The organism is Phenylobacterium sp., from assembly GCF_041913825.1.
Classification (GTDB): Bacteria; Pseudomonadota; Alphaproteobacteria; order Caulobacterales; family Caulobacteraceae; genus Phenylobacterium.
This window is the reverse complement of record NZ_JAYSEO010000030.1, coordinates 11,169-54,900: the sequence shown is the minus strand read 5'-3', so window position 1 is coordinate 54,900 and position 43,732 is coordinate 11,169. Positions and strand designations below refer to the sequence as shown.

Annotated in this window: 48 protein-coding genes; 27 read left to right on the top strand and 21 right to left on the bottom strand. The window is 72.1% G+C overall.

Annotated elements, in window-relative coordinates; all coding sequences use genetic code 11:
- Positions 1–138: 138 nt before the first annotated feature.
- On the top strand, positions 139–1,449 hold the full coding sequence (locus ACE3Q8_RS20275; protein WP_374472325.1) for an SLC13 family permease: 1,311 nt from the start codon (positions 139–141) through the stop codon (positions 1,447–1,449).
- 6 nt (positions 1,450–1,455) lie between these two features.
- On the opposite strand, the gene ACE3Q8_RS20270 is transcribed toward ACE3Q8_RS20275, so the two are convergent.
- Genes ACE3Q8_RS20270 through ACE3Q8_RS20260 form a run of 3 tightly spaced genes read right to left on the bottom strand, consistent with a single transcriptional unit; the run spans position 1,456 to position 2,371 of the window.
- Complete coding sequence (locus tag ACE3Q8_RS20270; RefSeq protein ID WP_374472323.1) at positions 1,456–1,731, bottom strand: DUF5985 family protein; 276 nt, start codon at positions 1,729–1,731, stop codon at positions 1,456–1,458.
- Positions 1,728–2,000: a DUF5985 family protein gene (locus ACE3Q8_RS20265; RefSeq protein WP_374472322.1), complete on the bottom strand. Its 273-nt coding sequence runs from the start codon at positions 1,998–2,000 to the stop codon at positions 1,728–1,730. The genes ACE3Q8_RS20270 and ACE3Q8_RS20265 overlap by 4 nt, the downstream gene beginning before the upstream one ends.
- Entirely contained in the window at positions 1,997–2,371 is a 375-nt protein-coding gene (locus tag ACE3Q8_RS20260) for a hypothetical protein (protein ID WP_374472321.1), read from the bottom strand. The genes ACE3Q8_RS20265 and ACE3Q8_RS20260 overlap by 4 nt, the downstream gene beginning before the upstream one ends.
- A 147-nt stretch (positions 2,372–2,518) precedes the next feature.
- Between ACE3Q8_RS20260 and ACE3Q8_RS20255 the strand changes: the two genes are divergently transcribed.
- From ACE3Q8_RS20255 to ACE3Q8_RS20245, 3 genes are read left to right on the top strand one after another with little or no spacing between them, the layout of a single operon-like run.
- The gene (locus tag ACE3Q8_RS20255) at positions 2,519–2,998 is read left to right on the top strand and encodes an SRPBCC family protein (RefSeq protein WP_374472319.1); all 480 of its coding nucleotides are present in this window, start codon (positions 2,519–2,521) and stop codon (positions 2,996–2,998) included.
- Positions 2,998–4,278: an MBL fold metallo-hydrolase gene (locus ACE3Q8_RS20250; RefSeq protein WP_374472318.1), complete on the top strand. Its 1,281-nt coding sequence runs from the start codon at positions 2,998–3,000 to the stop codon at positions 4,276–4,278. Before ACE3Q8_RS20255 ends, ACE3Q8_RS20250 begins: the two co-directional genes overlap by 1 nt.
- A gap of 54 nt (positions 4,279–4,332) precedes the next feature.
- Positions 4,333–5,700 carry a cytochrome P450 gene (locus ACE3Q8_RS20245; RefSeq protein ID WP_374472317.1) on the top strand — a complete coding sequence of 456 codons (1,368 nt, stop codon included), beginning with the start codon at positions 4,333–4,335 and terminating at the stop codon, positions 5,698–5,700.
- Here ACE3Q8_RS20245 and ACE3Q8_RS20240 read toward each other — a convergent pair.
- From ACE3Q8_RS20240 to ACE3Q8_RS20220, 5 genes are all read right to left on the bottom strand, one after another.
- Entirely contained in the window at positions 5,697–6,077 is a 381-nt protein-coding gene (locus ACE3Q8_RS20240) for a response regulator (RefSeq protein ID WP_374472315.1), read from the bottom strand. The genes ACE3Q8_RS20245 and ACE3Q8_RS20240 overlap by 4 nt on opposite strands.
- A 16-nt stretch (positions 6,078–6,093) precedes the next feature.
- On the bottom strand, positions 6,094–8,571 hold the full coding sequence (locus ACE3Q8_RS20235) for a CHASE3 domain-containing protein (RefSeq protein WP_374472314.1): 2,478 nt from the start codon (positions 8,569–8,571) through the stop codon (positions 6,094–6,096).
- 86 nt (positions 8,572–8,657) lie between these two features.
- A complete protein-coding gene (locus ACE3Q8_RS20230) occupies positions 8,658–8,876 on the bottom strand; it encodes a hypothetical protein (RefSeq protein WP_374472312.1) in 219 nt (72 codons plus the stop codon).
- 55 nt (positions 8,877–8,931) lie between these two features.
- Positions 8,932–9,561 carry a superoxide dismutase gene (locus ACE3Q8_RS20225; RefSeq protein ID WP_374472311.1) on the bottom strand — a complete coding sequence of 210 codons (630 nt, stop codon included), beginning with the start codon at positions 9,559–9,561 and terminating at the stop codon, positions 8,932–8,934.
- Positions 9,562–9,599: 38 nt separating this feature from the next.
- The gene (locus ACE3Q8_RS20220) at positions 9,600–10,163 is read right to left on the bottom strand and encodes an AAA family ATPase (RefSeq protein WP_374472309.1); all 564 of its coding nucleotides are present in this window, start codon (positions 10,161–10,163) and stop codon (positions 9,600–9,602) included.
- A 71-nt stretch (positions 10,164–10,234) separates the two neighbouring features.
- Here ACE3Q8_RS20220 and ACE3Q8_RS20215 point away from each other — a divergent pair, with 71 nt between their 5' ends.
- A complete protein-coding gene (locus ACE3Q8_RS20215) occupies positions 10,235–11,896 on the top strand; it encodes a M28 family metallopeptidase (RefSeq protein ID WP_374472308.1) in 1,662 nt (553 codons plus the stop codon).
- A gap of 180 nt (positions 11,897–12,076) precedes the next feature.
- On the opposite strand, the gene ACE3Q8_RS20210 is transcribed toward ACE3Q8_RS20215, so the two are convergent.
- Both ACE3Q8_RS20210 and ACE3Q8_RS20205 read right to left on the bottom strand, forming a co-directional pair.
- Positions 12,077–12,208, bottom strand: coding sequence for a hypothetical protein (locus tag ACE3Q8_RS20210; RefSeq protein ID WP_374472306.1), 132 nt, complete (start codon positions 12,206–12,208; stop codon positions 12,077–12,079).
- Between the two features lie 67 nt (positions 12,209–12,275).
- Positions 12,276–12,632, bottom strand: a complete 357-nt coding sequence (locus ACE3Q8_RS20205; protein WP_374472304.1) for a DUF4186 domain-containing protein — start codon at positions 12,630–12,632, stop codon at positions 12,276–12,278.
- A 39-nt stretch (positions 12,633–12,671) separates the two neighbouring features.
- Between ACE3Q8_RS20205 and ACE3Q8_RS20200 the strand changes: the two genes are divergently transcribed.
- Both ACE3Q8_RS20200 and ACE3Q8_RS20195 read left to right on the top strand, forming a co-directional pair.
- Positions 12,672–13,412, top strand: a complete 741-nt coding sequence (locus tag ACE3Q8_RS20200) for an EcsC family protein (protein ID WP_374472303.1) — start codon at positions 12,672–12,674, stop codon at positions 13,410–13,412.
- A complete protein-coding gene (locus ACE3Q8_RS20195) occupies positions 13,409–13,876 on the top strand; it encodes a nuclear transport factor 2 family protein (RefSeq protein WP_374472301.1) in 468 nt (155 codons plus the stop codon). Before ACE3Q8_RS20200 ends, ACE3Q8_RS20195 begins: the two co-directional genes overlap by 4 nt.
- 23 nt (positions 13,877–13,899) lie before the next feature.
- Here the strand turns inward: ACE3Q8_RS20195 and ACE3Q8_RS20190 are convergent, their stop codons facing one another.
- On the bottom strand, positions 13,900–14,055 hold the full coding sequence (locus ACE3Q8_RS20190) for a hypothetical protein (RefSeq protein ID WP_374472300.1): 156 nt from the start codon (positions 14,053–14,055) through the stop codon (positions 13,900–13,902).
- Positions 14,056–14,301: 246 nt separating this feature from the next.
- Here ACE3Q8_RS20190 and ACE3Q8_RS20185 point away from each other — a divergent pair, with 246 nt between their 5' ends.
- Positions 14,302–16,071: an adenylate/guanylate cyclase domain-containing protein gene (locus tag ACE3Q8_RS20185; RefSeq protein WP_374472298.1), complete on the top strand. Its 1,770-nt coding sequence runs from the start codon at positions 14,302–14,304 to the stop codon at positions 16,069–16,071.
- A 35-nt stretch (positions 16,072–16,106) separates the two neighbouring features.
- Here the strand turns inward: ACE3Q8_RS20185 and ACE3Q8_RS20180 are convergent, their stop codons facing one another.
- Both ACE3Q8_RS20180 and ACE3Q8_RS20175 read right to left on the bottom strand, forming a co-directional pair.
- The gene (locus ACE3Q8_RS20180; protein ID WP_374472297.1) at positions 16,107–16,526 is read right to left on the bottom strand and encodes a hypothetical protein; all 420 of its coding nucleotides are present in this window, start codon (positions 16,524–16,526) and stop codon (positions 16,107–16,109) included.
- A 68-nt stretch (positions 16,527–16,594) separates the two neighbouring features.
- On the bottom strand, positions 16,595–17,401 hold the full coding sequence (locus ACE3Q8_RS20175) for a Crp/Fnr family transcriptional regulator (RefSeq protein ID WP_374472296.1): 807 nt from the start codon (positions 17,399–17,401) through the stop codon (positions 16,595–16,597).
- A 127-nt stretch (positions 17,402–17,528) separates the two neighbouring features.
- Between ACE3Q8_RS20175 and ACE3Q8_RS20170 the strand changes: the two genes are divergently transcribed.
- Positions 17,529–18,152, top strand: coding sequence for a peptidylprolyl isomerase (locus tag ACE3Q8_RS20170; RefSeq protein WP_374472294.1), 624 nt, complete (start codon positions 17,529–17,531; stop codon positions 18,150–18,152).
- Here ACE3Q8_RS20170 and ACE3Q8_RS20165 read toward each other — a convergent pair.
- The gene (locus ACE3Q8_RS20165; RefSeq protein ID WP_374472292.1) at positions 18,149–19,234 is read right to left on the bottom strand and encodes a response regulator; all 1,086 of its coding nucleotides are present in this window, start codon (positions 19,232–19,234) and stop codon (positions 18,149–18,151) included. The genes ACE3Q8_RS20170 and ACE3Q8_RS20165 overlap by 4 nt on opposite strands.
- A gap of 284 nt (positions 19,235–19,518) precedes the next feature.
- On the bottom strand, positions 19,519–21,192 hold the full coding sequence (locus tag ACE3Q8_RS20160; RefSeq protein ID WP_374472291.1) for an Ig-like domain-containing protein: 1,674 nt from the start codon (positions 21,190–21,192) through the stop codon (positions 19,519–19,521).
- Between the two features lie 320 nt (positions 21,193–21,512).
- Here ACE3Q8_RS20160 and ACE3Q8_RS20155 point away from each other — a divergent pair, with 320 nt between their 5' ends.
- Both ACE3Q8_RS20155 and ACE3Q8_RS20150 read left to right on the top strand, forming a co-directional pair.
- Positions 21,513–21,764, top strand: coding sequence for a hypothetical protein (locus tag ACE3Q8_RS20155; protein WP_374472290.1), 252 nt, complete (start codon positions 21,513–21,515; stop codon positions 21,762–21,764).
- Between the two features lie 22 nt (positions 21,765–21,786).
- Positions 21,787–21,930 carry a hypothetical protein gene (locus tag ACE3Q8_RS20150; RefSeq protein ID WP_374472289.1) on the top strand — a complete coding sequence of 48 codons (144 nt, stop codon included), beginning with the start codon at positions 21,787–21,789 and terminating at the stop codon, positions 21,928–21,930.
- Between the two features lie 200 nt (positions 21,931–22,130).
- Here ACE3Q8_RS20150 and ACE3Q8_RS20145 read toward each other — a convergent pair whose 3' ends face one another.
- On the bottom strand, positions 22,131–22,421 hold the full coding sequence (locus ACE3Q8_RS20145; RefSeq protein WP_374472287.1) for a hypothetical protein: 291 nt from the start codon (positions 22,419–22,421) through the stop codon (positions 22,131–22,133).
- Positions 22,422–22,482: 61 nt separating this feature from the next.
- Positions 22,483–22,845 (bottom strand): antitoxin Xre/MbcA/ParS toxin-binding domain-containing protein, encoded by a 363-nt coding sequence (locus tag ACE3Q8_RS20140; RefSeq protein ID WP_374472285.1) that lies wholly within the window; start codon positions 22,843–22,845, stop codon positions 22,483–22,485.
- Between the two features lie 282 nt (positions 22,846–23,127).
- On the opposite strand from ACE3Q8_RS20140, the gene ACE3Q8_RS20135 reads away from it, so the two are divergent.
- The gene (locus ACE3Q8_RS20135) at positions 23,128–25,797 is read left to right on the top strand and encodes a TonB-dependent receptor (RefSeq protein WP_374472283.1); all 2,670 of its coding nucleotides are present in this window, start codon (positions 23,128–23,130) and stop codon (positions 25,795–25,797) included.
- An 81-nt stretch (positions 25,798–25,878) separates the two neighbouring features.
- On the opposite strand, the gene ACE3Q8_RS20130 is transcribed toward ACE3Q8_RS20135, so the two are convergent.
- Positions 25,879–27,882, bottom strand: a complete 2,004-nt coding sequence (locus ACE3Q8_RS20130; RefSeq protein ID WP_374472282.1) for a PAS domain S-box protein — start codon at positions 27,880–27,882, stop codon at positions 25,879–25,881.
- A gap of 120 nt (positions 27,883–28,002) precedes the next feature.
- Between ACE3Q8_RS20130 and ACE3Q8_RS20125 the strand changes: the two genes are divergently transcribed.
- On the top strand, positions 28,003–29,829 hold the full coding sequence (locus ACE3Q8_RS20125; RefSeq protein ID WP_374472280.1) for a DUF885 family protein: 1,827 nt from the start codon (positions 28,003–28,005) through the stop codon (positions 29,827–29,829).
- 19 nt (positions 29,830–29,848) lie between these two features.
- On the opposite strand, the gene ACE3Q8_RS20120 is transcribed toward ACE3Q8_RS20125, so the two are convergent.
- Positions 29,849–30,292: a pyridoxamine 5'-phosphate oxidase family protein gene (locus ACE3Q8_RS20120; protein ID WP_374472278.1), complete on the bottom strand. Its 444-nt coding sequence runs from the start codon at positions 30,290–30,292 to the stop codon at positions 29,849–29,851.
- A 74-nt stretch (positions 30,293–30,366) separates the two neighbouring features.
- Entirely contained in the window at positions 30,367–30,582 is a 216-nt protein-coding gene (locus ACE3Q8_RS20115) for an alkylphosphonate utilization protein (protein ID WP_374472327.1), read from the bottom strand.
- 229 nt (positions 30,583–30,811) lie between these two features.
- On the opposite strand from ACE3Q8_RS20115, the gene ACE3Q8_RS20110 reads away from it, so the two are divergent.
- Both ACE3Q8_RS20110 and ACE3Q8_RS20105 read left to right on the top strand, forming a co-directional pair.
- Positions 30,812–31,183, top strand: coding sequence for a VOC family protein (locus ACE3Q8_RS20110; RefSeq protein WP_374472277.1), 372 nt, complete (start codon positions 30,812–30,814; stop codon positions 31,181–31,183).
- 129 nt (positions 31,184–31,312) lie between these two features.
- Entirely contained in the window at positions 31,313–32,257 is a 945-nt protein-coding gene (locus tag ACE3Q8_RS20105; protein ID WP_374472275.1) for a hypothetical protein, read from the top strand.
- 36 nt (positions 32,258–32,293) lie between these two features.
- Here the strand turns inward: ACE3Q8_RS20105 and ACE3Q8_RS20100 are convergent, their stop codons facing one another.
- On the bottom strand, positions 32,294–34,264 hold the full coding sequence (locus ACE3Q8_RS20100) for a TonB-dependent receptor plug domain-containing protein (RefSeq protein WP_374472273.1): 1,971 nt from the start codon (positions 34,262–34,264) through the stop codon (positions 32,294–32,296).
- A 118-nt stretch (positions 34,265–34,382) separates the two neighbouring features.
- On the opposite strand from ACE3Q8_RS20100, the gene ACE3Q8_RS20095 reads away from it, so the two are divergent.
- The 12 genes from ACE3Q8_RS20095 to ybgF form a co-directional block, all read left to right on the top strand.
- Positions 34,383–35,528, top strand: coding sequence for a helix-turn-helix domain-containing protein (locus tag ACE3Q8_RS20095; protein ID WP_374472272.1), 1,146 nt, complete (start codon positions 34,383–34,385; stop codon positions 35,526–35,528).
- 71 nt (positions 35,529–35,599) lie between these two features.
- A complete protein-coding gene (locus tag ACE3Q8_RS20090) occupies positions 35,600–35,998 on the top strand; it encodes a GFA family protein (RefSeq protein ID WP_374472271.1) in 399 nt (132 codons plus the stop codon).
- Between the two features lie 68 nt (positions 35,999–36,066).
- The gene (ruvC, locus tag ACE3Q8_RS20085) at positions 36,067–36,603 is read left to right on the top strand and encodes a crossover junction endodeoxyribonuclease RuvC (RefSeq protein WP_374472269.1); all 537 of its coding nucleotides are present in this window, start codon (positions 36,067–36,069) and stop codon (positions 36,601–36,603) included.
- Between the two features lies 1 nt (position 36,604).
- Positions 36,605–37,219, top strand: a complete 615-nt coding sequence (gene ruvA, locus ACE3Q8_RS20080) for a Holliday junction branch migration protein RuvA (RefSeq protein ID WP_374472268.1) — start codon at positions 36,605–36,607, stop codon at positions 37,217–37,219.
- Between the two features lie 47 nt (positions 37,220–37,266).
- Positions 37,267–38,301, top strand: coding sequence for a Holliday junction branch migration DNA helicase RuvB (ruvB, locus tag ACE3Q8_RS20075; protein WP_374472266.1), 1,035 nt, complete (start codon positions 37,267–37,269; stop codon positions 38,299–38,301).
- A 67-nt stretch (positions 38,302–38,368) separates the two neighbouring features.
- Positions 38,369–38,821 (top strand): YbgC/FadM family acyl-CoA thioesterase, encoded by a 453-nt coding sequence (locus ACE3Q8_RS20070; protein ID WP_374472265.1) that lies wholly within the window; start codon positions 38,369–38,371, stop codon positions 38,819–38,821.
- 66 nt (positions 38,822–38,887) lie between these two features.
- A complete protein-coding gene (tolQ, locus tag ACE3Q8_RS20065; RefSeq protein WP_374472264.1) occupies positions 38,888–39,589 on the top strand; it encodes a protein TolQ in 702 nt (233 codons plus the stop codon).
- A 3-nt stretch (positions 39,590–39,592) separates the two neighbouring features.
- The gene (locus ACE3Q8_RS20060; RefSeq protein ID WP_374472263.1) at positions 39,593–40,090 is read left to right on the top strand and encodes an ExbD/TolR family protein; all 498 of its coding nucleotides are present in this window, start codon (positions 39,593–39,595) and stop codon (positions 40,088–40,090) included.
- Positions 40,087–40,917 carry an energy transducer TonB gene (locus ACE3Q8_RS20055; protein ID WP_374472262.1) on the top strand — a complete coding sequence of 277 codons (831 nt, stop codon included), beginning with the start codon at positions 40,087–40,089 and terminating at the stop codon, positions 40,915–40,917. The genes ACE3Q8_RS20060 and ACE3Q8_RS20055 overlap by 4 nt, the downstream gene beginning before the upstream one ends.
- Before the next feature lie 17 nt (positions 40,918–40,934).
- Positions 40,935–42,233 (top strand): Tol-Pal system beta propeller repeat protein TolB, encoded by a 1,299-nt coding sequence (gene tolB, locus ACE3Q8_RS20050; RefSeq protein WP_374472261.1) that lies wholly within the window; start codon positions 40,935–40,937, stop codon positions 42,231–42,233.
- A gap of 73 nt (positions 42,234–42,306) precedes the next feature.
- Positions 42,307–42,867: a peptidoglycan-associated lipoprotein Pal gene (gene pal, locus ACE3Q8_RS20045; RefSeq protein ID WP_374472259.1), complete on the top strand. Its 561-nt coding sequence runs from the start codon at positions 42,307–42,309 to the stop codon at positions 42,865–42,867.
- 43 nt (positions 42,868–42,910) lie between these two features.
- Positions 42,911–43,732 (top strand): tol-pal system protein YbgF (ybgF, locus tag ACE3Q8_RS20040; RefSeq protein ID WP_374472258.1); only part of this gene is annotated, 822 nt, incomplete at its 3' end.

Here is a 43,732-nt window from a genome sequence, read left to right as displayed (position 1 = left end):
GGAGCGGCGGCCTCCTGCCTGGGCGAACAGCCCACCAGCGCGGCGATGACGCCGAGGGCGAGCGCCGGCCTCCGGGCGCGGATAAAATCCATGGCCCGGACCATAGCAGCGGCGCGGCGGGTCACCTAGGGTGGCCCGATGACCTTCGACCAGGCCTGCGCGCTCGCCGTCCTGGTCGCCGTGATGGCGGCCCTGATCTGGAACCGGCTCCGCGCCGACGTGGTGGCGCTCGCGGGCGCCGCCGCCCTGCTTGGGCTGGGCGTCATCCGGCCAGTGGAGGCGCAGAGCGCCTTCGCGAGCCCGGCGCTCATCGCGCTCGCCTCGCTGTTCGTGATCGCCTACGCCATGGAGCTGTCGGGCCTGCTCGACGCGCTGATCCGGCTCGGGGTGCGGCTGTGCCGCCGGCTCGGAACGGTGGGCGTCTGGCTGATGATCGGCTTCTGCGGCGTCGCCTCGGCCTTCCTCAACAACACGCCGATCGTGGTGCTGGCCGCGCCCGTGGTCCGCGACGTGGCCGGCTCCCTGAAGCTGCCGCCGCAGCGGTTCCTGATCCCGTTGTCCTACGTGACCATCCTGGGCGGCTGCTGCACCCTGATCGGCACCTCCACCAACCTGCTGGTCAACGACATGGCCCGCAGTTCGGGCCAGCCGGGGTTCGGCCTGTTCGACATCACCCCGGTGGGCGCGATCGTGGCCCTGGCCGGGTGCGCCTATCTGGTGGTCGTGGCGCCGCGCCTGCTGAGCCGCGGGGACGGGCCGGAGCCGCCGACGCTCGCCCAGGCGGTGGAGGACGCCGCCACGGGCCGGGACCTCACCGTCGGCGACGCCAGCCTGTTCCTGGAGCGCCGCCCGCTGGACCTCAAGCGGGGCGCGGCCTCGCTGCTGGTCTTCGTCACCGTGGTGGCGGTCTCGGCGGCGGGCTACGCGCCGATCGCGGCGGCGGCGTTCACCGGCGCGGTGGCGCTGATCCTGACGCGCGTGATCAGCGCCGACGACGCCTACCGCGGCCTGCGCCCCGAGATCCTGATCCTGATCGCCGGGATGGTGGTGGTCGGGCTGTCGCTCGAGGTCACCGGGCTGGCTGCGGCGGCCACCGACGGTCTCTCGACCCTGATGCAGGGCCTGGGGCCGCAGCTTGCCCTGGCCCTCTTCTACCTGATCGCGCTCGTGCTCACCGAAATCCTGTCGAACGCCGCGGTGGCGGTGCTGCTGACGCCGGTTGCGGTGGCGCTGGCCGAGAGCCTGGGGGTCAGCCCGCAGCCGTTCCTGGTGGGGGTGATGATGGCCGCGAGCGCCGCCTTCGCCACGCCGTTCGGCTACCAGACCAATGTGCTGGTCTATGAGATCGGCCGCTACAGCTACATGGACTTCGTGCGGATCGGCCTACCGCTGAACCTGGTCACCGGGGTGGCGGCGGTGCTGGCGATCCCCGTGTTCTTCCCGTTCTGAGCGCGCTCAGCCGCGGCCCATGTTCTTGCGCAGGATGGCCCAGATGATCAGCAGGAAACCGGCCAGGCGCAGCAGGTAGACCCCGCTGAGGTTCTCGTCCGGGATGTCGAACAGCACCGGCACGGCCTGGTTGATGGCCAACAGGGCGAAGCCGACGCCGAACGCCAGGAACAGGCCGTCGCGCGTGCGGCGCCAGAATTTCAGGAAGTAGAGGCCGACGGCCAGGAAGCCGACCGTCAGCGCCCCGCCCATGAAGGCCACCAGGGTGGGATCGTTGGTCATGACTCCACCTCGAAGATGAAGCCGTAGAGCAGCACCGCCACCGCCGCGATCGAGGCCGCCTGGCGCCAGGGCCAGAGATTGACCGAGGGAAAGACGACCATGTCGCCCAGCAGGAAGAGGTTGTTCAACGCCAGGAACGCGAAGCCGAGCGCGGTGTAGAGCAGCAGCTTCCCACGGCTCGCCCGGTAGGCCCTGAGCAGCAGGGCGGCGCAGGTCACGCTGGTGACCAGGCACAGGCCATAGACCGCGAGCGGACCCCAGTCCGTCATTTCGGATCCCCCCGGAACTTGAACGCATCGGCCAGGCCCTGCACGGGGTCGGGCGGGGCCGCGATCAGGTTGATGATCGCCACCGGCCGCTCGCGATAGGCGTCCTCGAGCGCGCCGCAGAGGCCGTCGAGCACGGGGCTCACCGGCGCGTAGCGGTAGCAGTCGTTGTCGTCGTGCACGACGATCCCGCCCCGCTGGAACTGTGCGAGGTTGTTGGCCACGAGCATCTGGCTGCCCCGGAGCTCCCGCACCAGGTCCGCCGCCGGCCAGCAGCGCTCGGGGTCGCGCTTGAGCAGGAGCAGCAGCTCCAGCGCCCACACGGAGCGCACATGCTCGCGCACGAAATCCCGCAGTTCCTGATCTGAGGCCAATACCCGCCCTTCGCTGAACAGCGGGCGGACCCTAACGGCTGAGCCGGGGGGATCAAGCTTCACTGTGCAATTTTGTCGCAGGCTTGGCCGCGGCCTGCGGCTGTGGGCAAACTGAACGCCGACAACCAACAAGGGGGAAACCGCACCATGATCGTCCGCGCCAGCCTGGCCGCCGCCGCCACGCTCGCCCTCTCCGCCGGCGCCGTGCGCGCCGCGGAGTTCGTCACCATCACCCAGGAGGCGGTGGTCGATGCGCCGCCGGCGACGGTGTGGAAGAAGGTCGGCGGCTGGTGCGATATCGGCGCCTGGCTGAAGACCACCTGCGTGGTCACCTCCGGCGGCGACGAGGTGGGCTCGGTGCGCCGCATCGCCGACCGGATCGACGAGCTGCTGGTGGCCAAGACCGCCTGGTCCTACACCTACAGCCAGCCGAAGAGCCCGATCGACTACCACGGAACGGTGGAGGTCCGGCCCGAGGGCGCGGACAGGTCGAAGCTGATCTACACCCTGGTCTACGACGCCGGCCCGCTTCCGACGCCGGAGGCCAAGGCGGCCGACCGGGAGCGGCGAGCGAAGATGTTCGCCGGCGTCCTGCAGACCATGAAGACCCTGGCCGAGGCGAAGTGATGCGTCCCGCCCTCGCCGTCGCCCTGGCCCTGGCGCTCGCCGCCCCGGCCGCCGCCCAGTCGCAGCAGGGGCGGCTCGACGGCTCGAGCCCCGTGAGCGCCGGAGCCGACCAGACCAAGGCCCTGTCGTTCGCCAGCGGTCGGATCCACCAGGCGATCGGCTTCGGCAACACCTTCCTGGTCACCACCCGGGCCGGAAACGTCGTGATCGACACCTCCAGCGCCTTCAACGTGCCCCGCCACCGCGAGCTGCTGCGGGCGGTCTCGTCCGCGCCGGTGAAGGCGATCTACCTGACCCACGCCCACCCGGACCATACCGGCGGCGTGGCGGCCTGGAAGGAGGCCGGGACGAAGGTGATCGGCCAGGCCGAGGAGGTGGAGTTCAACGACTACCAAACCCGGCTCTCCGGCTTCTTCGCGGCCCGCAACGCCGCCCAGTTCGGCGGCCGGCTCCCCACCGCGGCGAACCCCAACCCGGGCAACCGCGCCGCGCCGAAGCTCGCCGACGTGCTGTTCGAGAAGGAGCATCGGCTGAAGGTGGGCGACCTCACCTTCGTGGCGCTGGCGACGCCCGGCGAGACGCCGGATCATTTGACGGTGTGGGTCCCGGAGCTGAAGGCGGCCTTCGTCGGCGACAACTGGTACGCCTCGTTCCCCAACCTCTACACCCTGCGCGGCACCAAGCCCCGCTGGGCGCTGGACTATGTGGACTCGCTCAATCGGGTGCTGGCGCTGGAGCCCGAGATCGTGCTGCCGAGCCACGGCGCGCCCATCCAGGGGCGGGAGAACGTTCGGCGGGAGCTGACCAAGTACCGGGACGCCATCCTCCACGTGCACGACGCCACCGTGGCCGGGATGAACCAGGGCAAGGACGTCTACGCCCTGATGCGCGAGATCCGCCTGCCCCCGGAGCTGGAGGTGGGCGAGGGCTACGGCAACCTCATCTGGTCGATCCGCGGCATCTACGAGGGCTACGCCGGGTGGTTCGACGGCGATCCGGCGACCATGTACGCGACCTCGCCGGCGGCCACGGCCGCCGAACTGGTGCGGCTGGCCGGCGGACCCGACCCCGTGGCGGCCCGGGCCCAGGCGCTGGCGGCGGAGGACCCGGAGCTGGCGCTGCGCCTGACGAGTTCGGCCCTGGCGGTCGATCCCCGGCACCGGGGCGCCCTGGCCGCCCGCCGCGCGGCCCTGCAGGCCCTGATCGCGCGGTCCAAGAACTCCAACGAGGCCGGCTGGCTGCGGGCCAGCCTGGCGCGGACCGAGGCCGCCCTGCGCTAGATTTTCAGCGCCCGACGAATTAGAACGGCGTTCGCCCAGTCTCGGAGCCCGCCGATGGACGCGCTCGCCCGCCCGGTCGTCCCGCCCGCGCCGAAGGCGCACGCTCGGCCGGTGGGGCCGCTGCGGCTGATCTGGGGGATGTCGACCAACCCGCTGACCGTCTGGTCCGAGCAGGACTACGAGGTGCTGGTCCAGCGGAACCGGGTGCTCGGGCGGGAGAACTGGCTGGTCAACGACCCGGCGTGGGCGCGCCACGTGATGCTGGACGCGATGCCGCGCTACCGCCGGCCGCTCGCCTCGGCCCGCCCGGTGCGGCCGGTGACCGGCGACGGCGTGCTGCTGGCCGAGGGCGAGGCCTGGCGCGGCCAGCGGCGCATGCTCGCGCCCCTGTTCCGCCCCGCCCAGGTCGGGCTGCTGCTGCCGCACTTCCAGGCGGCGGCGCAGGCGCTGGCCGGCCGGCTGGCGCAGGCTCCGACGGCGAACCTCTCGGCGGCCTTCCACGAGGGGACGATCGACGCGGTGCTGCGGGCGCTGTTCTCGCTGCCGGATAACGGCCGGCGCGCGGCGATCGCGCGGCTGGCGCGGGGCTATGTGGCGCGGGCCGGACGGCCGAACATCTTCGACGGCTACGCCCGCACCCATGAGGACTTCCCCTTCGCCCAGGCGAGCCGGCGGCGGTTCCAGACGGTCTGGCAGGGCGCCGTCGACGCCCTGGTGGCCGAGCGCCGGACCGCGCCGGCGGCCGCCGTCCACCGGGACCTGCTGGACCTGCTGCTCGCCGCCCGCGACGCCGAGACCGGCGCGCCGCTCACCGACGCCGAGGTCCGGGACCAGGCCGCCACCCTGCTGTTCGCAGGCTTCGAGACCACCTCGCGCCTGCTGTTCTGGACGAGCTACCTGCTGGCCCTCGACCCGGTGGAGCAGGCCCGGCTGCGGGCCGAGGTGCGCGCCTTCCCGCCCGATCACGTCGGCGCCCTGGAGGACCTGCAGAACTGGCCCCGGCTGCGGATGGTGCTGCTGGAGGCGCTGCGGCTCTATCCGCCGGTGATCTTCCTGCTGCGCGAGGCGGCGGAGCCCGACGAGATCGACGGCCTGCCCGTGTCGCCGGGGGCGCTCGTCTGGATGAGCCCGTGGGTGATCCACCGCCACCGGCGGTTCTGGGAGCGGCCCGGGGCCTTCGTTCCCGACCGCTTCGCCGGCCAGGCCTCGCCGTGGAGCGGCGGCCAGCCGTTCATGCCCTTCGGCCTGGGGCCGCGGATCTGCATCGGGGCGAGTTTCGCGCTGGCCGAGGCGCAGGTGATGCTGGCGAACCTGCTCGCCCGGTTCGAGTTCGGCCTGACGTCCGCGCGGCCTGTGCTGCCGGTGGGCGCGGTGACCACGCGGCCCGACCACGAGCCGCTGTTCCGGCTGGACCGGGCCTAGGCGCCCAACAGGGCGCGGACCTCGCCGGCGAAGGCCACCGGGTCGAACGGCTTGGTCAGCACCCCCACGGCGCCGGCGTCGATCAGCGGCCGGTGCTCGGTGGCTTGGGCCCGGGCGGTGACGAAGATGGCCGGCGTCTGGCCATGGCCGTCGACCCGGCGGAGCTCGGCGAGCGTCGCCGGACCGTCCATGTGCGGCATCATCACGTCCAGCAGGAAGACGTCCGGCGAGAAGCCGCCGCCGTCGACGATGGCGAGCGCCGCCGCCCCGCTGTCGGCCACGCGGACCTCCATGTCGGGGTCGAGGCCCAGGGCGAGCTCGGCCACCTCGCGGATGAACTCGTCGTCGTCGACGTAGAGCACCTTCAGCGTCGCCATTGCGCATCCTCCGGCATCAGGCGTTCTCCCGCGAGGCGGTCAACGACCGCACCGTGTCGGCCAGGGCGCCGAAACTGACCCGCGACTTGGTCAGCACCGCCTGGACCCGGCCCACCATCTCCTCGTCGATTTCCTGCCCCGAATAGACGATCACCGGCGTCTGCGGACCTTCCGCGCTGAGGTCGGCGAGCAAGTCGAGCCCGGAGCCGTCGGGCAGGCCTACGTCGAGGATGATCAGGTCCGGCCGCCGGGCCCGGATCGCGCGGCGGGCGGCGGCGAGGGTGGCGGCGGTGCGCACCCGGCCTGCGCCGGCAAGCGACGCCCGCGCCACCTCGGCGAGGTCGGCGTCGTCATCCACGTGCAGGATGTCGAGGTCGCGGCGCCCGGCGATGGCGGCCAGCACGGAGTCGCGCAGGCGCCCGAGGTCCACCGGCTTCACGATCCAGTCGGCCACCGGCATGCTGCTCATCCCGGCCAAGGCGTCGCCGGTGACCACCACCACGGGCAGGCGACGGTGCTCGGCGTGTTCGCGCAGCCGGCGGACCAGCGACAGACCGTGTCCGTCGGGCAGGTGCAGGTCGAGGACGAGGGCGTCGAACGCCGCCTTCTCCAGCGCCTCCTCGGCCGTGGCGAGGGTGCGCGCCCGCTCCACCTGGAAGCCGTCAAGCCGCAGGCCGGCGGTGATCACCTCGGCGGCGTGGTCGTCGTCTTCGCAGAGCAGCACGCGGCATTCCTGCGCCCTGGCCTCGGGCTCGGCGCCCAGGGGCAGCTCCAGGAGGAAGCTGGCGCCGGCCTCCGTGCTCTCGGCGAGCCGCAGGGCGCCCCGGTGGCGCTCGGCGATTTCCCGGGAGATGGCGAGGCCCAGGCCCGAGCCGCCGGCGCTTCGCTGGGACGAGCCGTCCGCCTGGGCGAACCTGCCGAAGAGCGCGGGCTGGAAGGCCTCCGGCACGCCGGGACCCTGGTCGGCGACGCGGACGCAGGCGCGGCCGCGGGCCTGCTCGACGGTCAGGGTGACCAGGCCGCCCTCGGGCGAGAACTTCACCGCATTGGACAGCAGGTTGGAAAGGATCTGGATCAGCCGGTCGAGGTCGCCGGTGACGGTCAGCGGCTGCTCGGGCAGCACGAGTTCGATCCGCACCTGCCGCTCGCCGGCGAAGCCGGTCATGTCCTGGGCCGCGCGCTCGGCGACGGTGCGCAGGTCGAGCGGCCGCATGTCGAAGGCGATCTTGCCCGTGGAGATCTTCTGGATGTCCAGCAGGTCGTTGATCAGCCGCACCAGCCGGTCGGTGGAGGTGCGGGCGATGTAGATCAGCCGCTTCGCCTTCTCCGGCAGTTCGCCGGCCGCGCCGGCGTCCAGCAGGCCGAGCGAGCCGGCGATGGAGGTGAGCGGTGTGCGGAGCTCGTGGCTCACCGTGGAGACGAACTCGTCCTTCAGCCGCTCGCTGGCCTTGCGCTCGGAGACGTCCCGGATGGTCGCCACCACATAGACGCCGTCCTGCAGCTTCACCGCGCCGAGGCTGATCTCCGCCGGGAAGGTGGAGCCGTCGCGGCGCCGGCCGGTGAACTCTCGGGCGACGCCCAGGTCGCGGCCGGCCTCGGCCCCCAGGCGGTGCAGGAACAGACCCTCGCCCGGCGCGAGGTCCACGATCACCGAGCAGTCGCGCCGCACCAGCTCGCCGCGCTCATAGCCGAACAGCCGCTCGGCGGCGGTGTTGATGGTCTCGATGGTGCCGCTGGGGTTCAGGGTGACCACGGCGTCCATGGCGCTCTCGAAGATCGCCTCCCGCCGCGCGGACTGCTGCTCGAGCGCCGACAGCACCGCTTCGCGGCTGCGGGCCTGGCGGCGAACCAGCAGGGCGGCCGCCAGCAGGTTGGCCATGACGAGGGCGAGCAGGACGCCGGAAACCAGCTCGGCCTGCCGCTCGCGCCGGTGGGCGGCGAGCTGACGCTGGCGCAGGGCGGCGGCCTCGGCCGCCAGCATCTCGCCGACCGTGCCCCGGATCTCGTCCATGGCCCGCTTGCCGTGGCCGGTGGTCACCAGGGTGGTAGCGGCGTCGAGGCCCTGGTAGCGGCGGGCGGCCACACCGGAGGCCATCAGGTCCACCTTGCGGGCGATCTGCTGCCGCAGGCGCTGCATGCGGGCCATCTGGGCCGGCTCGCCGGCAACACCCGCCTCGAGCTCGCCGAGCTCCTGCTGCAGCTCGGACATGGCCGTGTCGTAGGGCTGCAGGAACTCCTCGGCCCCGGTGATCACGAACCCGCGCTGGCCGGTCTCCGCGTCCTGCACGAGCGAGAAGACGCGCTGCATCTGCGCCTGACGCTCATAGGAGACCTCCTCCTCGCTGCGCAGGCGGGCGACGCCCTGGAGGCTGGCGAACATGACGATGGCCACGAGCAGCACCAGCGTCGGGGCGAGCACCAGCGACAGCACCGTCGCCGTCCGATAACCGCGGCGGAGGGCCCGTACTTGGCTCTCCGAACCCCTCGCCGTCATGTCCGCTCCGCTCACCGACCGAGGGCTTCAATAGCCGTTCGGCAGACGACGGACGTTGGGACACTTCGGCGCGGGTGGGAAGCCCGTCAGTTGGGCTGCGGCGCCTGTTCGCGCGGGCCTTCGCCGACCTCGGCCATGGCGTCGTCGGAGCTGGCGGTGGCCGAGGCGGCCGCAGCCGCCTCCTGACGCTTGCCCTCGTCCAGCACGACGGCCGAGACGGCGCGGCCCTCGGCCGGCCCGCGCGTGCTGTTGCAGCCCGCCATGGACAGGCCGGTCAGGACGATGAGGCAGGTCGCGCGCAGCATGGTCGGGCTCCTTCGGAACCCGACCAACGCGGAAGCCCGGCTCGGGGCTCCCGCCTCAGGCGGCGCGTTCGAAGCGCCAGGCCTCGCCGCCGCCCTGGGCCGCGGCGAGCTGGGTCTCGGCGAACTGCCAGTTGGCGACGGTATCGAACCAGCGCTCCAGGAACGTCTTCCGGTCCTGCTTGTAGTCCAGGTAGTAGGCGTGCTCCCACACGTCGCAGACCAGCAGCGGCGTCTGCGCCTGGTGCGCCAGCGTGCCGCCGTCGTGGGTGTCGACGACCGCCAGCCTGCCGCCGTCCAGGGCCAGCCACACCCAGCCCGAAGCGAAGTGGTCGGCGCCCACCTGCACGAACCTGGCGCGCAGCTCGTCCAGGCCGCCGAACGCCTCCTGGGCCAGGCGGAGCAGCTCGCCCGACGGGTCGCGGCGATCCGGGGTCATGCAGGTCCAGAAGAAGGCGTGGTTCCAGGATTGAGCGGCGTTGTTGAACAGCTTGCGCTCGCCCCGCGACTCCGCCTCGGCGATGATCTCCTCCAGGCTGCGCCCCTCCAACCCTTTCTCGGCGGCGAGCTGGTTCGTGACATCCACGTACTTGGCGTGGTGCTTGTCGTGGTGGGTGCGCATGGTGGTCGCCGACACGGTCGGCTCGAGCGCCTCATAGGCATAGGGCAGCGGCGGCAGCTTGATCATCGCCTGGCTCCTTCGGCTTGGTTTTCCGGGTTCGCCCCTCAAACCCCCGACGGCTGCCCCCGTTCCGCCGCAACGAACGCAAGCACCCGCGAGAAGGTCTCCTCCGGCGAGAGACGGGTGGTGTCGAGGCGCAGGGTGGCGTCGCCGCCGCGGTCGATGAGGACGCGGCCGGTGCGCGCGCCGGTGAACTGGGCCGGGTCGGTGAGCTTGCGCTTGGTCGCGCGTGCCGGGGAGGCGATGCGGCGGTCGAGCTCGTCGGGGTCGCAGTCCAGGACCACGACCAGCAGGCGCGCGCCCCGCCGGCGGGCGAGGTCCGCCCAGGCGTCCCAGTTCTCATTACCCCAGTCGGAGTCGGTCATGTGGGCGTTGGTGGCGACCACCGGGATGTGCGGCGGCAGCTCCAGCACGCGCTGGAAGGCGATGGCCCGCACGGCGCGCAGGGTCTCGAAATAGGCGGGCGACTTCACCTCGGTGAGGGCCAGGGCGAGATTGTAGACCGAGTGGTTGTCCACCAGCCGGGCGCCGATGGCGTCGGCGAGCCGGCGCCCGAGCGTCAGCTTGCCGGCTCCCGGGTAGCCATTGATGTGGATGAGCACGGACATCGGACGCTCCCTACTCCCCGATCATGACGGGCGGACTGGCCACCCGCGGATTTATGGCTATGGGTTCGCGGATGCGCACCCTCGTCCTTGCCGCGGCGCTGGCCGCCCTCGCCGCCCCCGCCGCCGCCCAATCCGCCGGCTCCGCGCCGATCGCCCCGGAGAAGCTGTCCGAGCACACCCGGATCCTCTCCGGGCCCGAGTTCCACGGCCGCGCGCCGGGCGGCCCGGGCGAGCAGGCGACCGTCGACTACGTGGTCGCCCAGTTCAAGGCGCTGGGCCTCACCCCGGCGGGCGACAACGGGGGCTGGACCCAGTCGGTGCCGCTGCTGCGCACCCAGGTCCGCGACGCGAAGGTGACCCTGTCCGCGGGCGGGCAGGCCCAGCCGCTCACCCAGTTCCAGGAGATCCGCCTCCATGCGCTGCGGCCGGACGCCCGGGTGCAGGTGGCCGACGCCCCGCTGGTCTGGGTCGGCTACGGCGTCACGGCCAAGGAGCGCGGCTGGGACGACTTCAAGGGGGTCGACCTGAAGGGCAGGGTCGCCGTCATGCTGATCAACGACCCGGACTTCGAGGCCAAGCCGGGCGAGCCGGTGGCCGGCAAGTTCGGCGGCCAGGCGGCGACCTATTACGGCCGTTGGACCTACAAGTACGAGGAAGCGGTGCGGCAGGGCGCGATCGGCGCCCTGATCATCCACGAGACCGCCGGGGCGGCCTACGGCTGGAGCACGGTGACCGCCTCGAACGGCGAGAGCTACGACGTTCAGCGCGCCGATCCCGCCAAGGAGAAGCTGGCTTTCGAGGGCTGGATCACCCGCGACCTCGCCGTGGACCTGTTCCGCAAGGCGGGCCTGGACTTCGAGGCGGAGAAGGCCCGCGCGCGCACCGCCGGCTTCACGCCCGTCGCGCTGAAGGACTCCGCCGTCTCGGTGGACCTGACGGTCGCCTCCGAGAAGCTGACCAGCCGCAACATCCTGGCCGCCCTGCCCGGCAAGTCGCGGCCGAAGGAAAGCATCATGTACGCCGCCCACTGGGACGCCTACGGGGTCGGTCCGGCGGACGCGCAGGGGAACACCGTGCGGCCCGGCGCCCTGGACGACGCCATCGGCGTGGGCGGAGTGATCGAGGTCGCCCGCGCCTTCAAGGCCGGCCCGCGGCCCGACCGGACCATCGTCTTCGCCGCCTGGACGGGCGAGGAGCGCGGCCTGCTGGGCTCGGAATACTACGCCCAGAAGCCCAGCTACCCGCTGGAGACCACCGTCGCCAACTTCACCCTCGACGTGCTGCAGCCGCTGGGACCGTCCCGCGATGTGGTGCTGGTGGGCGCCGGCCAGAACGAGCTGGAGCAGCACCTCGCCCGCGCCGCGGCCCGGCAGGGCCGCGTGGTCACGCCGGACGCGCACCCGGAGCGGGCTCTGTTCTACCGCGCCGACCACTTCTCCATGGCCAAGCGTGGGGTGCCGGTGCTGCTGCTGATGGCGCTGGGCGGCGCGCCGGACCTGGTGGAGGGCGGCCGGGCGGCCGGCGACCGCTGGGTCTCGGACTACACCGCCCGCTGCTACCACCAGACCTGCGACGCCTGGAGCGCCGACTGGGACCTGCGCGGCGCGGCCCAGGACGTGGCGGCGGTCTACGAGGCCGGCCGCGCGCTCGCCACCGGCCGCGCCTGGCCGCAGTGGAACGCGGGCTCGGAGTTCAAGGCGTTGCGCGAAGAGAGCGTCGCCCAGCGCAGGTAGCGTCTGCGAAAAAGAAGCCGTGGTCGGGCGCGGGGTGTCACATGTGGGTGCGCCCGACCACGGTCTGGCCATCGATCCGGGACGAGGCCCGCTCCCCCGCCGCGCGCGCCACGCAGGCGTGGGCGAGCCGAGAGGCGCCGGCCAGGCGGCCGGCCCGGGGAGGAGTGGGCGGCCGTCGGTCTAAGGTCCGGGATCTGGACCAAGCAGGAAGGCGACTGCGCCGAACACGGAGGCGATCAGGAGGCAGAGGAAGGGCAGGCTGCGCCAGAGCCGCTCGGCCCAGGCCGTCTCACGCCGTCCGCCACCGTCCATCTGCCCCTCCGCACTCGACCAGCCGGGCGACCATGGTCGATCGGCCGCAGCGGGCCTGTGACGCGGGTCACAGACTGCCGGCCGCCGCCAGCCAGCGCGAGATCGCCGCAAGGACGTGGGCCCGCTCGGCCGCCTCGAGCGCCCGGCCCGGCGGAATCCCGTGCCACTTGGCGAGGCAACCGCGGCAGCAGGTGGCGGTGGCGTGCTGGGCGACGAACACGGGGTGGCCGCGCATCGGCGTCTGGCGCCCGTCGTTGGCCGGCGCCGCCGGAGCCAGCCGGCGGTCGACGAAGTCGCGGCCGTGGGCCAGCACCGTCTCCAGGCCACGTTCCGCCAGGTAGGCCCGGTCCTTCGGCCCGAGCGCGAAGCGGCGGCGGAAGGCCGATCCGCGCAGCCGCTCGAACACCTCGTCCAGATTTCTCATGCGCGCGCGCCCATGGCGCGTTTAGATGGGGTCCCGCCCATGCCCGCCACCCCGCCCTTCGCCGCATCCGACGCCGACTACCACGCCTGGGCCGCCGGCGAGGTGGCGCACTGGCGCGCCCGGACGCTGAAGCCGGCCGGCGCCGTCGACCGCGCGGCCCGCGGCCTGCAGCAGCGGATCAACCGGGCGATCCCGGAGCGGGTGCACGAGACGGTCACCGCCGTCATTGAGCGGCTGACCCGCACCATCCTGACGGGGGCGGACCTCACCACCGGTGAGCCGCACCGGGGACTTCCGCTGCAGGAGCGAGACCGGCGCGCGCGGCGGGCCATCGAGGGCTTCCGCACGGCCGCGGCGGTGGAAGGCGGGGTGACGGGGGCCGGCGGCTTCTGGATGGCCATGGCCGACTTCCCCGCCCTGCTGACCCTGAAGATCAAGCTGCTGTTCGACCTGGCGGCGATCTATGGCCACGAGACCGAGGAGTTCGCCGAGCGGCTCTTCCTGCTGCACGTCTTCCAACTGGCCTTCTCGGGCGCCGGGCGGCGCGCCGACGTGCTGCACGCGCTGGAGGACTGGGACGCCCGGGCGCATCCCCAGTCCTACGAGGCGTTCGACTGGCGGCGCTTCCAGCAGGAGTACCGGGACTACATCGACCTGGCGAAGCTCGCCCAGATGCTGCCGGTGATCGGCGCGCCGGTGGGGGCCGTGGTCAATTGGCGGCTGACGGAGCGGCTCGGCGAGACGGCCATGAACGCCTACCGCATGCGGGCGCTGGCATGAGGGCCCTGGTCGCCGCCGCCGGCATCGCGCTGGCCGCCGCCGCGCCCGCCCGGGTGACCGAGGCGCAGGCGCGCGATCTGGTGGCCCGCCTGGAGCGCGCCTGGAACGCCGGCGACGTGGCCGGCTGGGCGGCCCTGCACGCCCCGGGCGCGCGCTTCACCGACCAGACGATCACCCCCAAGGGCGAGACCGTCGCCTACGGGACGAGCACGCTGCCTCAGGCCCGAACCCAGGCCGAGCGCTTCTTCTCAAAGTCGAAGGTCCGCGAGAGCGGACAGGTCGAGCGGGTGGAGATCGCTCCGGACGGCCGCTCCGCGCGGGTCACCGTCCGCAAGCTCAGCCGCATCACCACCGCGGGACGCGAGCGGCTGTCGTGTGCGGTGAGCGTCCAGACGCTCGCCCTGGACGGCGGCCGGCTCGTCTCGCGCGGTCGGACCGACACCCTCTATCGCTGCCGGCGGTGAGCGGGGCGGGCGCACGGCGCCGCTCACGCGTAGCAGCTCGAGACGGCCAGCAGACCGCCCAGGAGCACGCACAGCACGAGCCCGCCGGCGAAGTCTGACCACACCACGCGGCGCCAGCTCTTGCGATCCCTCGTGGCGGCTCCGAGCCAGCGGCCGCCCTTTCGCTCGCCAAACCACATCCGGCCACGCTCCGCACGGCGCTTGCGCCTTGTGATCGGGCGCGCGGCGAGGTATCGCGCCGGTCCGGCCGCGCGCCTGTGACGCTTGTCACAGGCGCGTGGTCACGAGGCCCGCACCGACGGACGTAACCAACGGACGTCACTTCGAATTCTTGCCTTCGAAGATCACGGGTCGCATGCTGCGCCGCAGCGATCCGCATCAGGGGCGCCGGACTTGTCCGGTGTGCGGTCGACGGGAGAGGGTTTGTGGGGAGCAGGAAGGTCGAACGGCGTCTGGCCGCCATCCTGGCCGCCGACGTGGCAGGCTACAGCCGCCTCGTCGCCGCCGACGAGGAAGGCGCGCTCAGGCGGTTCGGCGCGCACCTGCGCGAGGTGGTCGAGCCGGCGGTGGCCGAGCACGACGGCCGGATCTTCAAGACGACCGGGGACGGCCTGCTGGTGGAGTTCGGCAGCGCGGTGAGCGCGCTGCGCTGCGCGCTGGCCATCCAGACGGCCGTGGGCGACCGCAACCGGCCGGTGGCGGACGACGCCCGGCTGGAGTTCCGCATCGGCATCCACACCGCCGACGTTGTGATCGAGGGCGACGACATCTTCGGCGACGGGGTGAACATCGCCGCCCGGCTCGAAGCCCTGGCCGAGCCCGGCGGCATCTGCGTCTCGGCCCGCGTGCAGGAGGACACCCAGGGCCGGCTCGAGGCGACCTTCGACGACCTGGGCGACCAGGCGCTGAAGAACATCCCCCGACCGGTGCGCGCCTACCGCGTGCGCCTGGGCGAGGCGCCGGCGGTGGAGACGCGGGCGTCCCTGCCGCTGCCGGCCAAACCGTCCATCGCCGTGATGCCGTTCCACAACATGAGCGGCGACCCCGAGCAGGAATACTTCGCCGACGCGATCACGGAGGACATCGTCACGGCGCTGTCCCGCTGGCGCTGGTTCTTCGTCATCGCCCGGGAGTCCAGCTTCGCCTTCAAAGGCCGCGCCGGCGACGCCGGCCGGGTCGGGCAGGAGCTGGGCGTCCGCTACGTCCTGGAAGGCAGCGTGCGCCGTTCGGGCCAGCGGGTGCGGGTCACCGCCCTGCTGCTGGAGGCCGCCACCGGCGCCCACATCTGGGCCGACACCTTCGACCGCGAGATGGTGGACATCTTCAGCCTGCAGGACGAGATCACCGAGCAGGTGGTGGGCGCCATCGAGCCGGCGATGCTGCATTCCGAAGGCGCCCGCGTGGCGCGGAAGAGCCCGCACGACCTCACCGCCATCGACTGCTTCCAGCGCGGCATGTGGCGGCTGAACAAGATGTCCAGGGCCGACTGGCAGGCGGCCATGGAGCTGTTCCGCCAGGCGGTGGAGCGCGACCCGGACCTCGCCCTCGGCCACATCGGCCTGGCCCGCGCGCTCTACGGGGCGGCGATCTACGGCTGGTCCGAGCAGCCCAAGGCCGACATCATCGACTCCTACGCCTCGGCGCTGAACGCCATCCGCTGCGACCCGCGGGACGCCTACGGCTACTTCGCCGCGGCCGGCGCGGCGCTCTACCTCGGCCGGCACCGCGAGGCGCTGGAGGCGGCGCGCAAGACCATCGCCCTCAACCCGAACTTCGCCTTCGGCCACTTCCGGCTGGGGCAGGTGCTGATCTTTTCAGGCCGCGCCAAGGAGGCCATCGCGCCCATCGAGCGCAGCCTGCGGCACAGCCCCTACGATCCGCAGCTCGGCCCGATGCACAGCATGCTGGCGCTGGCCCACTTCCACGCCGGCGATTTCGCCGAGGCGGTGGGCCAGGCCGAGGCGGCGCTTCGGCTGAACTACACCCCGGCCACCTCGATCCTCGCCGCCTCTCTCGTGCGGTTGGGCCGTCTGGAGGACGCGGCGCGCGCCTTCCCGGTCGAGCTGCAGGCCAGGCTGCGGGCGCGCAACGTGCACCCTCAGCCCTACGCCAACGCGGCCGACCGGGACGCCCTGCTCTCGGCCGTGCGCGAGGCCAGCGAGGCAGGCGCCCTGGCGCGACAGGCCGACGCCTGAGCCCAGGACGGCCCGCCGGCTGCCCGGCGCTGCGGCTAGGACTGCTGCGCCGAGCGGGCGCCCGCCGCGCTGGGCCCCGAGATCGGGTGAGCGTCGTCCGGATAGCGGCTCTTGATGAGCACCGTGACGCCGCCCTTGGTGGTCTGCGTGTCCGGGGCCTGCCAGATGTTCAGCTCCCAGTCGTAGCCGGGCGCCCAGGCGAAGGTCACCTGGGTCGGGGGCTCGGTGGACAGCGCCTGGTGGATCACCGCGTCGACGCCCGCACGGATCGCCGGCGGGATCTCCTTGATGTAGGTCTGCCACGCGCTCACCAGCCGCGGCTGGGCTTCCATGAGGAAGGCGTAGTCCGGGTTCGCGCCCGGGGCGAACATGTCCCGGCGCTTGGCCAGCTCCTGGATCTTCTCGCGCCCCATGTAAACGTTCAGCTCAGAGAGCATCGTCTGCAGCATCGGCATCTTGGGTCCCCCTTATATGTCTGCGTCCCGACTCGTCGGTGACGACGATACGCCAGTCGCTTGGCCTGTCAGCCGGCCAAACGTTCCTTCACCACCCCCTGCAGGCGTTCGGGGGACAGGAGCCGGACGCCCGACGGCGTCTTCTCCACCCACCCCTCGTTCATCCAGTCGCGGAGCTTGCGGTTCACCTTCTCGCGGCTCACGCCCACCCGGCGGGCCATTTCGGTCTGGGTGAGCGCGATGAGGCCGCGGGCGCTCTGCTCGGCGAGCAGCAGCCGCGCGAGCCGTCCCCCCAGGTCCAGGGCCGTGCGCGCCTCCAGGTCCGCGTTGGTCGCCCGTAGCCGCCGGCTGAGCTCGGCCACCAGGGCGACGGCCGCCTTGGGCTCTGCCTCCAGCACCTCCAGCAGGGCGGCGCGCGGAATGCGCCAGAGACGGGTCTTGCGGGTGGCGACCATGTCCGCCGAGCGCGGACCACCGTCCAGGACGGCCATTTCGCCGACCACCGAGCCGCGGCCGAAGGCGGTGAGGCGGATCTCGCGCCCGCCGGCCGTGGTCGAACGGATCTCCACCTCGCCGTCCAGAACCACGAACACCGCGTCGCCGGGGTCGCCCTCCTGGGCGAGCAGCACGCCGGGCGCGAGCGCCACGGGCGCGCCGCGCCGGGCGAGGCCCACGGCCGCCGCGGCCGAGATGTGCTTCAGCACCTCGTTCTGCGCCAGCGCGGCGCGCACCTGGTCGAAGTCGTCCGCAACCTGAGGGATCAAGCCCACCTCCCGCCCGCGGGTCTGTCGACCAGCATGACCCGATCCGCGCGCCACGGCCACGTCGAAGGACGTACCCGACGCCGCTTTGCGGCCGGCCGCCGATTCCTTCATCTTCGCCTCCTGGGAGAATCCGCCGCCCTGCTAGGGCCGCGCTCGGCCCAGGCGATGTGACCTGCGTCACAGCGAGCCGCGGCGATAGGGGCTTGGGGGCCGCGCGGGGGCGGTCTAGCCTTCCCCCATGTCCCTCACCCGCCGCGCCCTCGCCGCCGCCGCCGCCCTGGCGCTGCTCGCCCTTCCCGCCCGCGCCCAGGAGGCGCCGGCCACGGTGCGGGTGGCGCTGACGACTGCTCAGGGCGTGATCGTGCTGGAGCTGGAGACCGCGCGGGCCCCGGTCACCACGGCGAACTTCCTGAAGTACGTGGACCGCAAGCTCTACGACGGCGCGGCCTTCTACCGGGCCTCGACCGCGCCGGGCGGCCCCAAGGACTACGGGCTGCTGCAGGGCGGGCTGCAGAACGATCCGAAGAAGGTGCTGCCGCCGATCGCGCACGAGAGCACGCTGAAGACCGGGCTTTCCAACAAGGACGGGACGATCGCCATGGGGCGGCACGCGCCGGGCACCGCCCAGGCCGACTGGTTCATCTGCGTGGGCGACCAGTCCTATCTGGACGCCGACCCCAAGGACCCGAAGAACCCCGGCTTCGCCGCCTTTGGCCGGGTGGTCGAGGGCATGGACGTGGTGAAGAAGATCCTCGCCATGCCGGTGGACCCGAACCGCGGCGAGGGCGCGATGAAGGGCGAGATGCTGGTCCAGCCGGTGCGGATCGTCACCGCCCGGCGGGTCGCGCCCGTCGCGCCTTAGGCGACGGCGCTCAGGTCCTCGCTCTCGCGCGACAGGGCGCGCGCGAGCGCGGTGAGCAGGCCCGCGGCGGTGATCGGCATCGGCATGTGCAGGTCGGCGCCGGCAGCCACCGCCTGGGCCGCGGCGGCGCCGTCCTTCGAGACCGCCAGGATCGGGGTGCGCCGGAGGCCGGCCTCGGCCTCACGGCGGCGGACGACCCGCACGCCGTTCAGCCCGTCGCCCATCTCGACGTTCATCAGGATCAGGTCGAAGGCCTCGGAAGCTGCGAGCTGGGCCGCCTCGGCGCCGGAGTGGGCCTCGGAAAGCTCGACCTCCACATCCGTTTCGGCGAACACCATCCGCACGCCGTGGCGCCGGGCCGGATCGGCGTCGGCGGAGAGCACGCGGATGCGCGCCGGGCGGGCGGGCGCCGCCTTGGTCTTCCGCGGCCGGGCGGCGGCGCCCTGCGGCTGAGCCTCGGCGGCCAGGCGGTCGAGCGAACGGGCCGCCCCCTCGATCACCGCGATCATCTTCTTCAGGTCCGGGGTCTCGCAGACCCGCGTCAGCACCTTGGCCGCGCCCAGCAGGCCGTCCAGCGGGGCCCGCACCTCGGGCGTGAGCTCGTTCAGCACGGCCGACTTGTTCTGCGCCTGCTCGATGGAGTCCTGCAGGCAGCTCAGCGTCTGCTCCAGCTCGCGATAGGCCGCGCGGTTCTGGTCCTCGGCTCGCTTGCGGCGGAGCTGCATCTCCACCCGCGCGGCGGCCACCTCCATGTCCACCGGCTTGGTGATGTAGTCGTTGGCGCCCATCAGCAGGGCCTCGACCACGTCCTCGCTGGCCGACTTGGCGGTGACCATGATCACCGGCAGCTCGTTCTCGCTGTGGTCCTCGCGGACACGCCGCAGCACCTCCAGGCCGTCGACGCCCGGCATCATGATGTCCAGCAGCACGACGTCGAACGGCTCGCGGGCGATCAGGTTGAGCGCCGACAGGCCGTCCTCCGCCTCCACCACCTCGTAGCCCAGGCGCGTGAAGCGGCGGTTCAGGATGATCCGGTTGTCCTCGGTGTCGTCGACCACCAGGAGACGGGGAAGGATTTGCACTTGCATGGGTCACGGGCGGCTGGGGCGCGTCGGCGCGTTGGAAGGCTCGCCCGCCACTTTCGCTCCGCACGCTTAAGTAACGGTGTATGGCGAACGACAACCTAGCGTCAGCCGCTCACCGCCCTGGCCACCAAGACCCAGAACGCGCCGCAGAGCCCCACCCCGGCCGCCAGAGCGGCCAAACGCACCACACGTGTACTCATCACGCCCCACTCGAGCCGGATACAACCGGAAGCAGCAGAACGCGCAGGGCCGCCTCGGGGTTGCAGCCCGGACGGCCTCCGTCAGCCGAACAGGAAGTCGCCGGCCGAGAGGCTGCTGAGGCTGACGCTCTTCAGGGTGAGGACGTGATCGGCGTCCAGGGTGATGACCACGTCGTAGCCCTTCTGGGCCGCGTGGGCCTTCACGTCGGCGAAGCTGTCGGCCAGGGCGTCGTCGATGCGGATCTGATCCGCGCCGGCGCGGAAATCCGTCACCGTCGCCTTGCCGGCCCCGAAGTCGAACACGAAGAGATCGCGGCCCGCGCCGCCGGTCAGGACGTCGTCCGGCCCCGCGACCAGTACGTCCGCGCCCGAGCCGCCGACCAGCTTGCCGAACTGGGCCCTGGTGATCAGGGCCGCGCCCGCCGAGCTGGCGGTGTTGCCCGCCGCGTCCGCCGCGGCGGCCGTGAAGCTATGGGCAGCGGTGTCGGTGATCGCGTTGTCGAGGCTCCAGCGTCCGTCCGCGCCGGCCTCCGTGACGCCCACCGTGCGGTAGCCGTCGTAGACGGTGACCCGGGCGCCGGCCTCGGCCACGCCCGAGAGTCCCTGCAGGGTCACCGCGCCGATCACCGGCGCCGCAGGGCCCTGGGCGTCGACGGCGACCGCCAGCGCGTCGGAGCGGACCGAGACGCCCGACGCGTCGGTCGCCACCGCGGTCAGGCTGTGATCGCCGTCGGAGAGCGCGCTGGTCGTCAGGTGGAAGGCGCCGCTGCGGTCGGCCTGGCCCTGGGCCACCAGCTTCGCCCCGTCGTAGAGCTTCACCTGGGCGTAGGCGCCCGTGACGCCGTCGATCTGCACCTGGCGCACGTTGGTGAGGCCGTCGCCCTTCACGCCGCCGTCGGTGCGGGCGGCCAGGGCCAGCTCGGTGGGCGCGACGGCGGCCATGGCGAGCGCCTTCTCGGCATAGTCGGCGGCCAGGCCGACGCCGGCATAGGTGAGGCCGAGCGTGGTCTTCAGCGCCTGGCCTTCGCTCTCGTCCGCCGACATGGCCCCGGCCGCCAGGCCGATCGCCTTCAGGAGGGAGACGTCCTCCTGAGAGAAGCCCTGCATGGGATCGCCGGAACGCCGCTCGCCGGAGAGCGCCATCCCGAGCGCGAGCGCGCCCACGGCCGTGCCGGTGGCCGCCTGGGCGCTGTCGCCGTCGCCTTCCGCGCCGCCAGAGAACACCGAGACCTTGCCCTTCTCGAGCATCAGGGCGCCCGTGCCGGTCTCGCCGGCGTCGCCGAACCAGAGCGAGGTGCTGGCGTCTATGGCGAAGCCGGGCTTGCCGGCGACCGGGAGCTGGCCGCCCGAGCCGCAGGACTTCAGGACCTCGCCGCAGTAGGTCTTCACGTCGTAGCAGGAGCTGGCCGGGGCGTAGCGGAACGAGAAACTGCCGGTGATGGCGAGCGCCGCGCTGAAGGTGTTCACCTCTCCGCCCGCGAGCGGCATGGCCGCCTCCAGCGTAGTGGAGAGGTCGAAGGCGACGGTCACCTGGTCGCCCGTGCGGACGATCTGCAGGGTGAGCGCGGTGGCGGTGGAGAAGCTGAGGCCCGTCTCGCCGCCGCAGCCGGAGAGGGTCACCTGCCCTTCCTTATAGACCGACAGGTCGACGGCCGGCCCGGTCTCAAGGAGGGCCGCGGCCCCGGTATAGGCGGCGGACGCCAGCGGACTGGTCACGCTGGCCTCGTAGGTCTGCTGGATCGCGGCGTCCGACATCTCAGTCCCCCTTCAACCACAAGGCGCCGTCCCGCGCCCGGAGCCGAGCCACTACGGCCAAGCTAAATGATTGTCTCTTCTGCGCTTTTCTGCGCCGCGCGCACCGAACGCGGATCGAACGGTCACGCCACGCGACCCACCGCCGCACCCAGGGGTTGCGGCCCGCCGCGCTCTCGGCGGAGCCGGGCTGCGACATCTCGTCCGGCCCACGACGACCGGGCCGGAACCTCGACAACAAATGCGTGATCGGCTCCGCCTGGCCGGGCGGGAACCGGCAGCGTGGCCGCGCTTTTTACGGCCCAGTCCGAGGAGAGACTTGCTTGAACAGGCCGCTAGACACCGCCCGACGCGCCGTCCGGGCCCGGATCGCCCGGAGCCTCGCGCGCTGCCGGCGCGCCCTCGCCCGCCGCCCGGCCGCCCCGGTCGCGGCGGCTCCGGAAGGCCGCCCGTTCGTGTTCCCGCACCCCCGGACGCTGTACCGCCAGGAGTTGCAGCGCCTCGAGCGCGAGCAGTTCCCCATGTGGCGACCGGACCCGGCCCGGGTCCGCGCCCTTCAATCGCAAGGCGCGTGAGCGCGCGCCGAGGAGCCCTGACGTGAAGACCCGCACCCCTCGCCCGTTCCAGGTGGTCTATCGCCGCAAGAAGGTGATCCACCGTCCCGACATCCGCCCGCACCGCGCGCTCGCCGCGCGCGCCCAGGGCGACCTCAGCGGCCTGATCCTCTACGGCCAGGGCTGATCGCGCGGCGAACCGCCCTCGCCCTGAAGCCGATCAAGCTTGTCGCGCGCCGAAGCCGATCGCATCGCGCGGGCGCTGAACACCCCGACACCGGCGCCTGATCGCCGCGCTGCACGCCGAAACAAAGAACCCCGCCGCCCGGACGGGCGACGGGGTTCCTGACGAAGACCGCGGGCCGTCGCCGGCCCGCGGCGTCCGACTTAGTGGTTCTGGGTCGCGTTGGTGGCCGCGCTGCTGGCCGCCTGACCCGCGTCGGTCGGGCTGGTGTTCGGCGTGTTGCCGGTGGTGGCGCCGCCGTCGGCGTTGCCGGCCTGCTGCTCGACCGCGTCGGCCTGGGCGTTCAGCGCGCTTTCCTGCGCTTCGTTCGGGGTGGCGGCGGCCTGGGCTTCGAGCTGGTCGGCCTTGGCCTCGGCGGCCTTGTCGGCGCCGCTTTCGCAGGCGGCGAGGCTCAGCGCCGCGCAGGCGGCGGCGAACACGGTGATGGCGCGCATCGGGATTCTCTCCATTGATCAGTCCCCCTTCCACCTTCAGCGCACGAAAGCGTGATCGGTTTCATTTGTTAGGCTCGAGACCTTCCGCGGCGGCGAGCACGGGGGCGGTGATCCCGCGCCGCAGGCTCTCCAGGGGCGCGCCCCAGCCGAAGTCGGGATGCGGTGTGGTCAGGAAGAGGTAGACCGCCCAGGGGTCGTCGCCGAGCAGCTCGAACAGCCGGGGCAGGCCGGGCAGTAGCGAGCGGTCGGCGGCCACCTGCCACATGGGGGCACGGATGCAGTCCGGCCCCACCTCGAAGGCCAGCACCTCCCGCGCCAGCCGGCGACGGTCGAGCTCGGCCGGGCCGAGGCCCGCGAGCTGGCCGAAGCCGTCACCGGACAGCATGTCTGACTGCCGGAGGATCGAAGCCTCCAGCCCGGCCATACGGCCCCGCCTACCGGGACGCCCCACGCCGCCCGAGTCCGCCACGCCTGCACATCCCCCGTCGCGCCTGCCCACGCCAGGCGCCCGCCGATGCTGCGGGAGGCGGCGGCGCAAAGTCCTGTGACCGGGGTCATAGACAAGGCCGGCGCGCGCCGCCGGCGCGGCTTCACGAAGCTTTGCCGCAACCGTCAAGCCGGCGTCATCGAGGGCCCATAACGCCCCACCCGCCCGCCGGACCGTCGACATGGGGGCTGTCCCGGCGCTGACGGAGTGAAAGCCAAAATGCACAGATCGAGGACCACGCTCGCCGCCGGCGCAGCGTCCAGCATCATCGCCTTCGCGCTCATGGCCCAGCCGGCCGCGGCCCAGGAGGCCGGCGGCGAGGTGGACGAGGTGGTGGTGACCGGCTTCCGCGGCTCGCTGGGCGCGGCGCGCGAGCTGAAGCGAGACGCCACCATCCAGTCCGACGTGATCGTGGCCGAGGACATGGCCAAGTTCCCGGACCTGAACCTGGCGGAGTCGCTGCAGCGCCTGCCGGGCGTCGCCATCAACCGCGAGGGCGGCGAGGGCCGGCGGCTCAGCCTGCGCGGCCTCGGCCCAGACTTCACCCGGGTGCAACTGAACGGGATGGAGGTGCTGGGCAACGTCGATTCACCCATGGACAGCCGCGGCCAGACCTCCCGCGACCGCGCCTTCGACTTCAACATCTTCGCCTCGGAGCTGTTCTCAAAGGTGGACGTGCGCAAGTCCTTCTCGGCCGAGCAGGACGAGGGCGGCATGGCCGGGACGGTTGGCCTCTACACCGCCAAGCCGTTCGACTTCGGCGGCACGCGGGCGGCGGTCTCGCTGCAGGGCGGCACCAACTCGGCCACCGAGGACTTCCAGCCGCGCGTGGTGGGCATGCTCAGCCACAACTTCGACGACCGGTTCGGCGTGCTGGTCTCCGCCGCCTGGTCCAAGCGCGAGACCGAGGAGCAGGGCTACAACACCTATGCGCCGAGCCGGGTCACCTCGGGCGGGACCGACATCTCGCGCCTCAGCGCCGCCGACCAGGCGCTGATCAATGCCGGAACCTTGGTATTCCAGCGGGGCAACCGGCTGTCGGTGTGGGGCTCCGACCAGGAGCGCCTCGGCCTCACCGCGTCGGTCCAGTGGCGGCCGGCGGACAACCTGACGCTCACCCTCGACGGCCTGCACGGCGAGTTCACCAACGAGCGCCGCGAGCTGCACCTGGCCACACGGGCCTCGCAGGCGTCGACCATCCTCGGCGGCTCGGTCCGCCACTCAGGCGTCACCGCCCCGCCGCCGCGGCTGAACGCGGTCCGCTACGACCAGCACAACTCGGTGCTGTTCGCCGACGTGGACAACACGGTGTTCGCCACCGAGACCCGGCGCCAGTCGACCGAGAACACCTTCGACCAGGTGGTGCTGACCGCCGACTGGGAGATCTCCGACCGCTTCCGGATCGACGGCCACCTGGGCAAGGAGAACTCGGACTACGACATCCCGGTCTCCGACAAGTTCTACACCGAGGCGTTCGGCGGGCTGATCACGGACTACGACGCCGACGGCCGCGACGCGCGCAACACCTACAAGTGGGACACCACCGACCCGAACAACTACCGCGCCCACGAGATCGACTTGTCGGCGACCTACCAGGCCACAGAGCTGGAAAACGGCGAGGTGAACGCCGCCTTCGACGTCAGCGACGCGCTGACGCTGAAGGGCGGCCTGTCGTACCGTGGCTTCCGCAACTCCGGCTACCAGCAGGCGACGGACGACCTCCTGAAGACCGCCTGGGAGAACGGCACGGTCGATGACCGGGTGAACGACTACTACGAGATCTTCGACGAGCACGACGACCAGGCCTGGCTGATCGTCGACTGGGAAAAGGCCCTGGCCCGCTATGGCGTCACCCGGACGCTCTCGGCGCCGCGGTCGATCTATTCGGTGGAGGAGGACACCCGCGCGGCCTACCTGCAGCTCGACTGGCAGGCCAGCCTGTTCGGCCGGCCGGTGCGCGGCAACATCGGCGCCCGGGCCTACGAGACCAAGCTCACCTCGGCCGGCGTGGCCAACGTCGGCCCGGTGCGGGTGGAGGCCGAGTACTCTGGCGTCCTGCCGGCGCTCAACGCTGTGCTGGAGGTCACCGACAGCTTCCAGATCCGGGTCGCGGCGGCGCAGAACATCAACCGCCCGGCGCTGTCGGCCTACGCCATGAACGGGACGGTGAGCCTCGACGCGAACACCGGCTTCGTAACCGTCAACGTGGGCAACCCGAACCTCGACCCCTACACCTCCGACGAGTTCGACCTGTCGGCCGAGTGGTACTTCGGCGAGATCGGCATGGTCTCGGCCGGCGTCTTCCACAAGCAGATCGACGGCTTCGTGGTCAGCCAGCGGGTGACCGACGTGCCCTATTCGTCCACCGGCCTGCCGGACAACCTGATCGCAGGGGTCGGCGACTCGCGGAACGTCAACGAGTTCACCCGGCCGATCAATCTGAACGACGCCTCGGTGACCGGCCTGGAGCTCAGCGCCCAGACCGACTTCTTCTTCCTGCCGGGCTTCCTGAAGGACATGGGCGTGGTGGCCAACGTCACCGTGATCGACTCCGACACCACCTATCCGAACGGGGAGTCGGGCGAGATCTGGGGGATGAGCGACCTCACCCACAACGTCACGCTCTACTACGAGACCGCCCGCTGGGGCGCGCGGATCTCGTCCAACTATCGCTCGGAGTATCCGATCGACGGCGGCGGCTTCCGGGCCACCACCTACGTCGACGCCGCCGCCTTCTGGCAGCTCACCGACAAGGTGCGGCTGACCCTCGACGGGGTGAACCTCACCGACGAGCGCGAGATCCAGTTCAACGGCGCCGAGGCCAAGCGGCTGTGGAACGCCACCCACAGCGGCCGCACGGTGTTCGTGGGCGCCAACATCCAGTTCTGAGCGTCCGCCCGCCGGCCCGGCCTCGGGTCGGCGGGCTCGCTTCAGCCCGCGTCCCCGCGCCCCCTGGCTGACGCGCTGAGCTCAGCCCACGGGGCCGGGCGGCAGTCTCGCCTCGCGGCGCACGATGGCCCGCCGCAGCACGCGCGTGAGGTCGTCCACCGAATAGGGCTTCTGCAAGAGCTCGAACCCGTGACGGCCCTCCTGCGCCAGGACGTGGCTGTAGCCGCTCGTCAGGATGACCGGCATCTGCGGGTCCCGGCGGCGGATCTCGCGGCCGAGGTCCACCCCGTTCATCCCCGGCATGACCACGTCCGAGAACACCGCCGCATAGCGGCCGGGGTCCTCCTCGATCAGCCGCAGAGCCGCGGCGGCGTTGGGAGCCCAGGTGGTCTCGAACCCGAGCTCCGCCAGGATCTGGCTGGAGAAGGCGCCCACCTGCTCGTTGTCCTCGACGACCAGGACGTGCCCGCGCGGCGATCCCGTCTCCTGGCCCTCGCGCTCGCCGGCCGCCGCCGGCGCGCCGGCCTGGACCCGCGGCAGGTAGAGCCGGAAGACCGTCCCGCGGCCCGGCTCGCTCTCCACATCGATCTCGCCGCCGGACTGCTTGGCGAAGCCGTAGACCTGGCTGAGGCCGAGGCCGGTCCCCTTGCCCACCTCCTTGGTGGTGAAGAACGGCTCGAAGATCTGCGAGACCTGCTCGGCGGCGATCCCGCAGCCGGTGTCACGCACACTGACCTCCACGAAGTCGCCGTCGGCCGCCCCGTGGCCGCGGACCCGCGGCACCACCGTCGTCGGCTGAACTCCGATGACCAGCTCGCCGGCCTCGTTCATGGCGTCTCGGGCGTTGACCGCCATGTTCACGAGGGCGGTGTCGAACTGGGTCGGATCGGCCTCGACGTAGCAGACCTCGCACTCGGTCAGGGTGGTCAGCGTCACGCGCGACCCGACCACGGTCCCCAGCATGTCGCGGATGGCCTCGATCCGGTGGCCCACGCTGAAGACCTCCGGCCGCAGCGCCTGGCGGCGCGAGAAGGCCAGGAGCTGGCTGGTCAGCTTCGCCGCCCGGTCGGCGGTCTCGGCGATGGCGGCGACGTAGCGCTCGCGGCGATCCTCGGGGACGCCGGGCCGGCGCAGCATCTCGGCCGCGCCCCGGATGACGGTGAGCAGGTTGTTGAAGTCGTGGGCCACGCCGCCGGTGAGCTGGCCGATGGCCTCCAGCTTCTGGGACTGCCGCAAGGCCTCCTCCGTCTTCAGCCGGGTCGCCAGCTCATCCATGACCCGGCGCTCCAGCGTCTCGTTCAGGCGGCGGAGCTCGGCCTCGGCCTCCTTGCGCTCGGTGACGTCGAGGACGAACTCGATGACCTCGTCGGGGCTGACGCGGCGCGGCGCGAACAGGCCCCACCAGCGCCGGCCGTCCTTGCCGAAGTACTGCTTCTCGTAGGGGACCGCCTCCCCCAGAGCGTCGACCTGCTGAATGGCGCGCTCGCTCGCGGGCCAGAACTCCTCCGGGGTCAGCTCCTGCCAGGTCTTGCCGAGCGCCTCGTCGCGCGTGAAGCCGGTCATGGCCAGGAAGGCGTCGTTGACCTGCGTCAGGCCGAAGTCGGGGCCCCAGTAGATGATCCCCACGGTCTTGATCGCCAGGCTGCTCTGCAGGCGCTGCTCCGCCAGATGCTGTTCGGTGACGTCGGAGCCCTCGATGAAGATGCCGGTGACCGCGCCGTCGGCCCCGGTGACGGGCTGGAGCACGAGGTCGAGGACCCGCTCGGCGTGCGGATGGGCCGGCCCGTCCGGAGCCGGGTAGCGGGCGGCGGGGAACCGCATCGCCTCGCCCGAGCGGTAGGCCGCGTTCAGCACTTCGACGGCGCGGGCGGCCATCCCCGCCGGCAGGATCTCGTCGATGCGGCGGCCAACCACCTCGTTGCGGCCGCTGAGCTGGTGGAAGGCCCGGTTGGCGAGCACGATCCGATGGTTCGGTTCGCGCAGCAGCGCCATGAAGCTCGGCGCCTGCTCGAACATCTCGGAGAGACGCTCGCGCTCGTCGACGTGTTCGAGGCCTGCCGGGGTTAGGTCGCGCGTGTCATCCATCTGGGCCTGAACGCGCCCGGGCCGTCCCGGCGCCAAGGGGATGTGGCCTGACTTTCCAAGATTTCACTTATCCGGGGCGCGCCCGCCGCTAAGGTCGCCCACGTCATCCAGGGGCTCCTCATGTCACGCATCGCCGTCTCCACGCTCGCGCTCGCCGCCGTCCTCGTCGCCGCGCCGGCCCAGGCCCGGACCCAGGCGCCCGCCGCGCCGGCCGCCGCCCAGGCGCAGTCGGAGGACGCCCGGCTCGCCGCCTTCTTCCAGCAGGCCTTCCTCGAGAGCGCCCGCGAAAGCCCCGAGACGCTCACGGCGCTGGGCATGAAGGAGCGCTACGGCGAACTCGGCGACTACACCAAGGCCGGGCAGGACCGTCAGCTCGCGCTGGCCGAGGCGCAGCTCCTGCGCCTGAAGCGCGAGTTCGATCCGGCGCGGCTCAGCCCCGCCTCGCGGCTGTCGGCGCAGCTCTTCGAGAAGCAGGTGGAGACCAGCCGCCTTCTGGCGAAGTGGTATTGGCAGAACTACGCCGTCTCCTCGACCGGAAGCGGCCTCGACCAGATCCCGGTGATGCTGATCAACAACCACCGGGTCGACAGCGTCGCCGACGCGGAAGCCTACGTCTCGCGCCTGAAGGCGGTGGAGCGGGTCGCGGGCGAGGTCGCCGCCGACCTTGACGCGCGGACCGCCCGCGGCTTCCTGCCGCCGGCCTTCGTGTTCGGCCGGGTGATCCCCGACGCGCAGAACCAGATGAAGGGCGCGCCGTTCGACGCGGGCGCGGACCACGCCGTCTGGGCCGACTTCCGCAAGAAGATCGCCGCCCTGCAGGCCGACGAGGCCACCAAGGCCCGCCTCCTGGCGGCCGGCGAGGCGGCGCTGAAGGGCGAGTGGCGGCGCGGCTACCAGCGGTACATCGGCTCCCTCGAGGCCATGTCGAGGAAGGCCACCACGGTAAACGGCGTCTGGGCCCTGCCGGACGGCGAGCGCTACTACGCCGACACCGTCGGCTTCTTCACGACCACGCCGCTCACCCCCGACCAGATCCACCAGACCGGGCTGTCGGAGGTGGCGCGGATCCGGGGCGAGATGGACCAGATCCGCCAGAAGGTCGGCTTCAAGGGCTCGCTCGCCGAGTTCTTCGCCTTCGTGAAGACCGACGCGCGCTTCCACTACCCGAACACCGAGGCGGGCAAGCAGCAGTACCTGGCCGACGCCAAGCGGATCATCGCCGGCTACATGGCGGTGGCGAACCGGCAATTCTCCACCCTGCCGAAGCAGGCCCTGGAGGTGCGGGCCGTGGAGCCGTTCCGCGAGAAGACCGCCGCAGTCGCCTTCTACAATCCGGGCACGCCGGACGGCTCGCGGCCCGGCATCTTCTACGTGAACCTGTCGGACATGACCCAGGTGCTGAAGCCGCAACTGGAGGCCATCGCCTACCATGAGGGGGCGCCGGGGCATCACTTCCAGATCGCGCGCTCACTGGAGCAGCAGGACCTGCCGATGTTCCGCCGCTTCGCCTACTACGGCGCCTACCTCGAAGGTTGGGGTCTCTACGCCGAGCGGCTGGCCAAGGAGGGCGGCTTCTACCAGGACCCTTACAACGACTTCGGCCGGCTCTCGCTGGAGCTGTGGCGCGCCGCCCGGCTGGTGGTGGACACCGGCGCCCATTCCAAGCGCTGGAGCCGGGACCAGGTGGTCCAGTACCTGCGCGACAACACCCTGCTGACCGAGCGGGACATCCAGTCGGAGACCGACCGCTACTTCACGAGCCCGGGCCAGGCGACCAGCTACAAGATCGGCCAGCTCAAGATCCTCGAGCTGCGCGCCAAGGCGCAGCAGGCGCTTGGACCGAAGTTCGACCTCAAGGGCTTCCACGAGGCGGTGCTGGCGAGCGGCGCCCTGCCGCTGGACGTGCTGGAGGCCCAGGTGGACGCCTGGGTGGCGCGGACCCGCTGAGCGGGCCCGCGTCGGGGCGCTAGGAGACGCCCACCGGGGTCTCGCCCTCGTCCTCGCCGTCCCAGTAGTGGATCCGGGTAGCATGCACCTTCAGCAGGGCGATGCCCGGGGTGTCCGGCCCGTCCGGCCACCAGCGGTCGAGATCGGAGGTCCAGTGCTCGGCGAAAGCTGCGCGATCCTCGATGATCTCCGCGCGGCCCTCGATGGACAGGAACACCGGCGGCTTGCCGAGCAGGCCCTTGGAGCTCTGCGCCGAGAGGGTGACCTTCGGGTCGCGGCTGACGTCGGCGAAGGTCCGGGACTCCTTGTCCACGAAGAACCAACTGTCGCCGTCGTACTCGACATCGCGGTTGTTGCTCATCGGCCGACCGGCGATCTCGCCCCCGTCGGTGTGGGTGTTGAGCATCACGAAATCGATGTCCTTCAGCGTCTTCGCGACGTCCTTCAGGTCCATGTTGGCCATGCGATCACCTTCGCCTCGGCCGCCGGAGATTGGCGGCTCGCCGGCGGAAAGCCGACCCGCCCGGATCGGTTCCGCTAGACCTTGCGGACGAACTCCGCGCGCAGCACCAGGCCCTTGATGCCCTCGTGCCGGCAGTCGATCTCCTGTGCGTCGCCGGTCAGGCGGATGGCGCGGATCACCGTGCCGCGTTTCAGCGTCTGGCCGCCCGAGCCCTTGACCTTCAGGTCCTTGATCAGGGTCACGCTGTCGCCGTCGGCCAACAGATTGCCCACGGAGTCGCGGACCTCCACCTGTCCCGCCGTCCGCGCACGCTCGGCGGCCTCGGCGGCGCTGATCCACTCGCCCGAGGCCTCGTCGTAGACGAAATCCCCGCCGTCCTGGTCGCCGCTCATCGCCTGATCCCCTTCCCCGTGGAGCGCGGTGTAGCGCCGGCGCCGGGGCTGCGCCAGCCTTGCCCTCCCCAGCGTCACCCTCGGCACATCGCCGGCAGCCACAACACGCACCGGGAAGGGGAAGCGCATGTTCTCTCACGTGATGGTCGGGACCAACGACCTGGAGAAGGCGAAGTCGTTCTACGACGCCGTGCTGGGCAAGCTCGGCCTCGGGCCGGGCTTCCAGGACCGCCACCGCCTGTTCTGGATGTCGCCCACCGGCGTCTTCTCCGCCTCCCTCCCGATCGACGGTCAGCCGGCCTCGTGCGCCAACGGCGCCACCGTCGGGTTCCGCTGCGAGTCCACCGATCAGGTGGACGCGTGGCACGCCGCGGGCGTGGCGGCCGGCGGAACGTCCATCGAGGACCCGCCCGGCTGGCGCGAAGGACCCACGGGGCGGATGTACCTGGCCTATCTGCGCGATCCTGACGGCAACAAGCTCTGCGCCATGCACCGCTGATCCCGCGGCCGGCCGGCGGAGCGCCAAATTGACGCGTTCCGTCGCCCGGCCTCTCCGGGCGATGATCCCAGGGCTGGCCAGGACGGGGCGCCGGCGAACGACGACGACACGCGCCCGGGAACGTCCGCCATGCAGCTCGACCTCGCCAACCTCAGCGGCCGTGAGCTTCGCCGGCTGCTGGACAGCGCCCGCGAGCGCGGCCAGGCCGCGCAGTCCTACCAGATCCTCCAGGAGATGGCCCGCCGTCGCGAGGCCGGGCCGGCGCCCCGTCGCGGACGTCGGCGGCCGGAGGAGCCGAGGGTCATCGCCATAGACCTCGGCGATCCCCTGGAGCCGAAGGGGGACGACACGCTCGATGTCCCCGCCCCGCCGAGCCTGGCGGACGGCGAGGAGGCGGGACACCAGACGCCCCCGCTGGAACTCACCCTCGATCGCGAGCCGCCTCGGCCGCGGCGTCCCCGGCGCGGGCCGCCGGGTCTCGTGGTGTTCGCCGCCGGCGCCTCGGTGGGCGTGGCCGCGGGCGTGGCGCTCGGCGGGTGGGTGGGCGTCGGCGCGCCCGCCGTCCTGCCGCCGCCTCCGAAGGCTGTCCAGGCGCAGGCGCAGACCGCGCCGCCCGCAGCCGTGACGCCCACCGCCGGTCCCGTGGTCGCCGACCTCGCCCCGCCGCCGGCCCCGCCCGTCGATCCAGCCGCGGTCGAAGAGGTCGCTGCGCCGCAGGCGCTGGAGGTCGCCGTGGCGAGCTCCGAGACGCCGCCCGCCGCCAGCGACGCGGCGGTGACGGCCCAGGCGGTGGAAACGGAAGACGCGCCCTCCGACGCTTGCGAAGGCGCCGCTACGCCGGCCGACCGGGCGATCTGCGGCGATCCGGAGCTCCAGCGCCTGCAGCGCGAGCTGCGCCGGGCCTACGCCGAGGCGCTGGACGCGCACCAGGACCGCACGGTGCTGCGCCAGCGCCAGCTCGCTTGGCGCGACGCGCGCAGCGGGATCGGGGACCCCGAACGCCTGGCGAGCCTCTACGAGGCCCGCATCCGCAAGCTGGAATCCGCCACCGCCGACGCGCGCCGCCAGCGCTGACGCCGGCTGCGCCGCCTCGCGGCCCCGAGAAACGGCCTAGAAGCCCCAGGCATAGCTCAGGTGCAGGGTGCGCGGCACGCCACGGAACCGGTAGAGGAACCGCGCGCCAGGTGGGCCGGCGTCCGGCGCCGCGGAGGCCACCCGCGTGGCGTAGGTCTCGTCCAGCGCGTTCTCCAGCCGGGCCGTCAGACGGCTGCGCCGCCCGGCGTCGAGGTAGAGGTGGGCCGCGAGGTCGACGATCGCATAGTCCCCGTAGTTGACGCGGCCGAAGCCGGCCACGTGCTGCCAGACATCCCCGGTCCAGATCACGGCGGCCGAGCCGCCGAACCGGCCGCCTTCCGGCGCATAGTCGAGACCGGCCTTGGCCTGGACCTCCGGGATGCGGTCGAACTGCCGGCCGACGCCCTCCTCCCGCGCCCGGGTCCAGGCGACCGAGCCCCGCGCCGTCAGGCCTTCCGCCACAGCCGCCGTCGCCTGGAGCTCGACGCCCCGGAAGCGCACCTCCCCCGGCGTGTTGATGTAGATCCCGTCCGGCAGGCCAGGCTGCCCGTAGTCGTCGACGATCAGGTCCGTGACCTCGCGGGCGAAGCCGGTGAGCTTCCAGCCGAACCGCGCCGTCTCGGCGCCCACAGACAGGTTCAGGTTGGCGCTCTCCTCCGGCTGCAGGCCGGGGTTGCCCACCGCGCAGCAGGGGTCGATGGCGAAGAGCTGCTCGGCGCTGGGCAGGATGAAGGCCGTGCCGACCATGCCCTCCACGTAGAGCCCGTCCGTCGCGTCCCACCGGCCGGAGACGTTCCAGACGGTCTTCTCCGCCCCGTCGGTGCGGTTGTACCGAAGGCCGGCGGCCAATCGCACGCTCGCGAACAAGTCGTCGGTGGTGCGCACCTGCGCGATCAGCGCGTGGGCCTGCTCGGTCTGCCGAGCAATCTTCAGCACGTCGTCCCGGCCCTCGAAACTCTGGAAATCGTAGCCGAGCTGGTACTCGAATCCGCGGTGCAGGTTGAACTTGGCGAGCCCGCTGGCGCCGTAATCCCGGTAGCCCCAGTAGGTGAGGTCGTCGACGATCACGGGCGCCGCCGCGGGATCCCCCGGCACGTTCTCCACCGTCGAATAGACGCTGTCCCAGTCGTGCAGGTAGCCCTTCACCGACACCTTCACGTCGTCGCGCGCCGTCCAGTCCAGGCTGGCGCTGGCGATCTCCTCGTCGCGGTCGTTGAACGCCAGCCGGGTGAGGCGGGGGTTGGGATATTCCAGATGCGCATCGGTGTGCTGGGCGTAGAGGTTCAGCGCCAGACCCTCCGCCAGATCGACGCCGTACTTGCCGCCGAAGCTCACCACGTCGTAGCCGCGCCGCCGCGCGGTGGCGCTCGGTTCGAAGACGTCGAAGGTGCGGTAGCCGCGGGCCTCGTCCTTGGACGCCCAGGCTATGTAGCGATGGCGCCCGGCCACGGTGTCCCGCACATAGGCGTCGGCGCGCACGCCGCCGTTGGTGTGTGCGCCCGCGGTGAGCTGGCCGTTGAACTCGTCCGCGTAGCCGCGGGTCACGACGTTGATCGCGCCGGCCACCGCCTGGGTCCCGTAGAACAGACTCTGGCCGCCTTTCAGCACCTCGATCCGCTCGACCATGCTGGCCGGCAGGGTGTCGGCGGGGCTGACGCCCGTATAGAGCCGGTTGTTGATCCTGACCCCGTCCACCAGCCAGAGCACGTCGCCGGTGCGCGAGCCCTGGAGGGCGATGTCCACGTAGGAGAAGGGGCCGTTGCGCGGGCTGAGGAACAGGCCCGGCGCCTGCATCTGCAGGGCCTGGGAGACATCCACGTAGGCCTGGTCGCGGATCACGGCGGCCGGGATGACCGAGAGGTCGGCGCCGTAGCGGGCGAGCTCCTGCGGCAGGGTCTCCTCCAGCCGGGCGGCCGTGACCACCAGGGTCTCCACGTCGGCGTCTTCCGCCCGCGCGACCGTCGCCAGCGCCGCCGTCGCAGCGCCGATCAGCCATACCTTCCGCATCCCGCCCTCCCCCGTCGGCCTTGAACTGGCCGAAACTTCGGTATGGCGCTAACAGGCGGGGTCGGACGCGCCCCGTACTTTACGGTTGAGGCGCCGTTACAGGGGGTTACAGGCGGGCATGGAGGGCTTGCAGGCGGAGGCCGAACGGGTCCGGGCGAGCGGCGTGCTCGGCCGCTCCGAACGGCTCGCGCGGCTGTTCGACTACCTCGCGTCCCAGGCGCAGGACGGCCGGCCCGTGCGCGAGGCGGACATCGCCGTCGAGGTGTTCGGGCGCGAGACGGAGCTTCCCGGCGACGCCTCGGTCCGCGTCTACGTCCACCGCCTGCGCCGCAAGCTGGACGACCTCTATGCCGGCCAGGTCCCGCGGCTGGGCATCCCGCTGGGCGAATACCGGCTGACGCTGGAGACCGCTGACCCCCGACCGCACCGCCGCGCGGTCCCCTGGCGCCGTGTCGCCGCGGGCCTCTCCCTGTTGATCCTGCTCGCCGCGGGTGGGGTGTGGGCCTACCGCGCCACCGCCCCGACCCGGGCCCTGGACGACGTCGCCCAGGCGCCGCTCTGGCGCGGCATGGGCGAGCGCCGGCCAGTGCTTGTGGTGGTGGGCGACTACTACATCTTCGGAGACACGGAGGGCGACGACACCCCGCAGCGGATGATCCGCGCGTTCGACGTCAACGCCCCCGGCGACCTCGAGATGCTGCTGGCCGAGCGGCCGGAACTGCAGGGCCGCTACGTGGACCTCGACACCTACTACACGCCCGTCGGCGCGACCCTCGCCCTGCGGGAGATCCTGCCCGTCGCACGGCGTCTGGCCGGCGATCCCGCCAACCTCGCGCTCGTCACCTCCTCCCAGCTCACGCCCGAGATGTTGAAGAGCCACGACGTGATCTACGTAGGCTACCTCTCGGGCCTGCGCCTGCTGCAGGAGCCGGTGTTCCGCCGCTCGCGCTTCGAGATCGGCGAGACCTACGACGAACTGCTCGACCGCAGCACCGGCGAGGCCTTCGTCAGCGGCGCGGGCCCGGCCCATCCGGGCCGACCGAACCAGGACTACGGCTATCTCGCAGCCGTGGAGGGCCCGGGCGGCAGCCGCTGGGTGATCGTCGCGGGCGGCCGCGACATCGGGGTCATGCAGAGCGCCGAAATCGCCGCCGACCCGGCCCGCGCGCCGCAGTTCTCGGGAAGCGGGGCCGAGGCCCTCTATCGCGTCGAGGGCCTCGGCCGCACGAACATCTCCGCCGCGCCGGTGCCCGTCCGACCCTGAGGAGGCCGCCGTTCGCTTGCCTGGGGGCCGGGGACCGCTAGTCTCCAGCGCATCTTCCGGGAGCCGACGTGATGACGGAACGGGTCGCAGCCTGCCGCTGCGGGGCGCTGAGGGCGGAATGCCGGGGCGAACCCGTGCGGGTGTCGGTCTGCCATTGCCTGGCTTGCCAGGCGCGCACCGGCAGCGCCTTCGCCGTGCAGGCGAGGTGGCCGCAGGACCAGGTCTCGCTGTCCGGCGAGTTCCGCGAGTGGTCGCGGACGGGAGACAGCGGCGGCCGGGCGACCTACCGCTTCTGCCCCGCCTGCGGCTCCACCCTCGCCTACGTCAACGAGGGGATGCCGGGGCTGATCGCCATCCCCGTCGGCGCCTTCGCCGACCCGGGCTTTCCGCCGCCGCGGTTCTCGGTCTGGGAGACGCGCAAGCACCCATGGGTCGCCGTGCTGGGCGAGGCGGTCGAGCACCTGGACTGAGGCGCCCGCGGCGCGGCTCTTAACGCCCCCTTCACCACACCGCCCGCATCCGTCATCGTGGTGAACAGATGACGAACGCGATTCCCGCCTCCCTCGCCCCGCGCGGGCCCCTGCGCATCCTCGGCCTCGATCCCGGCCTTCGCCGCACCGGCTGGGGCGTGGTGGCCGTGGACGGCGCGCGGCTGGCGCACGTGGCCCACGGGGTGATCACGCCGGACACCGACGCACCGTTCGCGGATCGGCTGCTGGTGCTGTTCGACGCCATCTCCGAAGTGATCGCCGCCCACGCGCCCGACGAGGCGGCGGTGGAGGAGACCTTCATGAACAACAACGCGGCCTCGGCGCTGAAGCTCGGCCATGCGCGCGCCTGCGCCCTGCTGGCTCCCGCCCGGGCCGGCCTTTCCGTGGCCGAGTACGGCAACAGCGTGATCAAGAAGGCGGTGGTGGGGACCGGCGCCGCCGACAAGGGCCAGGTGGGCTTCATGATCGCGCGCCTGCTGCCCACCGCCGGCAAGACCACAGCCGACGCCGCCGACGCGCTGGCCGTCGCCATCGCCCACGCCCACGTCCGCACCGCGCGGGCCGCTTACGGAAAGGTCGCCTGAGATGATCGGCCGGCTGCGCGGGATCGTCGCCGAGGTGGGCGAGGAAGAGGCCCTGATCGATGTCATGGGCGTGGGCTACGTGGTGCGCTGCGGCGCGCGGACCCTGTCCCGCCTGCCCGAGGTGGGCGGCGAAACCGTGGTGCACGTGGAGACCATCTGGGGCGAACAGACCGGCCAGGTGCTCTATGGCTTCCTGTCCCGCGACGAACGCCGGGCGTTCGTGACGCTGAGGACCATCCAGGGCGTCGGCCCGAAGGCGGCGCTGGCGGTGCTGGACGTGCTGGCGCCGGCCGAGCTCGCGGCCGCCGTGGCCCGCGACGACAAGGCCGCCGTAGCCCGCGCGGTCGGCGTCGGCCCCAAGCTTGCTCAGCGGATCGTGCTGGAGCTGAAGGGCAAGCCGATCACCGAGGGCCCGGTGGCCGCCTTCCAGCCGCAGGCCTACGCCCCCGAGCCCGTGAAGGTCTCGGTCTCGGGGGAGGCCGTCGCCGCCCTGATGGGCCTGGGGGTCGCCGAGCCCAATGCGCGGCGCGTGGTGGAGCAGGCGGTCGGCCGCCTCGGCGACGACGCCGCCGTCCCGGCCCTGATCAAGGCCGCCCTGCAGGAACTGGGGCGCTAGGTGGAACGCCTTGAACTCAGGGGCCCGACGGGCGTAGCGGGTCTCGCATGACCCGCATCGTCTCCGGCGAGGCCCAGCCGTTCGAGGGGGCCGACAAGGCGCTCCGGCCGCAGACGCTCGCCGAGTTCGTCGGCCAGGAGCAGGCCAAGGCCAACCTGTCGGTGTTCATCGAGGGCGCGAAGTCGCGCGGCGAGGCCCTCGACCACGTGCTGCTGTTCGGCCCGCCGGGCCTGGGCAAGACGACCCTGTCGCAGATCGTCGCGCGCGAGCTCGGGGTGAACTTCCGCGCCACCTCGGGCCCGGTGCTGGCCAAGGCCGGCGACTTGGCGGCCATCCTGACCAACCTCGAGCCGCGCGATGTCCTGTTCATCGACGAAATCCACCGCCTGCCGGCCAACGTCGAGGAGATCCTCTATCCGGCCATGGAGGACCACGTCCTCGACCTGGTGATCGGCGAGGGGCCGTCAGCGCGTTCCATCCGCATCGATCTCGCCCCCTTCACCCTGGTGGCGGCCACCACGCGGGCGGGGCTGCTCGCCACACCGCTCCGCGACCGGTTCGGCATCCCGATCCGGCTGGAGTTCTACACCCACGACGAGCTCTCCAAGGTGCTGACCGGCGCCGCGGCCAAGATGGGCCTCGGCCTGCGCGCCGACGGGGCGCTGGAGATCGCCCGCCGATCGCGCGGGACGCCGCGGGTGGCCGGCCGGCTGCTGCGCCGGGTCCGCGACTTCGCCGCCGCCGACGGCGCGCTGGTCATCGACAAGAAGGCCGCCGCCTCGGCGCTCGCCCGCCTCGACGTGGACGAGCAGGGGCTGGACGCGCTCGACCGCCGCTACCTGCGCGCGCTGATCGAGAACTACGCCGGCGGCCCGGCCGGGGTGGAGACCATCGCCTACGCCATCGCCGAGGCGCGCGACGCGGTCGAGGACGTCATCGAGCCTTTCCTGATGCAGCAGGGATTCATCCAGCGGACGCCGCGCGGCCGGATGGCCACCGCGCGCGCCTACGAGCACCTGGGTCTCGCCGCCCCGCCGCCGCCGCAGGCCCGCGGCGTCAATCCCGACCTGTTCGACAAATGACCGGCGCAGCCGCCACATAACACCGGCATACTCACAACCTGTCGCCCACCCGCGCTAGGGTGGGGCGATGGATGCGAATCAACCCTCCGCCGGCTGGCTGGAAGGCCGCGAGCACGTGCTGCCGGTCCGGGTCTACTACGAGGACACCGACTTCACCGGGGTGGTCTACCACGGCAACTATGCGCGCTTCTTCGAGCGTGGCCGCAGCGACTTTCTGCGGGTGGCGGGGATCAGCCATGCGGCCCTGCTGGAGCGGCCCGATCCGGCCGCCTTCACCGTCGTGAAGCTGACCATCGAATACAAGCGCGCCGCGCGGATCGACGACGGGCTCCTGGTGCGCACCCTCTACGAAAGCGTGAAGGGCCCCCGGCTTTTCGTCCGGCAGAGGATCGTTAGAGGTGACGAGCTGATCGCCACCGCCGACGTCGAGGCGGCCTGCATCGACATGGCGGGCCGGCCACGCAAGCCCCCGCCGGGGCTCGTGGAGGCGCTCTCACCGCTGTTCGCGCCGGCTTCCTGAGGTCGTCGCCTTAAGTTCGCCTCAGGCTTACGCAAACCACCACTTTCGCCCCTTCCCGGAGACGCCATGGACCCCGCCGCCGTCAGCCCCGAGAGCTTCAACGCCGTCACGCTGTTCATGCGGGCGGACTGGGTGGTGAAGCTGGTGATGATCGGCCTGGCGCTGGCTTCGCTGTGGTCCTGGACGGTGATCCTGGACAAGCTGTTCCGCTTCGCCGCCCTGAACCGGCAGGCCGACAAGTTCGAGGACGCCGTGGCCTCCGGCCGCAGCCTCGAGGAGATCGCCCAGGAGGCCGGCGAGCGGCCCCGCCACGCGCTGCCGCGCATGCTGCAGGGGGCGCTGAAGGAATGGCGCGACGCCCGCGGGAAGAGCGGCCAGAGCGACGGCCAGGCCGCCTTCCTGATCCAGCGCATCGACCGGGTTCTCGACACCATCATCGCCCGGGAGAGCCAGCGCATCGAGGAGGGCCTCGGCACCCTCGCCATCGTCGCCACCGCCTCGCCCTTCGTCGGCCTGTTCGGCACGGTCTGGGGGATCATGCACGCCTTCCAGGCGATCGCGATCCAGAAGAACACCTCGCTGGCGGTGGTCGCCCCCTCGATCGCCGAGGCGCTGTTCGCCACGGCGATCGGCCTCGTGGCGGCGATCCCGGCGTACATCGCGTTCAACGCCTTCTCCACCAAGGCCGGCAAGTTCGCCGCCCGGCTGGAAGGCTTCGCGGACGACCTCTCCACCGCGATCCAGCGGCGCCTTTCGGAGCGGGTCTGAGCCATGGGTCTGTCGGCCAACGACGCGTTCGCCGCGGGGGGCGGCCGCCGCAACCGCCGCCGCTACGGCCGCGGCCGGCGGGGCGCGCTGAGCGAGATCAACGTCACCCCCCTGGTGGACGTCATGCTGGTGCTGCTGATCATCTTCATGATCTCGGCCCCGCTGCTGACCGCCGGGGTGCCCGTCGAGCTGCCCAAGACCGAAGCCGGGGCCATGCAGGACCAGCCCGAGCCGATCACGGTCTCGGTGCAGGCGAACGGCTCGATCTTCGTGGGCGAGGACGCGGTGCCGTTCGCCCGGCTCGCGCCGCGCCTGAAGGAGATGGCGGGCCCCGAGACCACCCGGCCGATCTACGTCCGCGCCGACGGCAAGGCGTCCTACGAAGTGGTGGCCCAGGTGATGGCCTCGCTCTCCACCTCGGGCTTCACCTCGATCAACCTGATCACCGAGACCGGCGGCCCCTCTTCGGGCGCCAATCCTGAGGAGGCGGCGACGCCGTGATCCGCAGGGAGCTGTCACCGGCGGCGCTGGGATCGATCCTGCTGCATGCGGGGATCGCGGCCGCGCTGCTGATCTCCTGGCCCTGGGCGCGCGACCTGAAGGTCGGCGCGGTGGTGCCGGTGACGATCGTGGCCAACGCTCCCGTGACCGATCTGCGCGCCGCCGAGCAGGGGCCGCAGGAGCAGACCGCGCAGACCGAGGCGCCCGTCCCCGACGCTCCGCCGGAAACCGCGCCGCCGCCCGCGCCGACGCCGCCGACGCCGGCCCCGACCCCGACCCCGACGCCCAAGGCCGCGCCGCCGAAGCCCGCGCCCACGCCGGCGCCCAAGGCCGCCCAGATCCCGGCCCCGAAGACCCCGCCGGCGAAGGCGCAGCCGAAGCCCGCCGAGAAGGGCCTCGATTTCGACGCCCTGCTGGCCAGCATCCCCGGCAGCAAGAGCGCGCCGCGCCCCTCCTCCGCCCAGAAGGGCGCGTCCCGGCCCGAGACCGCCCAGCAGGCGCGCCCCAACCTCGGCTCCGGCCTCGCCGCCTCGGCGGCCATGAACGGGCTGGTGGACGAGCTGCAGCGCCGCTGGAACCCGAACTGCGCCGTGGAGGGCGGCCGCGCCGTGGTGGTCCGCGTCACCTTCCAGGTCGGCTCCGGCGGTCAGCTGGTGGGCGAGCCGGCCGCCGAGATCCGGGGACCCCGCAACAGCGAGAGCCAGGCCGCGGCCGACCGCGCCGTGCGCGCCGTCTATGCGGCCGCCCCCTTCCGCACCCTGCCGCGCGAGTTCTACGGTCAGCGCGTGGCGGTGAACTTCAACGCCCGGGAAGCCTGCCAGCTATGATCCTTCGGAGTGTCTCCATGCGGCTGAAGAGCCTGATGTTCGCCGTGATGGCGGTGTTCGCCACGGTCGCCGCCGCGCCCGCGGCGCGGGCCGAGATCGAGGTGAACGTCAACCGCGGGGACGTGCAGCCGCTGCCGGTGGCCATCCCCGCCTTTGCCGGCGGCCAGGTGGGCGCCGACATCTCGAGCGTGATCTCGGCCAACCTGCAGCGGTCGGGCCTGTTCCGGCCGCTGGACCCGGCGAGCTTCATCGAGCGCGACCTCAACGCCGCGGTGCAGCCGCGCTTCGCCGACTGGAAGCAGATCAACGCCCAGGCGCTGGTCAACGGCCAGGTCACCGTGGTGGGCGGCCGGCTGCAGGTGGACTTCCGCCTGTGGGACGTCTTCGCGGAGCAGCAGATGCTGGGCCTGCAGTTCACCTCCAGCCCCGAGAACTGGCGGCGCGTCGCGCACAAGATCTCCGATGCGGTCTACGAGCGGCTGACCGGCGAGAAGGGCTACTTCGACACCCGCGTGGTGTTCGTCGCCGAGAGCGGCGGCCGCGGGGCCAACCGCCAGAAGCGCCTGGCGATCATGGACCAGGACGGAGCCAACCCGAGCTACCTGACGGACGGGTCCTACATCGTCATGACGCCGAGGTTCTCCTCGAACAGCCAGGAGATCACCTACATGGCGCTCCGGCCCGAGGGCTCGTCGATCTACCTCTTCAACCTGGAGACCGGCCGGCGCGAGAGCCTGGGCGACTTCCGCGGGATGGTGTTCGCGCCGCGGTTCTCGGCGGACGGCAGCAAGGTGGCGTTCTCGGTGGAGCGCAGCGGCAACTCGGACATCTTCGTGATGGACCTGCGCAGCCGGCAGACCTCGCGGCTGACCGCCGATCCGGGGATCGACACCTCCGCCTCCTTCTCGCCGGACGGCACGCGGATCGTCTTCAACTCCGACCGCTCGGGCTCGCCGCAGCTCTACGTCATGGGCGCAGACGGCTCGAACCCGCGCCGGCTGACCTTCGGCGGGGGCCGCTACACCACCCCGGTGTGGAGCCCGACCGGCGAGTTCATCGCCTTCACCAAGCAGTCGGGCGGCCAGTTCCACATCGGCGTCATGCGCGCCGACGGCTCGGACGAGCGGCTGCTGACCTCCGGCTACCTGGACGAGGGCCCCACCTGGGCGCCCAACGGCCGGGTGCTGATGTTCTCGCGCGAGGCCCGTGGTGGCGCGCCCCGACTGTGGAGCGTCGACGTCACCGGCCGCATCCTTCAGCCCGTGCCCTATCCGACTGCGGGCTCCGACCCCGCCTGGTCGCCCCTGTTGAACTAGGCTTGCGCCCAGGCGCAGCCCCGTAGACCCTAACCGCGCCTCGGCGCACCGCCCCTAAGGAGACGCTAAGACGATGGTCATCAGCATCAACGGAAAGACCGCCCTGCGCCTCGGCCTCGTGGCCGCCGCGACCCTGTCGGTGGCCGCCTGCTCGAGCCGGCCGAAGCCCAGCTTCGAGACGACCCCGCCGGCCCAGACCCAGCCCACCGGCCCGACCGGCCCGGCCCAGCCGGAAGGCGTCGGCGGGCAGCAGCTCGGCCCCGTCCCGGGCTCCACCCAGGACTTCACGGTCAATGTCGGCGACCGGGTGCTGTTCGACTTCGACCGCTACGACATCCGCAGCGACGCCCAGCCGATCCTGCAGGCTCAGGCCGCGTGGCTGCGCCGCTATCCGTCGGTGCGCGTGCGCATCGAGGGCAACACCGACGAGCTCGGCACCCGCGAGTACAACCTGGCGCTCGGCGCCCGCCGCGCCAACGCGGTGCGCGACTTCCTCGTCTCCAACGGCGTGACCGCCGACCGGATCACCACCGTCTCCTTCGGCAAGGAGCAGCCGGTGGACTCGAGCGGCACCGAGGAGGCCCAGGCGCGGAACCGGAACGCCCGCACGGCCATCGTCAGCGGCGCGCGCTAGGCGCGCCGTAAATCCGCCGCCGCCCCCGCAGAACCTGAAGGCCATGCTTCTCCATCGTCTCCGCACCTCCGCCGCCGTCCTCGTCCTGGCCTTCGCCGCCCTGCCGGCGAGCGCCCAGACGCCCATGGACGATCCGTTGGACGCCCGCGACGCGCGGCGGGTGGAGCGCATGGAGAAGGTGGTCCGGGAGCTCCGGGACATCGTCTTCAAGGCCCAGAGGACGGGGGCGCCGGTGGTGGTCCAGCCGGCTGACACCGACGCCCGGCTGGCGGACCTCGCCCAGCGCATCGGGGACCTCGAGCAGTCGCTGACCCGCGTCAACGGCTCGCTCGAGACCACCGCCCACGAGCTGGAGCTCGCCAAACGCGAGAACCAGGCGCTGAAGGCGCAGGTCGCCGACCTGACCACCCGGCTGACGACGGCGGAACAGGCGGCCACGCCGCCGGCGCCGCCGGAGCCGCCGGTCGACGAGCCGCCTGCCCGGACGGCCTCGCCCCAGGAAGCGTTCACCGCCGCCCGGCAGTTGATGCTGGCGGGCGACTACGATGGCGCCGAGCAGGCGTTCGCCGCCTACGTGCAGGCCTATCCGGAAGGTCCGCGGCTGGCCGAGGCCCGCTACTGGCTCGGCAAGACGCTCACCGTGCGCAGCGCCCACGCCCAGGCGGCCACCGCCTACATCGGCGCGATCCGCGGCTGGCCGCAGACCTCCTGGGCGCCCGACGCCGTGGTCGAGCTCGCCCGCTCGCTGGTCGCGCTGAAGAAGCCCACGGACGCCTGCCAGGCGCTCGCCGAGCTGCCGAAGCGGTATCCGAAGGCGCCGGCCGCGGTGGCCAACCGCGCCGCCGCCACCCGCACCCAGGCCAAG

What these genes read in the sequence shown, in the direction of transcription:
- ACE3Q8_RS20215 (WP_374472308.1), top strand. Translation starts at nt 10,235, where the DNA reads ATGCGCACCCTCGTCCTTGCCGCGGCGCTGGCCGCCCTCGCCGCCCCC.
- ACE3Q8_RS20180 (WP_374472297.1), bottom strand. Translation starts at nt 16,526, where the DNA reads ATGCCGATGCTGCAGACGATGCTCTCTGAGCTGAACGTTTACATGGGG.
- ACE3Q8_RS20120 (WP_374472278.1), bottom strand. Translation starts at nt 30,292, where the DNA reads ATGGCCAACATGGACCTGAAGGACGTCGCGAAGACGCTGAAGGACATC.
- ACE3Q8_RS20225 (WP_374472311.1), bottom strand. Translation starts at nt 9,561, where the DNA reads ATGATCAAGCTGCCGCCGCTGCCCTATGCCTATGAGGCGCTCGAGCCG.
- ACE3Q8_RS20060 (WP_374472263.1), top strand. Translation starts at nt 39,593, where the DNA reads ATGGGTCTGTCGGCCAACGACGCGTTCGCCGCGGGGGGCGGCCGCCGC.
- ACE3Q8_RS20170 (WP_374472294.1), top strand. Translation starts at nt 17,529, where the DNA reads ATGTCCCTCACCCGCCGCGCCCTCGCCGCCGCCGCCGCCCTGGCGCTG.
- ACE3Q8_RS20250 (WP_374472318.1), top strand. Translation starts at nt 2,998, where the DNA reads ATGCGTCCCGCCCTCGCCGTCGCCCTGGCCCTGGCGCTCGCCGCCCCG.
- ACE3Q8_RS20205 (WP_374472304.1), bottom strand. Translation starts at nt 12,632, where the DNA reads ATGAGAAATCTGGACGAGGTGTTCGAGCGGCTGCGCGGATCGGCCTTC.
- tolB (WP_374472261.1), top strand. Translation starts at nt 40,935, where the DNA reads ATGCGGCTGAAGAGCCTGATGTTCGCCGTGATGGCGGTGTTCGCCACG.
- ACE3Q8_RS20095 (WP_374472272.1), top strand. Translation starts at nt 34,383, where the DNA reads ATGGAGGGCTTGCAGGCGGAGGCCGAACGGGTCCGGGCGAGCGGCGTG.
- ACE3Q8_RS20195 (WP_374472301.1), top strand. Translation starts at nt 13,409, where the DNA reads ATGAGGGCCCTGGTCGCCGCCGCCGGCATCGCGCTGGCCGCCGCCGCG.
- ACE3Q8_RS20255 (WP_374472319.1), top strand. Translation starts at nt 2,519, where the DNA reads ATGATCGTCCGCGCCAGCCTGGCCGCCGCCGCCACGCTCGCCCTCTCC.
- ruvC (WP_374472269.1), top strand. Translation starts at nt 36,067, where the DNA reads ATGACGAACGCGATTCCCGCCTCCCTCGCCCCGCGCGGGCCCCTGCGC.
- tolQ (WP_374472264.1), top strand. Translation starts at nt 38,888, where the DNA reads ATGGACCCCGCCGCCGTCAGCCCCGAGAGCTTCAACGCCGTCACGCTG.
- ACE3Q8_RS20135 (WP_374472283.1), top strand. Translation starts at nt 23,128, where the DNA reads ATGCACAGATCGAGGACCACGCTCGCCGCCGGCGCAGCGTCCAGCATC.
- ACE3Q8_RS20245 (WP_374472317.1), top strand. Translation starts at nt 4,333, where the DNA reads ATGGACGCGCTCGCCCGCCCGGTCGTCCCGCCCGCGCCGAAGGCGCAC.
- ACE3Q8_RS20160 (WP_374472291.1), bottom strand. Translation starts at nt 21,192, where the DNA reads ATGTCGGACGCCGCGATCCAGCAGACCTACGAGGCCAGCGTGACCAGT.
- ACE3Q8_RS20110 (WP_374472277.1), top strand. Translation starts at nt 30,812, where the DNA reads ATGTTCTCTCACGTGATGGTCGGGACCAACGACCTGGAGAAGGCGAAG.
- ACE3Q8_RS20070 (WP_374472265.1), top strand. Translation starts at nt 38,369, where the DNA reads ATGGATGCGAATCAACCCTCCGCCGGCTGGCTGGAAGGCCGCGAGCAC.
- ruvB (WP_374472266.1), top strand. Translation starts at nt 37,267, where the DNA reads ATGACCCGCATCGTCTCCGGCGAGGCCCAGCCGTTCGAGGGGGCCGAC.
- ACE3Q8_RS20270 (WP_374472323.1), bottom strand. Translation starts at nt 1,731, where the DNA reads ATGACCAACGATCCCACCCTGGTGGCCTTCATGGGCGGGGCGCTGACG.
- ACE3Q8_RS20220 (WP_374472309.1), bottom strand. Translation starts at nt 10,163, where the DNA reads ATGTCCGTGCTCATCCACATCAATGGCTACCCGGGAGCCGGCAAGCTG.
- ACE3Q8_RS20105 (WP_374472275.1), top strand. Translation starts at nt 31,313, where the DNA reads ATGCAGCTCGACCTCGCCAACCTCAGCGGCCGTGAGCTTCGCCGGCTG.
- ACE3Q8_RS20210 (WP_374472306.1), bottom strand. Translation starts at nt 12,208, where the DNA reads ATGGACGGTGGCGGACGGCGTGAGACGGCCTGGGCCGAGCGGCTCTGG.
- ACE3Q8_RS20275 (WP_374472325.1), top strand. Translation starts at nt 139, where the DNA reads ATGACCTTCGACCAGGCCTGCGCGCTCGCCGTCCTGGTCGCCGTGATG.
- ACE3Q8_RS20100 (WP_374472273.1), bottom strand. Translation starts at nt 34,264, where the DNA reads ATGCGGAAGGTATGGCTGATCGGCGCTGCGACGGCGGCGCTGGCGACG.
- pal (WP_374472259.1), top strand. Translation starts at nt 42,307, where the DNA reads ATGGTCATCAGCATCAACGGAAAGACCGCCCTGCGCCTCGGCCTCGTG.
- ACE3Q8_RS20090 (WP_374472271.1), top strand. Translation starts at nt 35,600, where the DNA reads ATGACGGAACGGGTCGCAGCCTGCCGCTGCGGGGCGCTGAGGGCGGAA.
- ACE3Q8_RS20235 (WP_374472314.1), bottom strand. Translation starts at nt 8,571, where the DNA reads ATGACGGCGAGGGGTTCGGAGAGCCAAGTACGGGCCCTCCGCCGCGGT.
- ruvA (WP_374472268.1), top strand. Translation starts at nt 36,605, where the DNA reads ATGATCGGCCGGCTGCGCGGGATCGTCGCCGAGGTGGGCGAGGAAGAG.
- ACE3Q8_RS20230 (WP_374472312.1), bottom strand. Translation starts at nt 8,876, where the DNA reads ATGCTGCGCGCGACCTGCCTCATCGTCCTGACCGGCCTGTCCATGGCG.
- ACE3Q8_RS20140 (WP_374472285.1), bottom strand. Translation starts at nt 22,845, where the DNA reads ATGGCCGGGCTGGAGGCTTCGATCCTCCGGCAGTCAGACATGCTGTCC.
- ACE3Q8_RS20145 (WP_374472287.1), bottom strand. Translation starts at nt 22,421, where the DNA reads ATGCGCGCCATCACCGTGTTCGCCGCCGCCTGCGCGGCGCTGAGCCTC.
- ACE3Q8_RS20125 (WP_374472280.1), top strand. Translation starts at nt 28,003, where the DNA reads ATGTCACGCATCGCCGTCTCCACGCTCGCGCTCGCCGCCGTCCTCGTC.
- ACE3Q8_RS20265 (WP_374472322.1), bottom strand. Translation starts at nt 2,000, where the DNA reads ATGACGGACTGGGGTCCGCTCGCGGTCTATGGCCTGTGCCTGGTCACC.
- ACE3Q8_RS20200 (WP_374472303.1), top strand. Translation starts at nt 12,672, where the DNA reads ATGCCCGCCACCCCGCCCTTCGCCGCATCCGACGCCGACTACCACGCC.
- ACE3Q8_RS20190 (WP_374472300.1), bottom strand. Translation starts at nt 14,055, where the DNA reads ATGTGGTTTGGCGAGCGAAAGGGCGGCCGCTGGCTCGGAGCCGCCACG.
- ACE3Q8_RS20240 (WP_374472315.1), bottom strand. Translation starts at nt 6,077, where the DNA reads ATGGCGACGCTGAAGGTGCTCTACGTCGACGACGACGAGTTCATCCGC.
- ACE3Q8_RS20175 (WP_374472296.1), bottom strand. Translation starts at nt 17,401, where the DNA reads ATGAAGGAATCGGCGGCCGGCCGCAAAGCGGCGTCGGGTACGTCCTTC.
- ACE3Q8_RS20130 (WP_374472282.1), bottom strand. Translation starts at nt 27,882, where the DNA reads ATGGATGACACGCGCGACCTAACCCCGGCAGGCCTCGAACACGTCGAC.